Below are 55,646 nucleotides of genomic sequence, written 5' to 3' on the forward strand. Positions count from 1 at the left end.
ATCGTCGGTCAGGGGGACCACCGGGGTCGGACACGCACGGTTCGGGCCGATAGTGATGGGAGAGCCGGTCTCGGTGATGAGTTCCTTGGCGGGCGCAACATATTTGGCGATCTTTTCCCTGGCAGCCCTGTCATCGGGTGACAAAAGGTCGATGAGGTTGCCGAGCAGGTTGCTGAGGTCGATGCCCAGAATGTTGATGCCCGACTGGGCAAGCCTGGTTTTGTCGCTGACATCGTTGAGGTAGGAGTTGTTGTAGTATTTGTCCGAATTGCCATAGGCGCCAGACGGCTTTTGGGCGTCTTCGGGATCGTCCGGCGCAAAGTACGGCACGAACAGCGTGTCGGGCTTGGCCGCGTCGGGTGGCGTGTCGGAGATATTGTAAGCGCCTGGCCGCACCTCGACACAACCCTTCCATCCGGTGCCATTCCATCCGGCATCGGTCCATCCGGTCTTCTTGAGCTGTTTGAAAAGCGCCATGTGGTTCGGTCGCTTGCCGTCGATGACGGGAAAATTGACGCCGTTGGTCGAGGACTTGCCGTCCATGTCGATCCAGGACGGATCGAAGCCGTCGCCATTGACGTTGACAGCCGTTACGAAAGGAACCAGCGAGGCGCGGACCTTGCGCGTCGGCGATTTCGCCGCTTCAAGCGTGTCGAGCAACGATTTTGTCGCCGTCCTCAACGCCGTCATCCGCGCGCCGGCCATCGAGCCGGTGTTGTCCAGCACCAGCACGACTTCGAGCTGGTTGTTCGATTCGACCGCCGAGGCATCGACGACGATGTGCTTGCTGTCGCCGAACAGGAAGGCGAAGTTGAGATTGACGTCCGCCGAGGCAACCGCCTTTGTCTTGACGAAGTTGACGCCCTTGTCGACAGTCAACGTCGCCTGCGCATTGCCGAGCTCGCCATGACCGACGATGTTGGCCTGGAAATAGCGGTTGAAAGCGTCATTGCGGGTGATGTCGAGATCGCCAAGGTGCGAGGAAGCAAGGTTTGCCGAATCGAGAGCGTTCTGCAAATTGCTCTTGGCCCGCATAAGGGTCGAGACATCGGTTGCGAAAGCGACAGCCGTCAGGATCACCGGCAAGCCCAGTGCCAGCACAAGCGTCAAATTGCCGCTCTTCGAGCGCCAGAATTTGTTGAGAAGCATCCTTACCCCCGGAAATGCTTGCCGCTTTTGTGCGGTCGTCCGGGTTTTTGCGCCTTCCATGATGAATCGACCGTTGACGGCCAGGCCTCAACTCCACACAACCTGCTGGTGTGGTTAAGACGTGGTTGCCGGAAACCACAACTCCAGCCGTTGCTGCTCCCTGATCGTCGCGTCGGACACACGGGCATGCCGCTTGCCCTTGCTTTGCGGCCGGATTGCTGTATAGACGCCCGCAATCTGCCGGTCCTTGCTGGGGGCTGAACGGAGGGCCGGAGGTCTTTTCGAAAACCTTCGTGTGAAGCCGGAAGTGCTTCCGCCTCCCGTGTCTCCGCTCTCGACCGTCTCGTCATGCTCCTTTCTTCCCCCTGCCCCTTCGAGGGTTTGCGGGTCAGAGAAGTTGCAGAGGCTTTTGCCGCCGGGAACCGGGAGAGAAACGAAGAAAGGCATAAGACATAATGGCTCTTTACGAACATGTGTTTCTTGCCCGGCAGGACCTCTCGCAGCAGCAGGTCGATGCGCTTGTCGAACAGTACAAGGGTGTCATCTCCGCAAATGGCGGGTCCGTCGGCCGGGTCGAGAACTGGGGACTGAAGTCCCTCACCTACCGGGTCAACAAGAACCGGAAGGCTTACTACACGCTGATGGACCTGAATTGCCCGGCGGCCGCGCTCAACGAGATGGAGCGCCAGATGGGCCTGTCCGAAGACGTGCTGCGTTTCCTGACCATCAAGGTCGAGGCGCATGAGGAAGGCCCGTCGGCCATGATGCAGAAGCGCGAAGAGCGCTCTGAACGCGGCGGCTTCGGCGACCGTGACCGTGGCGATCGTGGTCCACGTTCGTTCGGCGATCGTGACCGCGGCGACCGTGGCGATCGTCCGCCGCGTTCGTTCGGCGACGCTGGTGCCGATCGTGGCCCGCGCCGTCCGCGCGAAGGCTTTGAAGGGGGTGCAGAATAATGGTCGACATCAATCAGATCCCGACCCGGCGCCCGTTCCATCGCCGCCGCAAGACCTGCCCGTTCTCCGGCGCCAACGCGCCCAAGATCGACTACAAGGACGTGCGTCTGCTGCAGCGCTACATTTCCGAGCGCGGCAAGATCGTGCCGTCGCGCATCACCGCCGTCAGCCAGAAGAAGCAGCGCGAACTCGCCAAGGCAATCAAGCGCGCCCGCTTCCTCGGCCTGCTGCCCTACGTGGTTCGGTAATATCTCAAATGCGGGCGGTTCGCCGCCCGCTCTTCTCCCACGGCGACGGGCGCCGCAGGGTTGAACATCAAATCCCGGGTTGAGGTCAAAAACCTCTAACTGCCGCGACAGGCAGGACAGCGACACCAGCGCCAAAGGCGCTCAAGCTTCCTGCCTGTTCCCAAGACATTCGGCGTCGATCTCATCTTGCGATTGGCGTCCAACCGAAGGAACAAAACCATGGACGTCATTCTTCTCGAACGCGTTTCCCGCCTCGGCCAGATGGGCGACACCGTCAAGGTCAAGGACGGCTTTGCCCGTAACTTCCTGCTGCCGCAGGGCAAGGCGCTGCGCGCCAACGAAGCCAACAAGAAGAAGTTCGAAGGCCAGCGCGCCCAACTCGAAGCCCGCAACCTCGAGCGCAAGTCGGAAGCGGCCCAGATCGCCGAAAAGCTCGACGGCAAGAGCTTCATCGCCGTTCGCTCCGCCGGCGAAACCGGGCAGCTTTACGGTTCCGTTTCGACCCGCGACATCGCCGATCTGCTGACGGCGGAAGGTTTCTCGATCAACCGCAACCAGATCCTGCTCAACCAGCCGATCAAGACCATCGGTGTCACCAATGTGGCGATCGCGCTGCATCCGGAAGTCGAGGTCACCGTCACGCTCAACATCGCCCGCACGGCTGACGAAGCCGAGCGCCAGGCCAAGGGCGAGACACTGACCACCGCCGAAGCCATCTATGGCGACGACATCAACGACAACGCCCGGCCGGAGAACTTCTTCGATCCGAACACCGAGTTCGAGGGCGGCGAAGACAACGCCTGATCACACTTCGCAAGACGATTGGAGCCATGGGCTGATCACGACTTAAAGCCAAGCTCCGATCACTTTGCCGTCATCCAGCCATGCTGGACCAATGCCCGGGTCTCTCGCCCGGGCATTTTTGTGCCAAATGGAACTTTTCGAACCCCTATATATTGTTGCAGATTACAGCGTCGCGTGTCCTTTGGCCGCGCAAAGCACGCTGTGCAACTTGGGTTCGGCGCAAGACCCCGGCGAAATCGATTCCGATTTTCGCGGTCACGCGCCAAGGCAGCCTGTCTGGCCGAGAGGGGACATTTGGTCATGAATATTCTGTTGAAGCGCGTTCTCGACCGCCTGGTGCGCACCGGTAATCTCAGAGTAACCGGCCCCAAGGGCTCGACGGTGGTTTTCGGCGACGGCAGCGGCGAACCGGTGCACATGCACATCAAGACCGCGCATGCCGAGCGCGCCATCACCTTCGATCCGATGCTGGCAGTTCCGGAATCCTACATGGACGGCGAACTCGACATCCTCGAAGGCGGGGTGCTGGGCGTGATGCGCATCGCCTTCCAGAACATGGGCAGCGGCGGCATCGACGCCACCTGGTCGAAGGCCATCGAAGGGCTGCGCCACGCCTTCCGCCGCCTGCAGCAGATCAACACCGCCTCGCGCTCGCGCCGCAACGTGCAGCGCCACTACGATTTGTCGGGCGACCTCTACCGGCTCTTCCTTGACCAGGACATGCAGTATTCCTGCGCCTATTTCGAGCAGCCGGACATGACGCTGGACGAAGCGCAGGCCGCCAAGAAGCGCCACATCGCCGCCAAGCTCCGGCTGAAAGCCGGCCAGACGGTGCTCGACATCGGCTCCGGCTGGGGCGGGCTTGGCCTCTACCTCGCCAAGGCGTTCGACGTCGACGTGCAGGGCGTGACGCTGTCGACCGAGCAGCATGGCGTCGCCACCGACCGGGCGCACGCGCAAGGGCTGGAAAGCCGCGTGCATTTCGAGCTCAAGGACTACCGCGAACTCAACGAGCGTTTTGATCGCATCGTCTCGGTCGGCATGTTCGAGCATGTCGGCGTCAACCACTACCGTACGTTCTTCGACAAGAGCGCGACGCTGCTCAAGCCGGATGGCGTGATGCTGTTGCACACGATCGGTCGTTCCGGCGTGCCGTGGGCGACCAGCGCATTCATCCGCAAATACATCTTCCCGGGCGGCTATATCCCTTCGCTGTCGGAAGTCATGCCGGCGATCGAAAAGTCGGGCCTGGTCGTCACCGACGTCGAGATCCTGCGGCTCCACTATGCCGATACGCTGAAGCACTGGGGTGAGCGCTTCGCTGCCAACCGCGACAAGGCCAAGGCGATCTACGACGAGCGCTTCTGCCGCATGTGGGAATTTTATCTGGCGGCTTCGGAAGCCGCCTTCCGCTGGCAAGACCTGGTGATCTTCCAGATCCAGATCACCAAGAAGAACGATACGCTGCCGATGACACGCGACTACATGGCCAAATGCGAAAAAGCGCTCGAGATGCGCGATATGGGGCATCGTGAAACGGCTCCCGTCAAAAAGAGCCCGACCGCCAAGCCGGCTCGCCGCCGCAAGGTTGCGGACCAGGAATAGCATTGCCGCTTGCCATTGCCGGCGCCTGCACTGAAAAAGGTCCCGTGACCGTCGCGGAACCTTTTTCATGACCTTTGTCCTCTATGCCGCCGCCGCTCTGGCCGAGATCGCCGGCTGCTTTTCGTTCTGGGCCTGGTGGCGGCTGGATAAGTCGCCGCTTTGGCTTCTTCCCGGCCTCGGCTCGCTTGCCCTGTTCGGCCTCCTGCTGGCGCTGGTCGACACGTCAGCCGCCGGCCGCGCCTACGCCGCCTATGGCGGCATCTACATTGCGGCATCGCTTGGCTGGCTGTGGCTGGTGGAGGGCGTGCGCCCCGACCGCTGGGATTTTGCCGGCGCGGCGCTCTGCATTGCCGGCGCTTCCGTGATCCTTCTCGTCCCGCGGGGCGCGTGAGATGGAGTTGCCGGCATCCCTTCGCCAAGGTGTCGAGCGCTTGCTCGAAAACGTTCCGCTGGCGGTACTCAAACAAGCGGCAAAAACGCTGTCCGACCGTTATCGTGCCGAATTGCGCGACGGCCGTCTGCACATGGCCGAGGATCTGGCGGTGAAAGCCTATCTGGCGACGCGGCTGCCGGCGACCTATGCCGCGATCCGCACCAGTCTCGATGCGCTGAGCGATGCCAAGCCCGCCTTCCAACCCAAGAGCCTGCTCGATGTCGGCGCAGGTCCTGGTACTGCGCTTTGGGCCACGACTGAGCTGTGGCCCGATCTCGAACAGGCTGTGTTGTTCGAAGCCAGTGCGGCGGTACGCAAGGTCGGCGAGACACTTGCCGCCGGTGCGATTGCCGCACAGACGAGGTGGCTGGCGGGTGATGCCACCATCGACCTTGCCGACATCGAGCCGGCCGATCTGGTCACTTGCGCCTATGTGCTCGATGAAATCGCTCCCGCATCACTGCCGAAGCTCATCGACCGCCTCTGGCAACTCACCGCCGACACGCTGCTTGTGGTCGAGCCGGGCACCCCCGCCGGCTGGCAGCGCATCCTTGCCGTGCGCCGGCAGCTGATCGAGGCGGGCGCGCATGTGCTAGCGCCTTGCGCGCATCAGGCGCCCTGCCCGCTCACCCCGCCCGACTGGTGTCATTTTTCCCGCCGCGTCGCCCGCTCGCGCCTGCATCGGCTGGCCAAGGATGCCGACGTGCCGTGGGAAGACGAGAAGTTCATCTATGTCGCGGCTTCCCGAGAACGGCCCACATCGCACCAGGCACGAGTTCTTGCGCCGCCGAAATCCGGCTCCGGCAAGGTTCTGCTCAAGCTTTGCCAGGAAGATGGCACCGCCGCCGAGCGCTTGTTCACCAAGCGCGACGGCGCCGACTTCAAGCTCGCCCGGCGGCTGGACTGGGGCGACAGGCTGGACAAGACGGCGATATGAACAGCGTAATCGTTCTTGCTTCGTTCTGACGAGTCAGATAGGAATCAACGTCCTGTTGAGTCAACCGGAATCGGGGCACGGGAATACTCTCCTGTGGACGATTGGTCGTTCCTGTGAACAACGGGCATCAAGGTTCGTTGGTCGCGCAGTGATGCAGAAAGGTCAGCACCGATTCGTCACGTTCTGATATCGAGAAGCCGGGATCGAAATCGGGGACATCATGGCAGAAGCAGCGCGAAAATTCGGCGTGGCGGAAACACCGCTTTATCGTGAAGCGCCCAACAACATCGAGGCCGAGCAGGCGCTGCTCGGCGCCATCCTCGTCAACAACGACGCCTTCTATCGCGTCTCGGACTTCCTCAAGGCCAGCCATTTCTACGAACCGCTGCACCGCAAGATCTTCGAGGTGGCGTCCGAGTTCATCCGCATGGGCAAGGTGGCGACGCCGATCACGCTGAAAACCTTCCTGCCGGCCGACGAGAAAGTCGGCGACATGACGATGGCGCAATATGTCGTGCGGCTGGCGGTCGAGGCCGTCACCGTCGTCAACGCCACCGACTATGGCCGCGCCATCTATGACCTTGCCACACGCCGCGCGCTGATCACTGTCGGCGAGGACATGGTCAACATCGCCTATGACGCGCCGGTCGACATGGCGCCCGGCGAACAGATCGAGGACGCCGAACGCCGCCTGTTCGAGTTGGCCGAAAACGGCCGCTACGATGGCGGCTTCGAGAGCTTTTCCGATGCGTTGAAGAACGCCGTCGACATGGCCAGCGCGGCCTATATGCGCGATGGCCACCTGTCCGGCATTGCCACCGGCCTGCGCGATCTTGATCACCGCATGGGTGGCCTGCAGCCTTCGGATTTGATCATCATCGCCGGCCGCCCAGGCATGGGCAAGACGTCGCTGGCCACCAACATCGCCTACAACATCGCTGCCGCCTATGAGCCTGCCCAGCAGGCCGACGGTTCGGTCAAGGCGGCCAATGGCGGCGTCGTCGGTTTCTTCTCGCTCGAAATGTCGTCGGAGCAGCTGGCCACCCGCATCATCTCCGAGCAGACCGAGATTCCATCGTCGAAAATCCGGCGCGGCGATCTGACGGAGGCCGATTTCGGCAAGCTTGTCGCCTACACGCAGGAGAACCACAAGCGCCCGCTCTACATCGACCAGACGGGTGGTATCTCGATCGCCCAGCTCGCGGCGCGCGCCCGCCGCCTCAAGCGGCAGCGCGGGCTGGACCTGATGGTCATCGACTATATCCAGCTGATGCAGGGTTCATCCGCCAAGGCGTCGCAGAACCGCGTTCAGGAAATCACCGAGATCACCACCGGACTGAAGGCGCTCGGCAAGGAGCTGGGCGTGCCGATCATCGCCCTCTCCCAGCTCTCTCGTCAGGTCGAAAGCCGCGACGACAAGCATCCGCAGCTGTCCGACCTGCGCGAATCGGGGTCGATCGAGCAGGACGCCGACGTGGTGCTGTTCGTGTACCGCGAGGAATATTACATCAAGAACAAGGAGCCGGAGAAAGGCACGCCCGAGCATCTCGCCTGGGAGACGAAGATGATCGAGGTCCAGGGCAAGGCCGAAGTGATCATCGCCAAGCAGCGCCATGGCCCGACCGGCACCGTCAGCCTTGCCTTCCAGGGCGAGTTCACCCGCTTCTCCGACCTCGCCGAGGAGCATCATCTGCCGGAAAGGTTCGAGTAGCTTTTTGACCTACCCCAGCCAACCTCGCCCAGGCCATTTTCAAGCAGCATCCCGCTGATGGCAAAGTCGCGCGTGCAATTCATCTGCCAGAGTTGCGGATCGGTGCATCAGCGCTGGGCCGGCAAATGCGATGCCTGCGGCGAGTGGAACACGCTGGTCGAGGAGGGCACGTCCGGCGGCATCGGTTCGGGGCCGGCCAACACGCGCAACGCCCGCAAGGGCCGCGCGGTGGTGCTGACCACGCTGTCCGGCGATATCGAGGACGCGCCGCGCATCATCTCGGGCATCGGCGAACTCGATCGCGCCACCGGCGGTGGTTTCGTGCGCGGCTCGGCGTTGCTGGTCGGCGGCGACCCCGGCATCGGCAAGTCAACGCTGCTCACCCAGGCGGCCGCGGCGCTGGCATCAAAAGGCCACCGCATCGTCTATGTTTCCGGCGAAGAGGCGGTCGCGCAGATCAGGCTGCGGGCGCAGCGGCTTGGCGTCGCCTCTTCTCCGGTGGAACTTGCCGCCGAGACCAATGTCGAGGACATCCTGGCGACGATCGCCGACGGCAAGCGGCCTGACCTCGTTATCCTGGATTCGATCCAGACGTTGTGGACCGACCTTGCCGATTCGGCGCCGGGCACCGTCACCCAGGTGCGTGCCGCCGCCCAGGCGATGATCCGTTATGCGAAATCCACAGGGGCGGCGATCGTGCTGGTCGGCCATGTCACCAAGGAAGGCCAGATCGCCGGGCCGCGCGTCGTCGAGCACATGGTCGACGCCGTGCTCTACTTCGAAGGCGAAGGCGGCCATCACTATCGCATCCTGCGCACGGTGAAGAACCGCTTTGGACCGACCGACGAGATCGGCGTCTTCGAAATGTCGGACAAGGGCCTGCGCGAGGTCGCCAATCCGTCCGAGCTTTTCCTTGGCGAACGCCATGCCAAATCGCCGGGGGCGGCGGTTTTCGCCGGCATGGAGGGGACAAGGCCGGTGCTGGTCGAGATCCAGGCACTGGTCGCCCCCTCCTCGCTCGGCACGCCGCGCCGCGCCGTCGTCGGCTGGGACGGCGCCCGGCTGTCGATGATCCTGGCGGTTCTCGAAGCCCATTGCGGGGTGCGTTTCGGCAACCACGATGTCTATCTCAATGTCGCCGGAGGCTACCGGATTTCGGAACCCGCGGCCGATCTGGCAGTGGCGGCGGCCCTGGTTTCCTCGCTCACCGGTCTTGCCCTTCCCGCCGATTGCGTCTATTTCGGCGAAATCAGCCTTTCGGGCGCCGTGAGGCCGGTTGCGCATGCGCAACAGCGCCTCAAGGAAGCCGAAAAGCTGGGTTTTGGAAGCGCGGTTCTGCCCTCGGGCAGCGGGGAACTGGCCGGGGGGATCGGGGCCGGTTCTTTCCAGCCGACCGAGCTTGCCGACCTCGTGGCACGCATAGCCGGCTCACGCCGAAGCCGCGTGGACGAAGAAGATTAGAGCATCGGACCCAGAACCCGATGCTCCGCGCTATAATGCGGCTCATGGAGTGGGGCGAAAGACATGCCGATTACGCTGCTTGACGGAATTCTCGTCGGCTTCACTCTGGTCTCGGCGATGCTCGCCATGGTTCGCGGCTTCTCGCGCGAAGTCCTGTCCGTCGTCTCCTGGGCAGCGGCGGCAGCGGCGGCGTTCTTCTTCTACAAGCCGGTTGTGCCTTACCTCGCGCCCTACATCGAGAATGAAAAGGTCGCCATGGCGGCCGCGGCCGGCGTCGTCTTCATCGTCGCGCTGATCGTCGTCTCGGTCATCACCATGAAACTCGCCGACTGGATCATCGATTCCCGAATCGGTGCGCTCGACCGTACGCTGGGTTTCCTCTACGGCGCCGCGCGCGGCATCCTGGTCGTTGCCGTCGCACTGCTGTTCTTCAACTGGCTGGCTGGCGCCAAGGCACCGGCCTGGGTCACGGAGGCCAAGTCACGGCCGCTGCTGGAGCAGATCGGCGCCAAGCTCGAAAGCCTGCTGCCCGAGGATCCGGAGAACGCCATTCTCAAGAAATTCAATCCGAATCAACCGGCTGCCGAGACGCCAGCTGCTCCGGACGCACCGGCGGCGGATGCTCCGGCGGGCGGCGACGATGCCAACACGCCGGCGCCTGACGACAATGACGCAACACCACCGGCGAACAACGCTCCGGCACCGGCGGCACCGGCAAACTGACGCCGAAAACGGCGTCAGGATCTGACGATGGTGTGAACGATCGTACGGCCCGCGTTGCTTTCGGCGCGAACCCGCATTATATGGCGATTTTAGCGGAGCTTAAGATGGCAGACGCAGACGACGTGCTTTCCGCCGAGGCCGACGACCATTTCCACGACGAATGCGGTGTGTTCGGCATTTTCGGCCGGCAGGACGCCGCGGCCATCGTTACATTGGGCCTGCATGCGCTGCAGCATCGTGGCCAGGAAGCGGCCGGCATCGTTTCCTATGACGGCAGCCAGTTCCATGTCGAACGCCATGTCGGCCTGATCGGCGACACCTTCACCAAGCAGCGCGTCATCGACAGCCTGCAAGGCAACCGCGCCATTGGCCATACGCGCTACGCCACCACGGGCGGCGCCGGCATGCGCAACATCCAGCCCTTTTTCGCCGAATTGGCCGATGGCGGCTTCGCCGTCGCCCACAACGGCAATCTGACCAACGCCATGACCGTGCAGCGCGCGCTGCAGAAGCAAGGCGCGATCTTCTCCTCCACCTCCGATACCGAGACGCTTTTGCACCTCGTCGCCACCAGCAAGGAACGCGACTTGAACTCGCGTTTCATCGATGCGGTGCGGCAGGTCGAGGGCGCCTTCTCGCTGGTGGCGATGACGGCCAAGAAGATGATCGGCTGCCGTGATCCGCTCGGCATCCGGCCGCTGGTGCTGGGCGATCTTGACGGCGCCTGGATCCTGGCCTCCGAAACCTGCGCGCTCGACATCATCGGCGCGCGTTTCGTTCGCGACCTGAAGCCCGGCGAGATGGTCGTCGTCACGTCCAAGGGCATCGAGAGCCTGTTCCCCTTCGAGCCCCAGAAGACCCGCTTTTGCATCTTCGAATATGTCTATTTCGCGCGGCCGGATTCCTCGGTCGAAGGCCGCAACGTCTATGAGGTGCGCAAGCGTATCGGCGCCGAACTGGCGGTCGAAAGCCCGGTCGAGGCCGACATCGTCGTGCCGGTGCCGGATTCGGGCACGCCGGCGGCGATCGGCTTCAGCCAGGCCGCAGGCATTCCCTTCGAACTCGGCATCATCCGCAATCATTATGTCGGCCGCACCTTTATCCAGCCGGGCGATTCGATCCGCCACATGGGCGTCAAGCTGAAGCACAATGCCAACCGCCGCATGATCGAGGGCAAGCGCGTGGTGCTGGTCGACGACAGTATCGTGCGCGGCACCACCAGCCAGAAGATCGTGCAGATGGTGCGCGACGCCGGCGCCAAGGAGGTGCATATGCGCATCGCTTCACCGCCGACACGCGCGTCCTGCTTCTACGGTGTCGACACGCCGGAGAAATCGAAGCTCCTGGCATCGCGCATGTCGATCGAGGAAATGGCCGAGTTCATCCGTGTCGATTCGCTTGGCTTCCTCACCATTGACGGGCTCTACCGCGCGGTCGGCGAGGCCAGCCGCGACAACGACCAGCCGCAATTCTGCGACGCCTGCTTCACCGGCCAGTATCCGACCCGCCTGCTCGACTTCGAAGGCCACGACAATGTGCGAACGCTGTCGCTGCTGGCGACGAGCGGGACGTAGGCCGGACCGTCATCAGCGTTAGTCAAATTCCCGGAATCCATCGCATGACCCTCGACCTTTCCGGCCGCGTTGCGGTCGTCACCGGCGCCTCGCGCGGTATCGGCTATTTCATTGCCAAGGAATTGGCTGCCGCCGGCGCGCATGTCATTGCGGTGGCGCGCACTGTCGGAGGACTGGAAGAGCTCGACGACCAGATCAAGGCGGCCGGCGGCCAGGCGACACTGGTGCCGCTCGACCTCGCCGACATGGCCGGTATCGACCGCCTGGGCGGCGCCATCCACGAACGCTGGGGCAAGCTCGACATTCTCGTCGCCAATGCCGGCGTGCTCGGCGTCATTTCGCCGATCGGTCATGTCGAAGCAAAAACCTTCGAGAAGGTGATGACCATCAACGTCACCTCGACCTGGCGGCTGATCCGCTCCGTCGATCCTCTGCTGCGGCTCTCCGATGCTGGACGAGCGATCATCCTGTCCTCCAACGCAGCGCACTCGGCGCGTGCTTTCTGGGCGCCCTACGCGGCATCCAAGGCCGCGGTGGAGACGATGATGCGTTCCTGGGCGCACGAGACGCAGAGCCTGCCGCTCAGGGTCAACGCCGCCGACCCCGGCGCCACCCGCACCGCCATGCGTGCCCAGGCAGTGCCGGGCGAAGATCCCGAGACGTTGCCGCACCCGTCCGAAATCGCCAAACGTATCGTGCCGCTGGCGAGCCCGGACCTGAAAGAGACCGGATTGATCTTCCAAGCCAAGCACAATCGGTTCGTCGCCTATCGCCAGCCGGAATAAAACTTGACTGCGAGATGGATTAAATAGGCCTCCGGCAACGTTTCCTCTGACGTAACCATTCGAACTGGAGGATCGACATGCGCAGACTTGTTCTCGTTGCCACCACGGCCATCGCGGCCGCCCTCGCCGCCACAGTCGGCGCAGCCCTCTCGCAAGATGCCAAGATGAGCTTCTTCGTCACCAGTGCCGGGTCCGGCAAGGGCGCCGATCTCGGCGGCCTCAAGGGCGCCGACGCGCATTGCGCCTCGCTGGCGGAAGCTGCCGGCGTCACCGGCAAGAGCTGGGCCGCCTATCTGTCGACCAGCGACACCGACGCGCGCGACCGCATCGGCAAGGGGCCTTGGGTGAACGCCAAGGGCGTCAAGATCGCCGACGATGTCGCCTCGTTGCACAGCGATGCCAACGGCATCACCAAGCAGACGGCGCTCAACGAGAAAGGCGAAGCGGTCAACGGCCGCGGCGACACGCCCAACCGCCACGACGTGCTGACCGGCTCCAAGCCCGACGGCACCAAGATCGCCGACCAGACCTGCGGCGACTGGACGATGAGCGGGGCGGAAGGCGCCGCTATGATGGGCCATCATGACCGCACGGGCCTCGACGATTCGGCAGCCGCCAAATCCTGGAATTCCTCGCACGCCTCGCGCGGCGGCTGCGGCCAGGAGGCGCTCAAGGGCACCGGGGGCGATGGCTTGTTCTATTGTTTTGCCACCAACTGAGCGGATTGCGCTTCGAAATCGGGCTGGGAAACCCGCCGTCACAAAAACCGGGGGTGATTTGTAGGCGGGAAGCTGTGCGGCGGTCATGCTTTCGTCATTTCCATGGAGTTGGTAGGGTCACAGCGACTCCCACAACAAGCGCCCAACTGGCAGAACAAGGAAATCCCAATGGCTACGACCGCAGCAGCGTTGGTCTGGTATCTGGTAATCGCCGGCCCGCAAGGCGGCATGGTTGTGCTGCCCAGCACCTTCGACAAGCGCGAACAGTGCACCGCCGCCATCACCGAGTATCAGAAACAGCCGACACCGGCCGGCTGGTCTGTACAATGCGTGCCGAGCGCCTCGCCCTTCACTGACGAGGGCGACGCCGAAGAACCGTCAGCGCAGTAAGCATCAGCGGCGTGCGCTGACCGTCAGCTCCGGTTTCTGGCTGATGGTCTGGAATACCACGCAATAACGCTCGGTCAGCTTCAGCAGCGAGTCTATTCGCTCCTGCGGCTCAGCGGTGTCGAGGGTGAAATTGAGCCGGATGGCGCGAAAGCCGACCGGCGCATCCTTGGCAACGCCGAGCGTGCCGCGAAAATCGAGATCGCCTTCGGCTTCCACCGTGGCGGCGCCGAGCTTGAACTCGAGCGCCGTCGCCACCGCCTTCAGCGTCACCCCGGCGCAGGCGACCAACGCCTCCAGCAGCATGTCGCCCGAGCAGAGTTCAAGCCCTGAGCCGCCTGTTGCCGGATGCAGGCCGGCGATGGCGAGCGCCCTGCCCGTCTCCACCTTGCAGGCAACCGACTGGTCATCGATCGAGCCCTTGGCGCGAAGCGTGATCAGAGCCTGCGAAGCATCGTCACGATAGGCCTGCTTCAGCGGCGCCTGCATGGCCTTCAGTTCGGTCGCATCCATCCGCTTTCCCCTTTCGTCGACTGCTTGCGTCACCGGCATACGCCGTCCGGTCGAGATTTGCGCCGATCACCGTGGGAAGGCAATGCCGTTCCGCAACAGGAAACAGCCGCCAACACCGATATCCCAAATGGGACATTGACGGACAAGGTCACAAAAACGTCTGATCCGGGAAAGTCATCACTCCATTTCCCGGCGGTCCCCAGATGCCCCGTACCCTCTCGACAAGGCCGAAACAGGATGGGTTTCGCGCGCCCGGCGAATTCGAACCCAAGTCGGGCTGCTGGATGATCTGGCCGGAGCGACCGGACACCTGGCGCCTCGGCGCCAAGCCCGCGCAAAAGCTGTTCGTGGATGTCGCCGCGGCGATCGCGCAAAGCGAGCCGGTGACGGTGGCGGCCTCTGCTCGCCAGTGGCAGAATGCCCGAGCGCGATTGCCCGGTCATGTGCGGGTCGTGGAGATGTCCACCAACGATTCCTGGCTGCGCGACAGCGGTCCCAACTTCGTCGTCAACGATCAAGGCGACGTGCGTGGCGTCGATTGGATCTTCAACGCCTATGGCGGTTTCGACGGCGGCCTCTATTCGCCATGGGACCTGGATGACCTGGCGGCGCAAAAAGTGCTCGAAATCGAGAACATGGATCGCTACCGCGCGCCGCTGATCGCCGAGGGTGGCGGGTTGCAGTGCGACGGCCAGGGCACCCTCATCACGACGGAGCAATGCCTCCTCAACCGAAATCGCAACGCCCATCTCGGCAAGACCGAAGTGGAACGCCAGCTCGGCGACTATCTCGGTGTCGATACCGTCATCTGGCTGCCACGCGGCCTCGCTTTCGACGAGACCGACGGCCATGTCGACGACGTCTGCTGCTTCGTGCGCCCCGGCGTGGTCGTGCTGAGCTGGACCGACAACCGGGAGGACCCGCAATACGAGATTGTGCGGGAAGCCGAAGAGGTGCTGCGTTCGGCTCGTGATGCGAAGGGCCGCGCGATCGAAGTCCACCGGCTGCCGCATCCCTTGCCGATCGAGATGACGCTTGAAGAAAGCGACGGCGTGGACCGGCTTGATTCGACCTGGGCGCGGCCCGTCGGGAACCGGATCGCGGCGAGCTACATCAACTACTATCCGGGCAACAGCGTCGTGGTGGTACCGCAGTTCGGCTGCGATCTCGACGTGAAAGCCAAGCAGACGCTGGCCGACTTGTTTCCCGATCACCGAATAGTCGGCATCGAAAACTCGCGCGAGATCCTGCTGGGCGGCGGCAATGTCGCCTGCATCACCTTGCCGGTCTATGCCCCGCAACGGCGTTGAGGGACGGGGCATGCCCAAAACAGATAGCGAAAACGGAGGACATTTATGCGCGCTCTGATCTTCTCAACCCTGCTTGCCTGCGGCATCTGCGCAAATGCGGCTTCGGCTGACGAGGAAAAGATCGTCAACGTCTACAACTGGTCCGACTACATCGCGCAGGACACGGCCGAGAAATTCGAGAAGGAGACGGGCATAAAGGTTCGCTACGATGTCTATGACGGCAACGAGGTGCTTGAAACCAAGCTGCTCACCGGCGGCTCGGGATATGACGTGGTCTACCCCTCAGCCTATCCGTTCCTGAAGAACCAGGTGAAGGCGGGGGCGTTCCTGGAACTCGACAAATCGAAGCTTGCCAACCATTCGAAGATCGATCCGCAGGCCCTGGCGCTGATCGCGGGCGCCGACCCGCAGAACCTGCATGCCGTGCCCTATATGGCCGTCACCGACGGTATTGGCTACAACGTCGCCGCGGTGAAGCAGAGGCTACCGGACGCGCCGACGGATTCCTTCGCCATGGTCTTCGACGTCGACGTGGTCAAGAAGCTCTCCGACTGTGGCGTGGCCATGATCGATGCGCCGGCTGAAGTCATCCCGATGGCGATGAACTATCTTCACATCGACCCCAAATCGACCAGTCCCGACGACCTCGCCAAGGTCGAGGACCTGCTGGGCAAGGTGCGGCCCTACATCCGCTATTTCCATTCGTCCAAATACATCAACGACCTCGCCAACGGCGACATCTGCGTGGTGTTGGGCTGGTCGGGCGACATACTCCAGGCAAGGACCCGTGCGGCGGAATCCGTGAAGAAGCTGGAGATCGCCTATTCCATCCCCAGGGAAGGCACGCTCATCAACTTCGATACGATGGCGGTGCCGAAAGATGCGCCGCATCCCGGCAACGCCCAGGCCTGGATCGACTTCAATCTGCGGCCCGATATCGCCGCGGCCAATTCCAGCTATGTCTCCTACGCCAATGCGATACCGGAATCTCTGCCGCTGATGGACAAGGCGATAGCTAGCGATCCCGGCGTCTTTCCGTCTGATGCCGTGAAGGCCAAGCTGTTTGTGGTGGACAACAACGACCCAAAGCTGCTGCGATCACAAAACCGCATGTGGACGCGCATCGTGACGGGGCAATAGAGCAATTCCGGGAAAAGTGCGCAGCGGTTTTTCCGGGAAAGCGCGTAGCGCTTTTAGCGCCGCTCGGAAGCCGTCAATCCCGAGCGGCTTCACGGAGGGTCGCCAGCAGCTCGACCTGGGAGTGCACGCCGAGCTTGCGGTAGATCTGCTTGATGTGGTTGCGGACGGTCCCGGGCGAGATGGCGAGGCTTCGCGAAATGCTCTTGGCATTGCCGCCATCGACCAGATGCCGCGCAATTTCGGCCTCGCGCCTGCTCAGCCGCGAGCGAGCGTCACCGATTGCGGCGCCCTTATGCCGGAAGCGGCACAGATGAAGCAATCTTTCCAAAATGAGCCTTGTCGCGCTGCTTGCCGCGCAAGCCGTTGCCAAATCCTGCTCGCCAAACGGTTCTGCCCCGTTTCGCCTGAGAAAAGTGACATAGCCAGCGGTCAGCCCGTCGAGATTGAACACGCCGGTGATCTCGTCGAAACTGTCGGAAGGGCCGAAGAATTCGCGATAGTAGGGGGTGCGCTGGAAGTCGCCATTGCGCAGAGCCGATAGCGGCAACAGGAAATCCTGCCGTGTGCTGGCGAACCTCTGGAAGAAGGGATCCTGGCGATACAGTCGTGCATCGTAGTCGCGGTTCCAGCGATCGGGACCGGCATCGTCGATGGTCAGGGATGTGATGTCGCGACGGTAAAAGCCGACATAGGCGCGGTCGGAGCCAAGCAACTCGCTCGCCGCTGCCGTGAAGCGAGCCGACAATTCTTCGGGAGTCGCGGCAACGGCCGCAGCGGCCACACCGCCGCTCCAGCGTCCAAACTGATCGAGGGAAACGTTCGACTGCATTCCGGCTCACACTAGCGCAAGCCGTTGCAAGTTCAAAACAGCCATTTCCTTTGACTTCGAACCTCTCGGCCATACCTATGCGGGAGTCGTTGTCGCGGAGCCATCATGCCGGTCAAGCTGAAACTGATCTGCCTTATCCTGCCGATGCTTGCCGTCCTGGCGCAGCCCGTCCTGGCTGAAACAGCGGAGCGGCCTGCGCCCTCGGGCGGCTTGCTGTCCCTGCTGCCGCCGCCGCAGACAACCAACCATTCGATCACGCTGGCCGGAAGCAAGCTGGATTACCAGGCAAAGGCGGCGACCCTGTCGCTGCTATCGGGCAAGGGCGACGTCACGGCGGAGATCTTCTATGTCGCCTACACGGTGGAGCCGCCGGCAAGCGGGGCCAAGGACCCGCAGCGGCCGATCACCTTCGTGTTCAACGGCGGCCCTGGAGCAGCGTCCGCCTATCTGCATATCGGCGCACTCGGTCCACGGATAATCGCGACCGGGGCCGACGGCGAATTCCTGCCCTCACCGCAAAGACTGATCGACAATCCCGACAGCTGGCTCGACATGACCGATCTCGTCTTCGTCGATCCGGTGGGAACCGGCTATAGCCGCGAGGCACCGGGGCAGGACACGCGCGATTTCTGGGGCGTCAACCAGGATGCCAGCTCGATTGGCGCCTTCATCCGGCTCTATCTCGCGCAGAACGGCCGCACCGGGTCGCCGCTGTTCCTCGCCGGCGAAAGCTATGGCGGGTTCCGCGCGGCGCTGCTCGCCAGGACATTGCAAGAAGATATCGGCATCAGTCCGAACGGCATCGTGCTGATCTCGCCGGCTCTGGAGTTCACGCTGGTGCAGCCCGACGAATTCGAGCCGCTGCATTGGGCGCTCGAACTGCCTTCACTGGCGGCGGTGCGCCTGCGCGCCGAAGGCGTCAGCGGCGATGCATTGCGGGAGAAGCTGGCAGACGTCGAACATTATGCGATGGGCGATTACCTTACGGCAATCACCAGCGGACTGGAGCAAGGCAGGCGGCTGGCCAGCCAACGCGTGGCTGACATCACTGGCCTGCCGCTCGACCTGGTGCAGCGGAACTCCGCCCGCATTCCCACCGGCCTGTTCGCAAGGGAGTTCGCCCGCGCCAGCGGCAAGGTGCTCAGCCCCTATGACGCCACGATCGGCACGGCCGACATCGCGCCCGAGAGCGCCCGCACCGCCGGTCCGGATCCGGTGCTCGACCGCAGCGTACCGGCGCTGACGTCGGCGTTCGTCGGCTATATCCGCGAAGAGCTGAATTTCCGCACCGATGTCAGCTATCGGCTGCTCAACGGCGAAATCAGCCACAATTGGGATTACGGGACCAGCGCCTCACGGCAAGGCTATGCCGGAGTGATGGACGATCTGCAGCGCGCACGCTCACTGAACCCTTCGCTTGGTGTCATGATCGTCAACGGCTACACCGACCTGGTCACGCCTTACCTCGCCTCGCGCTATCTGGTGAACCAGATCCCATCGCTCGCCAATGCCAAGCCTATCCGTCTCGATGTCGTCGAGGGCGGGCACATGATGTATTTCAGATCCGACGGCCGACGCGCGCTGAAAGAAGCCGCTTCGGAGCTTTACCAGGCGACGCAGTAGGCTTTGCGGCAGTGCAACCCGCCATGGACCCCTGCCCCAACATAAGCACCGGGCTGGCGTAGCGCCGCAGCGGTTTTCGCCCGTATAGCTTGGTGCCAAGGGAGCTGAATTCCCAGTTCCCTTGTGTCGCTCCTCACAGCATTTCTGCCGCTCCGGCAATTTTGGTCCCACGCGCCTTATGGCCGATATCGCCATTCTCGAAACACGCGAGCGGGTTCTTGCAGGCATCCTGCTGACCGGTGCGGCCTATCTGCTGTTTTCGACACAGGATGCTTCGATCAAGCTGTTGGTCGTCGGCATGAGCGTCTGGCAGATCATGTTCTTCCGCAGCATCACCATTCTGGGTGCGTGCGCGGCGATCGGCGGACGACAGTTGTTTGCCGACACGATGCGCTCGCCGATCGTGCGGCCGATGCTGGTGCGCAGTGCCTTCACGCTTGCTGCGTGGCTCTGTTACTACAACGCCGCGCGCAGCCTGCAGCTCGCCGAACTGACCACCGTCTATTACGCGGCCCCAATCATTGTCACCGTGCTTTCGGTGTTCCTGCTCGGCGAAAAGGTGCCGATGCTGCGCTGGCTGGCGGTTCTCATCGGCTTTGCCGGTGTCTTTGTCGCCTGTGATCCGACCCATCTCGGCCTGTCCGTGCCGGTGCTGCTGGTGCTGGCGGCCGCCTTTTTGTGGGGCATCGCCATCGTGCTCTTGCGCAAGACCGCCCTTGCCGAGCGTTCGATGATCCAGCTCCTGCTCAACAATTTCTATTTTCTGCTGTTTTCGGCGGTGCCGGCGTTGTTGTGGTGGCGGACACCGGACGGGGCTCAGTTGCTGCTCCTTGCCAGCGTCGGCGCACTCGGCGGCCTGGCACAATACCTTCTCTTCGAAGGCATGAAGCGCACACCGGCTTCGGTCCTCGCTCCGCTGGAATACACCTCGCTGTTGTGGGCATTCGCACTCGGCTTTGCGATCTGGGGCGACGTGCCGCGTCGCGAGGTGTTCCTGGGCGCTGCGCTGATCGTCGCCGCCGGCCTGTTGATCGTCGGCACCGAGCATTTCCGCAAACGCCTATGATGTGGATCGCCATCACTGCTGACACTACGATGTCAGGACTGAACGGCGTAGGCTTGCCGTATGACTGACATTGCAGCCACCGCCGACACCACCGCGGAGCGCACGCTGGGCATCATCCTGGTGTCATCCTCGGCGGCCGTCTTCGGCCTCACTGGCGTTCTGACAAAATCGATCCATGCCGACCCGCTGACCATCATTTGCTGGCGCGGCTTCGTCGGCTCGATCCTGGTCAGCCTCTATGTGCTGTGGCGGCGCCACCGCTCCGGCGGGCGTGATAGCCTGCGGCTTGGCTGGCGCGGCTGGCTGCTGGCGGTGGAAGGGGCTCTCGCCAGCATCGCTTTCATATCGGCATTCAAGTTCACCTTCGTTGCCAATGTCGCCGTCATCTATGCCACAGCACCTTTCGTTACCGCGCTGCTGGCCTGGGTTCTGACACGCGAACCCTTCCGGTTGCAGACGATGGCCGCTGCCGCTGTGTCACTGTGCGGCGTGGCGATCATGGTCTGGTCCGGCTTCGGCACCGGCAATCTGTTCGGCGACGGACTGGCACTGCTGATGACCATCGGCAGCGGCCTCTACATGATCATGGTGCGCGCCTTCCGCGACACGCCCGTGGTGTGGGCCGGTGCGGTTTCGGCCTTCCTGTTGTTCGTGCTCGGCTGGTTCGTCACCGATCCGCTGGCTGTTTCGCCAAGAGACGCCGTTCTGCTCGCCACCTTCGGCGCGTCCTTCGCGGTGTCCTCGATCCTGTGGACGGAGGGCGCGCGGCTCATCCCGCCCGCCGAATCCGGGCTGCTCGGCTCGGCCGAAGTGCCGTTCGCGATCCTGTTTGCCTTCCTGTTCCTGGGCGAGATTGCGCCGACCGCCAGCATGGTCGGCGGCGTCATCGTGTTGTGCGCGGTGTTTGCCCATGCGGGGCGGGATTGGCTGATGGCCCGCTCGCAACGCTCAGCGTCAAATACTTCTTGAAAAAAAATGACGCGGTCACGGAACCATCATCCGGGTCAGGCATTATTGCTGCGACGGGCCATCCCCAAGTCCCCCCAAACCCCTCGGCCCGTCCTACTCCAGCCGACCGTAAGGTCGGCTTTTTCTTTGCCGCTTGGCGACCGCAAGGTCGGTTTTTTCTTTGGGCATTCAGCCTGATAAGGCAAGGTTACCGCTGAGCAGGGCCGCCAGATCGGCTGCCGACCCATCGGCACCGGTGCGCAGCCGGATGGCGAACTCAGCCATTGGAACCTGCGGCAGGCCAAGCTCGCGCGGCGCCTCGACAATGCCGGAATGGGCAAAGCGGGCCGTTCGCAGCGTCAGCGCGACACCGGCATTCACCGCCGTGCGCAGGCCGGCCAGGCTGGCGCTGCCGGCAGCAATACGATAGCGGCGGCCGGCAGCATCGAGTGCCGTAAGTGCTGCTTCGCGAAAACCGCAATACGGATCGAGCAGCGCCAGCGGCAGTTCCTCCTGCCGCGTGGCCAGCCCCCTTTGTGAGCATAGCCATATCATCGGCTCGCGCAGCACACCGACTTCGTCCGGCGCTGCCGCCTGGCGCATGACGATCGCCAGATCGAGGCCGCCAGACTGCAGCGCCTGCACCAGTTCGGCGGAGCGGCCGACCCGCAGTTCGACCCTGACGCGCGGATGACTGCCGGCGAAGGCACGCAGCAGATCCGGCAGGCCGCTGTCGGCGAAATCCTGTGTCGTGCCGATGGCGACGCGTCCGGCAGCGCGGGCGCCCTTAAGCGCCAGCCATGCCTCGCGATGGGCGGCAAGGATCCGCCTGGCATGGCCGACGAGGTCTTCGCCTGCAGGGGTCAAGCCGCGCCCTCGCCCTTGCGGCGCCAGCAGCGGCTCGCCGACGATTTCCTCCAACCGCTGCATCTGGGCGGTCACCGCCGAGGGCGAGCGTGCGACGCTTGCAGCCGCCTGGGCCAGTGAGCCGCTGTCGACGAAAGCTAGAAAGGTTCGGAGCAGATCGGGGTCGAGCGTTTCCATAATTCTATGTTATCGAATCTTCAGTTAAAAACAATTTGATTTTTTTGACTCCTGGATGGTGACATGGTGCTTCCAACGGCGATCGGACGCCGCTCGAACCAAGGAGAAGAAAAATGCCCATCATCAACATCAGCGTCACCGGCAAACCTGACGCGGCTCTTTCCGCTCGCATCGCAAAGGAGGCCACCGAAATCACCGCGACGCAGCTGCGCAAGGACCCGACGATCACGGCAGTTGCCGTGTCCTACGTCGATCCGCAGCACTGGTTCGCCGGCGGCAAGTCGCTGGCCGAGCACGGCACCAACACGTTCTGGCTTGATATCAAGGTGGTCGACGGCACCAATACCAAGCTTGAACTGGAGGCCTATCTGAAGGCGATCTTCGCAGCCTTCGGCCGTCTGCTGGGCGGCGTGCATGAGGAGAGCTACGCCTTCGTGCATGAAGTGCCGGCAGCCGCTTATGGCTATGGCGGCAAGACGCAGGAATTTCGTTTCATCAGTGGACGGCTGCAGGCGGCGTGAGAAGCAGCTTCCCGCACCAAGGGAAGCAAAAGCTCCGCATTGACCTTGCTCCCACATCGTCTAGGTTCTGGCCGACACGGCCGCAAAGAGCCGAGATGCTAAAAAACGTTGGGAGAGACGCGGCATGATCCTGACACTGGCGCTGCTTGCGGGTCTTGTTCTGGCCTGGCTGCTGATCGGCGTGGCGGAAAAATTCCGCCTCGGCCTGCGCTTCACCCAGGCGCTGCTCTATGTGCCGTTCAAGCTCGCCTACCGGATCGGAGACAGCCGCATCCGGGTCGCCCGCAAGGCGCAGGCTCCAGTCATCTACGTCATCTCGCATCAATCGCGCTTCGAGCCGGCGCTGATGCTGTCGCTGCTGCCGGAAGACACGCTGCATATTCTCGATGAGGTCTCGGCGCGCTCGCCGTGGCTCGAACCTTGGCGCGAGCTTGGCCGTACCATCGCCTTCAACGCCGAACATGTCTTCGTCAGCCGCCGGCTGGTGCGCGTGCTCAAAGGCAAGGGCCGGCTCGCCGTCTATCTGCCGGATGCGGTCGAGCCCGACGTCAAGACGTTTCGGTTGTTTCGTGCCGTCACCCGCATCGCCATGCAGGCCGATGCCAAAATCGTGCCGATCTTCGTCGGCGGCGCGCGCAGCCTGCCGGTGTCGCTGACGCCCGCGGACAAGGCGCCACGACACTGGTTTCCGCAGCTGTCGATCAGCGTGCTGGAGCCGATGACCATCGCCGAACTGGTGGCGCGCAACCCCGAGCAGGCCTCGAACACCAACGCGCTGTTCGACCGTGTCGCCGAGGCGCGGCTCTTCGGCACCAACCTCGATCGTGGCCTTTTCCTGGCCATGCGCGATGCCGCCGACCGCGTCGGCGCTTCGCACACGATCATAGAAGACGTCATCTCGGGTGCGTTGAGCTACCGCAAGATGTTCATCGGCGCCCGCGTCCTGGGCAGGCGCTTTGAGGCCGTCACGGCGCCGGGCGAAGCGGTCGGTGTGATGCTGCCCAACGCCAATGGCGTCGCGCTGTCGCTCACCGGCCTTCTGTCGGCCGGCCGGGTGGCGGCGATGATCAACTATACGGCCGGGCCGGCGAGCGTCACCGCGGCCGTGCGCACGGCGGTGATAAGGACCGTGATTTCGTCCCGCGCGTTCGTCGAGAAGGCCGACCTTGCCGATATCGTCGCTGCGGTCGAAAAGGGTGGTGCGAGGCTGCTCTGGCTGGAGGATGTGCGGGAGAGCGTCACCGCGCTCGACAAGCTTGCCGCCGCCTTGCTGTGGCGCTGGCCGCTGCAGCGGCAGGATGCGGCCAAGCCGGCCGTGATCCTGTTTACCTCGGGCTCGGAAGGCACGCCGAAGGCGGTCGTGCTGTCGCACAAGAACCTTTACGCCAACGCCATGCAGGCCGAGGCGCGGATCACCATCTCGCCGGCCGACATCCTGCTCAACGTGCTGCCGGTGTTCCATTCCTTCGGCCTGACGGGCGGCACCATCCTGCCGCTGGTCACCGGGGTAAAACTGTTCCTCTACCCCTCGCCGCTACACTACAAGCTCATCCCCGAGGTCGCGCGCAAGGTGAAACCGACCATCATGTTCGGCACCGACACGTTCCTCGCCAACTATGCGCGCACCGCCAAGGACGGCGATTTTTCCAGCCTGCGCTTCGTCGTCGCCGGCGCCGAGGCGGTGAAGCCGGAAACCCGCCGCGTCTATCGCGAGCGCTTCCAGGCCGAGATCATCGAAGGGTTCGGGCTGACAGAGGCGGCACCGGTGGTTGCCGTCAACACGGCAATCCATGGCCGCGACGGCACGGTCGGGCGGCTGCTGCCGGCCATGCGCATGAAGCTTGAGCCGGTCGAAGGCATTTCCGACGCCGGCCAATTGTGGCTCGACGGACCGAACCTGATGATGGGCTACATGACCGCGGACCGCCCCGGTGAATTGCAGCCGCTGACCGGCTGGCACGACACCGGCGACATCGTTGCCGTCGACCGCGAAGGCTTCATCACCATTCGCGGACGCGCCAAGCGCTTCGCCAAGATCGCTGGCGAGATGGTGTCGCTGGGTGCGGTCGAGATGCTGGTGCAGTCGCTGTGGCCGGAAGAGCACCACGCGGCTGTGGCCGTGCCTGACAAGAGGCGCGGCGAGCGCATCGTGCTGGTCACCACCGCCGACGACGCCAACCCCGACGAGTTGCGCAGATTCGGCAAACAGGCCGGTGCCGCCGAACTGATGGTGCCCAACGACATCGTCAAGGTGGAGGAAATCCCGGTGCTGGGTTCCGGTAAGACCGACTATGTGTCGACAAAGAAATTGGCGATCGACAGGCTGGGGCTCGGCGTCGCGGCGTAAATACCTCGCGGTCGTCATCCTAGGGCGAAGCAAGGAGCGAAGCGACGCGGCGCAGACCCTAGGATCCATTCCGTGACATTCACGTCACGCGCGGCCATTCAGAAGGCGACCGGCGCCAAGCGATTGCCAGTTCTCGTCCGTTGCGCTTTTTGGCTGAGGTCACGGCATGGATCCTAGGGTCTTCGCAACGTCGCTTCGCCCTAGGATGACGAAAGCGTAGTTCTAACCTATATCCGAAGGCGGCACCTTCTCGCCCTCCAGCTTGGCGCGCTTCGAATAGGCGCGCACGCTGAACGGCAGGAAGATCAGGTAGCCGGCAACCGAAGCGGTCAACGTGTACCAGGGGTAGGTCATCAGCAGGAGTACGTAGAGCACGACACCCAGGATGATCGGCAACACCCTGTCGCCCGGAATTTTCAGGCTCTTGCCGGAATAGACAGGCAGCCGGCTGACCAGCAGGAAGGCGACCAGGATGGTGAAGCCGGTGGCGACGAAGGCCGCTGGACGACTGGGCTCCAGACCTGTGCGCAGGAAATAGAGATAAAGCGGCAGCATCACCAGCACGGCGCCAGCCGGCGCCGGCACGCCGACGAAATATTCGGACTGCCATAGGGGGCGATCGGCCTTGTCGTCGTCGAGCACGTTGAAACGGGCGAGGCGCAGCCCGCAGGCGATGGCGAACAGCAGTGCCGCGATCCAGCCCGGCGAGCCGGCGCGGTCGAGCAGGAAGGCATAGAGCACCAGAGCCGGCGCCACGCCGAAATTGACGATGTCGGCCAGCGAATCCATCTGCGCGCCGAATTTGGAGGTCGCCTTCAGCATCCGCGCCAAGCGGCCGTCGATGCCGTCGAGGAAGGCGGCAAGCAGCACCATCACCACCGCCGGCTCGAAGCGGCCTTCGAAGCCGAAGCGGATGCCGGACAGGCCGGCGCAAATGGCGAGCACGGTGACCAGATTGGGCAGCACCATGCGCATCGGGATTTCGCGGATGCGCGGACCGCCGCTGGCATGGGCCTCGAACTTTTTGTATTGCGTGCCCACCGGTCAGGAAACCCGAACAAGAGGCGTGCCGGCAACACCGCCGAATTCGGCCAGCACGGTTTCGCCGCCAACCGCCGTCTGGCCGACGGCAACGCGCGGCGTCGCGGTCAGGGGCAGGAACACATCGACACGCGAGCCGAAGCGGATCAGGCCAAAACGCTCACCAGTGCCGATCGAGCCGCCGGCCTCGGCCCAGCAGACGATGCGGCGCGCCACCAGGCCGGCGATCTGGACGGCCGCGACCGTGCCATTGGGGCTCTCGATGACCAGGCCGTTGCGCTCGTTCTCGGTGCTGGCCTTGTCCAGTTCGGCATTGAGGAATTTGCCCGGCCGGTGCTCGATTTTCGCAATACGGCCGCGCACCGGGGCGCGGTTCACGTGGCAGGAGAAGACGTTCATGAACACCGAGATGCGGGTCATCTCGACATTGCCGAGGCCGAGTTCGCGCGGCGGCACGGCGGGTCCGACCGCCGAGATGATGCCGTCGGCCGGGCTGACCACCAGGCGGTCGTCAACCGGCGTGACGCGCTCGGGATCACGGAAGAAATAGACGCACCAGGCTGTCAGGATAAGACCGATCCAGAACAGGATCGAGGAGAAATAGCCGAGGAAAAGCGTCGCCGCGCCAAAGGCCGCGATAAAGGGATAGCCTTCGCGATGGATCGGTACGAACGCGTTCTTGACCGTATCGACAAGGCTCATCGGTTATAAACAGGCTCCGTTTCAAGTCCGGCCTCAATAGCCGAAAGCCCCCTTCGCCGCAACGCAACAATCGGCAAGGCATTGATTGCAGCCGCTCCTCGACCTCAGCCCTTGTTGACAGCGCCCAGACCTGGCCGGGAAAACCCATTACCGTTGTCGGGGTGAGCCATCCTCGCTCGTCCTTGAAGAGATGGCGCTTGCATCGACCCAGCCAAGGGAGGCGAAGCGCTTGTGAGCCGACCCGAGGAGCCAGCATGCCGTCGAAAAAATCAGCAGTCTCTCAAGCGTATCTCATCACTGCCAGCCTCGCTTTTGGGGAATCGCCGCGCTGGCATGACGGGCGGCTCTGGGTCTGCAACTGGGGCACGGGCGAGATCATCGCCGTCGATGCCGACGGCAACAAGGAGATCGTGCTCACCGTCCCAGCTGTCTTGCCCTACTCCATCGATTGGCTGCGGGATGGTCGTCTGCTCGTCGTGTCAGGACGTGACGGCTTGCTACTAAGGCAGGAGGCCGATGGGCGGCTCGCCACCCACGCCGATCTGCGTGACCTGTCCAAAAGCCCTTGGAACGAGATCGTCGTCGATGGGCGTGGCAACATCTATGTAAATGGCGGTGGCCCGGCGCCGGCGCCGGGCGAGCATTTCGGCCCCGACACCATCGTGCTGATTGGCCCCGACGGCACGGTCCGGCAAGTTGCGGAAGGTATCGCCTTTGCCAACGGCATGGCGGTGACCTTGGACAACCAGACGCTGATCGTCGCCGAATCCCATGCCAACCGGCTGACCGCCTTCGACATCGCCGCCGACGGCAGCCTCGCCAATCGACGCGTCTGGGCCGATCTCGACGGCTATCCCGACGGCATCTGCCTCGACGCCGACGGGGCTATCTGGTACGCGGATGTACCCAACAAGCACTGCGTGCGGGTGCGCGAAGGCGGTGAGGTGTTGCGGACGGTCACTGTCGATCGCGGCTGCTTTGCCTGCATGTTGGGCGACACCGACAGGAAAACGCTGTTCATTCTCGCCGCCGAATGGCGTGGCTTCGAGCACATGGTCAGCGATGCCCGCACCGGCCAGGTGCTCGGCGTGGAAGCGCCGGCATCTGGCGTCGGCTGGCCGTAGCAACGCCGCGGCCAGAAAAGAAGTACTACACAGAAAATCGCCTCACGCTCTCTTAGAGCTCAACCGCTATGTAAGGACCGTGCTAACTATTTTACTCTTTGGGGATGTCTTTGCTCATGGATGCCAATCTGAAAATATCATTTGATCGCACTTCTGAAATTCTCGATGAGCTTTCACAAGAATATGACAAGGCGCTGCACACTAGAGGGAGCGTGGAACGAGCAACGCATTTGACGCATGAGGTCTTGGAGCGACTTCGGAGTATTCTCGATCGAATTGCTCGACGGTACTGGGAATTGCACGTAGCTCCGCATTTAAGTGACGATGATAAGAAGGCCGCCACGTTAGTTGGGGCAGTGGTGTTACCTTTGGCAGTGGCGTAAGTATTATGGGGGCTCCCGTCGATCCCAAAACGCAACGCATTGTCGCAACACCAGGGGTTATCGAGACAGTCGAGATATGGGTGTCTTTTTCTATTGAAGGATTCGGCGTCAATGCGCTTGGGTTCTGTCAAGATACGCTGAGGCAAACCCGCTCGATCGTGGACGAACTGAGCAGTAGATACGGGTTATAGCGTGCATGGCGTCCGGGTTGCGACGCGTCAGCTATGGCGCGCCGCCTAATTTCTCAGGAAGGATCAAGTCGACTGCCTACAGCCCGGGGACTCGCTGATAGTTGGCGATGTCGGCGCGAACGCCGAGCCGGGCGATCGTCTCCTGCGGGTTGAAGGCGAGGCGCTCATGCGCGGCCTTGACGATCGGCACGACCTTGTCGACGGCCGCCTGGCTTTCCCATTCGACGATGGTGACGAGGTTGAATTCGCCCGGCCCGGAGAATTGTTCGAGCAGGAAGTCCTGAACGAAGCCCTGTTGCAGGCGCAGCAATTCATGCGTTGTCCTGACCTTGGCGAGTATCTCCTCGCGAGCGGCGGCCGGAACGACGAATTTGTCCACCCTGAACACGCTGCCACCGTCAACGTTCTGATTTGTCTTGCTCATTTCGATTGTTCCGTTCCTGGATCCTGGTGTTTTGGGCTCCAGGAACGGCCTACAATCTCAACTTAAGTTGAGGTCAAGCGCAAAAATCAACTCACACGCCGAACCTTCAATTCACCTCCGACGTCCGCCGGCGGACGATGACACCAAACTCGTCGCCCTCGCGGGCGATGCGTAGGCGCTCCTCGGCCTCGGTCGCCTCGCGCTGGCGGTCCCACATCGAGGCGTAGAGGCCATGCTTGCGCATCAGCTCGGCATGGGTGCCGCGCTCGGCGATCTGGCCGTCCTGCAGCACGATGATCTCATCGGCCGTGATCACCGTCGACAGCCGGTGGGCGATGACTATGGTGGTGCGGCCACGGCTGACCAGATCGAGCGCGGCCTGGATCTCCTGCTCGGTGTGGCTGTCGAGTGCCGAGGTCGCTTCGTCGAGCATCAGGATCGGCGGCGCCTTCAGGATGGTGCGGGCGATCGCCACGCGCTGCTTCTCGCCGCCCGAAAGTTTTAGCCCGCGTTCCCCGACCATCGACTTGTAGCCATCAGGCAATCGCTCGATGAACGGACCGATCTGTGCAAGTTCGGCGGCCTTCTGCATATCCTCCTCGCTGGCGCCGATGCGGCCGTAGCGGATGTTGTAGGCGATGGTGTCGTTGAACAGCACGGTGTCCTGCGGCACCATGCCGATCGCGCCGCGCAGGCTCTCCTGCGTCACGTCCCTGATATCCTGGCCGTCGATCAGCACCTGGCCGGACTGAACATCGTAAAAGCGGAACAGAAGCCGCGAGATGGTCGACTTGCCGGCACCCGAAGGCCCGACAATGGCGACGGTCTTGCCGGCCGGCACCTCGAAGCTGATGCCCTTCAGGATCTTGCGGTTCGGATCATAGGAAAAATGCACGTCGCGGAACTCGACCTTGCCGGCACTGACCGCGAGTGGCCTGGCATCCGGCTTGTCGACGATCTCCTGCGGCACATCCAAAAGGTCGAACATCTGCTCGATGTCGGTCAGCCCCTGGCGGATTTCGCGGTAGATGAAGCCGATGAAATTGAGCGGCACCGACAGCTGCATCAGCATGGCGTTGATGAAAACGAAGTCACCGACCGTCTGCGTGCCGGCCTGCACTTCCAGCGCCGACATGCACATGACGATGACAGTGCCGAGGCCGAAGATGATGCCCTGCCCGAAATTCAGCCAACCAAGCGAGGTCCAGATGCGCGTCGCGGCGACCTCGTAGCGCGCCATGGAGCGGTCGAAACGCTCGGCTTCCATGCCTTCATTGTTGAAGTACTTGACCGTCTCGTAATTGAGCAGCGAGTCGATTGCCTTGGTGTTGGCGTCGGTGTCGCTGTCGTTCATGTCGCGGCGGATCGAGATGCGCCAGTCGCTGGCGCGGACCGTGAACCAGACATAGACCCAGACGGTGACCGCGACGACGACCACATATTTCCAGCCATAGGTGTAGGCGAAGATGCCGGTTGTCAGCGCGAATTCGAGAATGGTCGGCGCCGTGTTGAGCATGATGAAGCGCACGATCGTCTCGATACCCTTGGTGCCGCGCTCGATGATGCGCGACAGGCCGCCGGTGCGGCGCTCGAGATGGAAGCGCAGCGACAGTTGGTGCATGTGAACGAAGGTGCGGAAGGCGAGCTGGCGCACCGCATATTGGCCGACGCGAGCAAACAAGGCGTCGCGCAATTGATTGAAGCCAAGTTGCACCAGGCGCACGACATTGTAGGCGACGACCAGCATGACCGGCGCCAGCAGAAAACTCGGCAGCGGCGGCACCGATTTGGCGTCGCCGGCCAGCGCGTCGGTCGCCCATTTGAAGAAATAGGGACCGGCGACCAGCGTCAGCTTGGCGACGACCAGCAACAGCGTCGCCCAGGTGACCCGGGCTCTCAGATCGGCGCGATCCGCCGGCCACATATAGGGCCACAAATTGAGCAGCGTCTTGAAGGTCGAGGAGTCGGAGACGGTTTTTTCGGCCATTTCTTGTGCCTTCTTCTTATGTCTTTTTGACCATGATCTCGTCCGAAAACCGGACCCCCCATTTCGGGATCTAGCGGCCGGAGCAGCAGGAATTGACGAGCGCGGCCACCGATGCGGAAACATCGGCAAGTGCGGCACGATCGACCTCGTAGCGCGAGCGCTGACGGTCAGGTTCGAACCGGACCAGCCCGGCTTCGACCAGTATCTTCAAATGTTGTGACACAGTGGACTGCGCCAGATCGAAACGGTCGACGACCTCGCGGCAGCAGCAGGAGTTGCTTGCGGACAAGTATTTCAGGATTTCGATCCGAGCCGGGTGCGAAAGTGCTGCCAGCCGGGTGGCAACGGCTCGGCTGTCCGGGGCGCAGCCAAGCATACCTATTTCAGCTAGGGATTCGCTCATCGTCCATCGGCGATAAACGATGGTCGACGCTGCTGCAAGCTACTCTTCTGGGCAGAGCAGATAGCGGCTAACGCTTTGGACTGGACTTCTCGATCCCCGGGATGCCGGCAATCCGCTCAGCCAGGAAGTCGACCATCAGGCGGACCCTTGCAACGCCCGCGCGCTCCGGGACGATCAGCATGTTCAAAGGGGCGGACGGCAGTGAATAATCATCCAGTATCGTCTCGAGCAGGCCCGCCGCCACAAGATCGTCGACAAGCCATCGGTGAGCCGGTGCGACCCCTCGACCCGCGAGCAAAGCCTCGCGCGCGGCAAGCCCATGGTCGACACGCAGGCGCCCCGCGAAAGGCACCATATGACGCTCGCCTCCGGCGCCCTGCAAGGCAAGAGTTTCACTCCCCGCCACGTTCGACATCCGGATACCCTCATGTCCAGACAGATCCGACGGGATAGCCGGTCTGCCTCGCTCCGCCAGATAATGCGGCGATGCCACGAGCAGGCGCCGTGACAGGCCAAGGGCCCGCAGCCTCAATGAGCTGTCGGTGAGCGGACCCAACCGAAGCGCGATGTCGACACCTTCCCGGACGAGATCGACACGCTCATCGGTGAGGCTGAGGTCAACTCCGATGTCGGGATATCGGTCCTGAAAGTCGAAGATGAGTCGGCTGGTGTGCAAGACCCCGAAAGCGGCAGTACAGGATATCCGGACGGTGCCGGCCGGCGCGCCACGTGCGCCCCGCGCTTCGTCGCCGGCCTGCTCGACAAGGCGTAGGATCTGGACGCTGTTGGCATAGTACCGGCTGCCCTCGTCGGTCAGCGTGACCCGCCGGGTGGTCCTGCTGAGCAAAGGCGCACCCACTGCCTCTTCGAGTTCCTGCAGATGCCGCGTGACCGTCGATTGTCCGATACCCAGTTCACCGGCAACCAAGGACAGGTTGCCCCGTTCCGCAACGCGAACGAAGGTGCGCATGCGTTCGAGGGTGATATCCGATTTATCCACTATTCGGCACAATCTTATGCATTACGAATATATAGCGGATTGCGTCGATATTGCCTAGCTAAGGGACCAGTTTTTCAATCCCCGGAGTCCCCCGCATGAAAATCCTACTTGTCTTCGCACATCCCGAATCCCGCTCGCTCAACGGCGCGCTCCGCGATGTCGCCATCGGTGAACTCGAGGCACAAGGCCACGAAGTGCGGGTGACGGACCTCTACGCCCAGGGTTGGAAATCAGCGGTTGATCGGGCCGACTTTCCGGTTCTGGCGCCGGACGCGCGGCTGATGCCTGCCGCAGCGTCAAAAAAGTCTTTCGAGGCCGACGCGCTGACAGAGGACGTCAAGGCCGAGATCGCAAAGCTGCTATGGGCGGATGCCCTGATTCTCCAGTTTCCGCTCTGGTGGTTTGCCATGCCGGCGATCCTCAAGGGCTGGGTCGACAGGGTCTTCGCCTACGGCTTCGCTTACGGTGTGGGTGAGCATAGCGACAAACGATGGGGCGACCGCTACGGCGAAGGAACCTTGATGGGCAAGCGCGCAATGCTGATCGTCACCGCCGGCGGCTGGGAGGAGCACTATGCCCCTCGCGGCGTCAACGGACCAATCGATGATCTGCTGTTCCCGATAAACCACGGGATTCTCTACTACCCGGGCTACGATGTCCTTCCGCCATTCGTCGCCTATAGCGTCGACCGCTTCGGCGAAGCCGACTTCGAGCCCACAGCCGAGCGCCTGCGCGAGAGGATGAGGACGCTCGCGACCACGCAACCCATCCCCTATCGCCGGCAAAATGGCGGCGATTATTTGATCCCGAGCATGACGCTACGCCCCGACCTGGGCGATCCGAACATGATCGGGTTCAAACTGCACTTGAGCGGCTCAACGACCTAGCTGACGTCGACCTGAAAGGCCTTGGACTTTAGTTGGTCTTGGCCGGCGCTGTCGTTGCCTGCTCGCCCATCGCCTTAAGGTCGGCGGCTTCGCCTTCCTTCGACTTTTCCGGGACCTTGAATACCTGACCCGGCCAGATGCGGTCGGGATCACTGATCTGGTCCTGGTTGGCGAGGTAGATGGTCGAGAAGCGCACGCCATGGCCATAGACGCGCCGCGAGATCCGCCACAGCGTGTCGTTGCGGCGGATGATGACGGCGCCGTCGGCATGTTCAAGCTTCGGCGCCACGGTCTCGGGCACATCGCTTGGCGGCGTCGCCTCCGCCACAACGGCTGGAGCCTCGGTGGCGGGAGCAGGCGTCGTGGCCGGAGCCGTCCCGGCCGCGGCCGGCGCCTCGGCGGCGGCAGGTGCGGCCGGCTCGGGCTGAACGGGCTTCGGCGCCGAGGGTGCCACGGCAGCGACCGCTTCGCCAGGCTCGCGCTCGAACGGCACGGCTGCGCGGGCCACAACTGTCACACCGTCGGTATCGAGGCCGTCGACACGGATTGTGTAGCTGCCGACCGGAATGTCGCGCGTCGCCTCGACCAGGAAATGACCGTCCGTCGAAGTTTGCGCATCACCGAGCAGGATGTCGTTGGCATAGGCGCGCACCTTGCGGCCGGCATCGGCGAGACCGGCGACAAAGATCTTGCTGCCGTCGATCTCGACCGCCTCGACGACGATCTTGGGCTCGCTCACGCCTGCAGCGGGCGGCGTCGCCGGCGCTGCAGGAGCCGGTGCTGCGTCGACCACGGCAGGTGCCGGGGCGGCTGGTGCCGGAGCAGTTGCGGGCGCTTCGGCTGCGGGAGCAGCCGGCGCGGCGGCCGGAGCAGCCGGCTTTGCCTTGGGCGCGGGAACGGTCAGCAATTCGGCCGGCTTGCCCGGCTCCTCGACCATGGCCAGCACCTGGCCGGCCGCATCCTTGGGAACCGAAACGACGGCGGTCTGCACCGAGGGCGTTACGACATCGCCCGTGGTCGCGCGCAGCGCGATGGTATAATCGCCGGGCTTGAGCGGATCATCGAGAACGATAACGAAGGCGCCATCGGGACCAGCGACCGTCGAGCCAAGCACCGTCGAGCCGTTGAGGATCTCGACCTTGGCGTTGGGCGCCGCATTGCCGGCAACGACAATCGAGCCATTGCTTTCGACGCGCACGACATCGAAGGACGGTGCGACCGGACCGGCCGCAGCCGGCGCCGCCGCGGCCGGTGCCGTTGCCTGGGGCACCGCGGCGGGAGCCGCAGGGACCTCCGCGGCGGGCAGCCGCGCTTCGGTGCCGGGATCGGCCGATTTTGGCGCTGCGGGCGGCGTCTGCGCCGCCACTTGCGCCGGCGGCGTGGGATTGAGATACGGGTCGAGTGCGCCCGATACATAGGCGGTTCCCGCGGCCGCAACGGTCCCACCCGCCGCGAACAGGAACGCCTTCAGTGGATTAATTGCCATATTTCCCTACCCCTTAGCCACCTAACGCCGGTCTAGCCTGTTTTGCCAATGCCGACAAGAAAAACGGGCCGACAAGAAAAAGCCCGGGCTTGTTGACCCTTGGGGCTTGACCACGCTTTCAGACCCAATCACCAATCATCGGCATGAACACGATTCGATCCGTCTGCGTCTATTGTGGCTCGTCTCCGGGCCGCGATGAAACCTATATCAAGGCCGGGCACCTGCTCGGGCGCTCGATTGCCAAAGCGGGACTGCGGCTGGTCTATGGCGGCGGCACCAAAGGCATTATGGGCGCTGTCGCCGAAGGCGCGCTCAAGGCCGGCGGCAAGGTGACGGGCATCATTCCGCGCTTCCTGATCAACAAGGAGGCCAGCGAAACAGCGCTTGACCGGCTCGATGAACTCTTGATCACCGACAACATGCACGAGCGCAAACACAAGATGTTCGAGAAATCCGACGCCTTTGTGGCACTGCCGGGTGGCATCGGCACGGTCGAGGAGATCATCGAGATCATGACCTGGGGACAACTTGGCCATCATCGCAAGCCGATCGTCTTCGGCAATGTCAAAGGATTTTGGGATCCGATGCTGGCGCTGCTCGATCACATGGCCGCCGAAGGCTTCATCCACACCGCACAGCGGGTCAAGCCGCTGGTCATTGACGACCCCGAAGCCATCGTCGCCGCCATCATGGTGGCAGGGTCATCCGTCGACGCCCCGACCGAGGGCGTGCAGTCGGTGATAGACAAGATGTAGGGGAATACGGGAGTAAGGCAGTAGGGGAATATGTGAAGTGCCTGGGAACGGCGCCCCCTATTCCCCTATTCCTCAGCTGCCTGCCGCAAATCGGCAATCACCGCGCGCCGGTCATGACGCCGCCAGGCGAGATAGATGGAGACCGTGCGGTCGAACCACGGCAGGTCGCGAAATACGATCCGCGGCGGCGCAGCGGCACGCAGGCTGGCTTGCACCGTCGCAAGGCCGAGACCGGCGCTGACAAGGCCGAGCGAGGTCAGCGGGTCCGCCGTCTCATAGGCGATGTCGGGCAAAAAGCCGGCCTTGGCGCAGGCGGCAAGGAACTGGCCGCGATTGGTGTCGTCCGGCTGGCGCACGACGGTGATCCAGGTGCGACCGTCAAGGTGGTCGGGCTCAATCTCTGGCACTTCAGCAAGCGGATCATCTTCAGGGATCGCCAGCACCAGCGGCTCATGCCGCAGCGCTATCGCGGCGACATCCGGGTCATCATCGGCTGGCGGCGAGTAGACAAAGCCCAGATCCAGCGACTGCTGCCGTAGCCCTTCCAACTGCGCCGCCGAACGCAGGCTTCTCAGCTGCAGGTGGAAATCCGGCCGGTCGCGACGGAACTGGCGCAGCATCCCGGCGACAAGCCCGGCATGAACGGCCCCTTCGACATAGCCGATGGCGAGCCGGCCGACGGCGCCGCTGGCTAGGTTGCGGCCGAACTCCTCCAAACGTCGCGCATTGGACAGCAGCGCGCGGGCCTCGGTGAGGAAGGCGCGGCCCTCGGCGTTGAGATGGACCCGCTGCTTTGATCTTTCAAAGAGGGAAACACCCAACTGCTCCTCGATCTGGATGATCTGCCGGCTGAGTGGCGACTGAGAAATATGCAGCATTTCGGCGGCGCGCCCGACATTGCCGGTTTCGGCGACGGTGACGAAATAGCGGAGCTGACGCAGATCGAACATTTTTCTCCAGGCTCCAGTCCCCGCGGGTCTCAACTTTAGCCTAACCAGTCTTGGACAGTCTGACCAGCGGGAGCGATAATTCGGTCATTCCAACCAAAGGAGACCGCCATGCAGTTCTTTGCCCTTCTCACCCGCAACACCGAAAAATTTGCCGATGCCGATTTCGCTCCGCTTCTACCCGGCGAAGCCGAACAGCGGCGCACGCTTTATGCCGAAGGCGCGGTCCGCCAGGTGTGGAACCGAGGCGACATCCCGGGCAGCGGCATGATGTTCGAGGCAGCCGATGATGCAGAGGTTCGCGGCCACCTCGCCACCTTGCCGTTGGTCAAGGCCGGCATGATGGACATTGCCGCAATCGTATCCCTAAAGCCCTACCCCGGCTTCGGCCCGAAGCACTGACAGGGGACAATCCGGGGGTGACGAAAGCGTCACCTCCGCATTGCCACGGCTGATCGACAGACCGTGATCGGCTGTCAAGAAACCGTCACACGGAACCGGGTTCGCTCGTGCTAGAAATCAAGGCCAGGCAGCCGCCGTGCGGTGCCATCTTCGGAACATGCATCTGGCACCGCCCCCATGGATATCACTCTCGCCCCGGAAGGCACCGACCTGTCGCCCTACCTGCCCGACGAGCACGGATTGTTCTTCATCTATCACTTCACCGCTGAGGGCGTGCGAACCAGGGACGCCGCCGCCGCGCACTGGACATGGCGCAGCTACCAGCTTTCCGACATGCGCGCTCGCCATGAGATCGGCACCGATCAGGCTTTGCCGGCACCGGTGCGTGAAGCTTTCCTGTCCGCCAGCCATGGCTGCCACATCGACCTCGAGGACGACTGGCTCTATGGCGACCTCCCGGACCTGCGCCATGACTATTCGGCGGAAGCGGGCGGGCTTGGCCATTTCCGCTTCGCGCTCAATGACACGATGCTGGTCGGCGCCCGCAAGCAACCACTGCAGTCGGTCGACAACATCCGCAAGGCGATCGAGAATGGATCGCGCAAGTTCCGCTCGCCAGCCGAGTTGATCGAGGCTGTCGTCGGCCAGTCGTTCGACGGCATGGTGGCGGAACTTGCGGCACTCGGCGACAGTCTCGACGGCATCGAAGACCGTATCGTCTGCGACGCATGGCACAATGAACGGCAATCCCTCGTCGACGCGCGCCGGCACCTGGTGGTGATCCACCGGCAGATGGCGACGCTCACCAATCTGTTTCGCCATCTCGACCATTCGCACCGTAACGACCTGTCCGATTCGATCAATGACATGGCGGCCCGGCTTTCGCACCGTGCGCAGACGCTGCATTATGACGGCGAGCAATTGCAGGCGCGCGCCCGGCTGTTGCAGGACGAGCTTATGGCAAAGCTGACGACGCAGTCGAACCGGCTGCTGTACGTACTGTCGGTGATGACGGCGGTGCTGTTGCCGATGACCATCATCTCAGGCCTGTTCGGCATGAATGTTGGGGGCCTGCCGCTGGTCGACACGCCAATGGGCTTTTGGGTGGTGACGGCGGTGTCGATGGTGATCGCGGGTGCGACCTATCTCTTTGTCAGGCGGCTCGGACAGATGTAGCACCCGCCGGCGGCTTTCACGCCGTGGCGCGAAGATCCTCGATGACGGTGCCGGCGGCGGCGACTTCCGCTTCGTGATCGGCCTCGCGCCAGGTCTCGGCAAGACCAGCCGCATACCATTCGCGCATCGCCGGCAGAGCAAGCAATTGGGCCGGATAGGCCGCAGCCGCACCCTCGAAGGAGAGCCCATAGGACCGGGCGCGAAACGCCACCGGAGCAAAGAAAGCGTCGACGGCGGTGAAATGAGCGCCGGCCAGAAACGGCCCCCCGAAACGGGCAAACCCATCGTTCCAGAGATCGCCAAGGCGAAAGAGGTCCTGCTTCAGCCCATCGGACATCGGGAACGGCTTTACCCGCACGCCGCAACTCATCGGGCATGCCCCGCGCAATGCCGTGAAGCTCGAATGCATCTCGGCGGCGGCCGAGCGTGCCCAGGCGCGCGCCTTGGCTTCGACGGGCCACACGCCATCGTGGCGTTCGGCCAGATACTCGACGATGGCCAGCGAATCCCAGACCGCCCAGCCATCGTCGATCAGGCATGGCACCCGGCCGCTCGGCGAGAATGGCCGGTACAGATCCCAGCTCGGTCCGGTCGGGAATGGCGTCAGCCGCTCCTCGAATGGGATGTCCAGTTCTCGCATCAACACCCAGGGCCGCAGCGACCATGAGGAATAATTCTTGTTGGCGATATGCAGCAGGTACATCCGAAATCCCTTACCGTGCGGGCTGCGGCGCGGCGCGGCGCGCTGTCGTCAACATCGACCAGGAATAGACCGCCAAGGCCGCCCAGATCAGCGCAAAGGCGATGGCCTGGGTGGTGCCGAAAGGCTCGTCGAAGATCAGAACGGCGATCAGGAACACCATGGTCGGCGCGATATATTGCATGATGCCGATGGTTGACAGGCGCAGCAGCTTGGCGCCGAAGGCGAACAGCAGCAGCGGTATCGACGTGACTGGACCGCAGCCGATCAGCAGCGCCCTATCGGCACCGCTGCTGGATACGATGTGGTCCTGTCCGGTCGCGATGAGATAGACGATGTAGCCGAGCGCCGGCACCGCCAGCAGAAGCACTTCGAGCAAAAACCCCTGGCTCGGGCCGATCGGCAGCGTCTTGCGGAAGAAGCCGTAGGCGGCGAAGGAAAAAGCCAACGCCAGCGACACCCAGGGCAGCTTGCCGCCCTCAATGGTCAACACCGCGACCGCGACGGCCGCCAGCACCACCGCCGCGATCTGCAGCCGGTCGAGGCGCTCGCCAAGCAGCAGCGCGCCGACAACGACGCTGACCAGTGGATTGATGTAGTAGCCGAGCGCGGTCTCGACAGTGCGGTCGACGGCAATCGCCCAGACATAGATGCCCCAGTTGACCGAAATCAGCGCAGCCGTCAGCGCGGCCATGGCGATGGTGCGCGGCGAACGCAGCGCCGCCTTGAAATCCGCCGTGCGGCCGGCCCAGACCAGGACGGCGGCGGCGATCGGCACCGACCAGACGATGCGATGGGCAATGACTTCGGCGAGCGGCAGATGAGCGACCGCCTTCATGTAGAAGGGCAGCAGCCCCCATAGCAGATAGGCGCCGAGCGCCAGTAAAAAGCCGCGCCGGGCCTTGGAATCTGCATCCAGGGTGATTGTTTCAGTGGCCATGGGCCAACGCTATGGCCCAGTCACCTTGGCAAGACCATCGCAAAGTTCTGATGGATCAACGGACTTTCGCTGATGGTCAACCCTATTCGGCGGCCACCAGTCCGGCCATCTCGCGGTTCTTCATCAGCTTGTAGACGATGGAATCCATCAGCGCCTGGAACGAGGCGTCGATGATGTTTTCGGAAACGCCGACCGTCCACCAGCGCGCGCCGGTGCCGTCATGCGATTCGATCAGAACGCGGGTGATCGCCTCGGTGCCGCCATTGAGGATACGCACCTTGAAGTCGGCCAGTTCCATGTCGGCGATCTCGCTCTGGAACTTGCCAAGGTCCTTGCGCAGCGCGATGTCGAGTGCGTTGACCGGGCCATGCCCCTCGGCCACCGACATCTTCTCCTCGCCGTCGACCACCACCTTGACGATCGCTTCGGAGACCGTCTTCAGCTGGCCGTTGGCGTCGAAGCGGCGCTCGACCATGCAGCGGAACGAGGTGACGTTGAAGAACTCCGGCAGGCCGTGCAGCATCTTGCGTGCCAGGAGCTCGAAGCTGGCATCGGCGCCCTCATAGGCATAGCCCTCGGCCTCGCGCTCCTTGACCACTGATATCAGCGCGTCGAGCCGGTGATCATCTTTCGGCACATCGATGCCGCGCCGCTTCAACTCGGCGAGGAAATTGGCCTTGCCGCCCTGGTCCGAAACCATGACGCGGCGGCGGTTACCGACCGTTTCCGGCGGCACATGCTCATAGGTCGCCGGCTCCTTGGCCAGCGCGGAGGCATGGATGCCCGCCTTGGTGGCGAAAGCAGAGGCCCCGACATAGGGCGCTTGCGCTTCCGGGGCGCGGTTCAAGAGTTCGTCGAAGGCGCGGGACAACCTGGAAATGCCGGTCAGCGCCTCAGCCGAAATGCCCGTCTCGAAACGATCGGCGAAGGCCGGTTTCAACGCCAGCGTCGGCACGATCGAGATCAAATTGGCGTTGCCGCAGCGCTCGCCGATGCCATTGAGCGTGCCCTGGATCTGGCGCACGCCGGCCTGGACCGCGGCGAGGGAATTTGCCACCGCCTGGCCGGTGTCGTCATGGGCATGGATGCCGAGATGATCGCCTGAAATACCTGATAAAATAACCTTCTCGACGATGGCGCGGACTTCCGACGGCTGCGTGCCGCCATTGGTGTCGCACAGCACCACCCAGCGCGCGCCGGCATCATAGGCGGCCCTGGCGCAGGCCAGCGCGTAGTCGGGATTGGCCTTGAAGCCGTCGAAAAAATGCTCGCAGTCGACCAACGCCTCCTTGCCGGCGGCGATCGCCGCCTCGACGGAGGCCTTGATGGCGTCGAGGTTCTCCTCATTGGTGCAGCCGAGCGCGACGCGGACGTGATAATCCCAGCTCTTGGCAACGAAACAGATGGCGTCCGATTTCGACTGCACGAGTGATGCAAGGCCGGGATCGTTGGACGCAGACACCCCTGCCCGCTTGGTCATGCCGAAGGCGACGAACTTGGCACGTGCCGTCCGCTTCTCCTGGAAGAAGGCCGTATCGGTCGGATTGGCGCCGGGATAGCCGCCCTCGACATAGTCGAGGCCGAAGGTGTCCAGCAGTTTTGCGATGGCGATCTTGTCCTCGACGGAAAAGTCTATGCCCGGCGTCTGCTGGCCATCGCGGAGGGTTGTGTCGAAGAGGAACAGTCTTTCCTTTTTCATGACAGCAAGGTGCTTGAGCACCCCCCTCTGGCCTGCCGGCCATCTCCCCCGCAAAGGGGGAGATCGTCAGCTGTGACGACAGCGCTGGTCCTGCAATGTCGGCGATTGGCGAAAGCGAAGGCGACATCCAATCTCCCCCCTTGCGGGGGAGATGTCCGGCAGGACAGAGGCGGGTGTGAAGGATCGCCGTGCATCGACTATATCTTCCCTGCAAACCGATCCGTCGCCCGGATCAATTGGTCCAAAATCCCCGGCTCCGAATACGCATGGCCGGCGCCCTCGATCAGATGGAAATCCGCCTTCGGCCACGCCTTATGCAGCGACCAGGCATAGCGCGCCGGGCACGGCATGTCGTAGCGGCCGTGGACGATGGTGCCGGGAATATCGCTCAGCTTGTGCGCATCGCGCAGCAATTGTCCTTCTTCCAGCCAACCGGCATGGACGAAATAGTGGTTTTCGATGCGGGCGAAGGCGACGGCATAGTCGTCCTGCCCAAACGGTCCACTGGTTTCCGGCTCCGGCAACAGCGTGATCGTTTCGCCCTCCCACAGACTCCAGGCGCGGGCGGCTTCGATCTGCGCCTTGCGATCCGTGCCGACGAGCCGCTTGCGGTAGGCGGCCATCATGTCGCCGCGCTCGGCCTCCGGGATCGGCGCCAGAAAGCGCTCCCATTTGTCCGGGAACATTTCCGAGACGCCGAACTGATAGTACCATTCGAGTTCCGCACGTGTCAGCGTGTAGATGCCGCGTACCACCAGCTCACTGACGCGTTCGGGGTGCGTTTCGGCATAGGCGAGCGCCAGCGTCGACCCCCAGGAGCCGCCGAACACCAGCCATTTGTCGAAGCCGGCCATTTCACGCAGGCGTTCGATGTCGGCGACCAGGTGCCAGGTCGTATTGGCTTCGAGCGAGGCGTTGGGCGTCGATTTTCCGCAGCCGCGCTGGTCGAACAGAATGACATCGTAAAGCTTCGGGTCGAACAGCCGCCGGTGTTTTGGTGAAATGGTGCCGCCCGGTCCGCCATGCAGGAACACCGCCGGCTTGGCGCCTTTGGTGCCGGAACGCTCCCAGTAGACCTGATGGCCGTCGCCGACATCCAGCATGCCGGACTCGAAGGCCTCGATCTCGGGATAAAGCGTACGCAATTGACTGCTCATAGCTGCAAACCTTTGGTCGGCCAGTCCGCTGTTTCATGGTCTGGGTGCTGGAAGGAGATGATGGATTCCTGCCTGTTGTAATAATCAGGATCCTGGTGGACGGGCTGATCGAAGATCGTCTCCACCCATGGCAGCCGCGCGGCATAGTTGACCTGGATCTGCGGTGCCAGATCCGAACGGTCGTCGAAGGCACCGATGGCGATTTCCAGTCCGCCGGGCTGCCGATATGTCAGCGGCGTGCCGCAGCGGGCGCAGAAACCCCGGTCGATGTTGATCGATGACTGGAAATAGCTCGGCTCTTCATGGGTCCATTCGACGCCGTCCCTGGGCACCGTGACCAGTGCACCGAAGAACGAGCCGAACTGCTTCTGGCACATCCGGCAATGGCAGATCGACGGACGGCCGAGCGCTCCATGAATGCGGAAACGCACGGCGCCACACTGGCAGCCGCCGGTTCTTACCTGATCGGTCATGATCTTTCCTTTGGCGGCCATTGTTCGGTGTCGTGGTCCGGATGCTGATAGGAGACGAGATCCGCCAGATAAGAGGCCGACGACACGTCGGCCATCGTCTCCTCGCCCGGCAATCGCGGGATCGTATCGACATAAGGCAGCTTTGCCTCGACACCCCATTGGATCAGCGGCACTATCTCCGCCGGATTGTCGAACGCGCCGATGGCGAGGCCAACACCATCCGGCGCGGTGAAGGTCAGCGGCGTGCCGCAATCAGCGCAAAAACCGCGATCGACATGGTTGGAGGAGCGGAAGTATTTCGGCTCGCCGCGCGTCCAGTCGAGCCGGGCGCCACGCACCGAAACCAGCGGCGCATAGAACGAGCCGAACGCCTTCTGGCACATGCGGCAATGGCAGACCGAAGCGTCGCCGAGCGCGCCTTCAACGCGAAAGCGCACCGCGCCGCACTGGCAGCCGCCGGTGTAGATCGGCCGGTTGTCGAGGCTCATCTCGGCTCACTCCGGCGCATGGCAGACGGCTTCGACATTGTTGCCGTCGGGATCGAAGACGAAGGCGCCATAGTAGTTCGGGTGATAATGCGGGCGCAGGCCCGGCCCGCCATTGTCCTTGCCACCGGCAGCAAGTGCCGCTGCGTGGAAGGCATCGACCTCGGCGCGGCTGCGCGCCGTGAAGGCGACGTGCTGGTGATCCCTGGGCTTGTCCTTGGCCGAACTCAGCCAGAACACCGGCCGGTCACGGCCATAGCCGCCGACTTTGGCGCCGCCGGTGTATTCCAGCGGCACCATGTAGAGGAGCGCTGCACCAAGCGGCGCCATCGCCTTGTCATAGAACGCCTTCGAAGCATCGAAATCGGCAACGGTGATGCCAAGATGGTCGATCATCTTTTTACCTCCCAGGTGGTGATGCGCTCGCCAGTGACCAGATCCTTGCCGTCCTTCAACTGTACACCTTGTGCCAGCAGTTCGTCGCGGATGCGGTCGGCCTCGGCCCAGTTTTTCGCGGCGATGAATGCGAGACGCTTGGCGATGGCCTTGGCGACGTGGTCTTCATCAACCTTTGCCGACGCGACATCGAAGCCGAGGAACAGCAGCGACGCCTTCAGCGCAGCCGCTGCATCGTTGCCGTCCGCTGCCTCGCCAGCCAACTGCGTCAAGACCTGGAAGGCGGCATAGGTTGCGAGATCGTCCGACAAGGCATCGATGACCTGCACGGGCAGCAGTCCTGCGGCGGCCGGCGCAAGGTCGGCCGCCCGCTTCCATTTGCGCAGCGTGTTCTCGGCCTCTTCCAGCTTGCGCACGGAAAAGTCGATTGGTTCGCGATAGTGCGTCATCAGCATTGCCAGCCGCAGGACCTCGCCCGGCCATTTGCGGCCGCCAAACGTCTCGGTCTCGAGCAGTTCGTTGATCGAGTAGAAGTTGCCGAGGCTCTTCGACATTTTCTGCCCTTCGACCTGCAGGAAGCCGTTGTGCATCCAGATGTTGGCCATCACGTCCGTGCCATGGGCGCAGCGCGACTGAGCGATCTCGTTCTCATGGTGCGGGAAGATCAGGTCGAGGCCGCCGCCATGGATGTCGAACACCTCGCCGAGATAGGCGGCCGACATTGCCGAGCATTCGATGTGCCAGCCCGGCCGACCCCTGCCCCATGGCGAATTCCAGCCAGGCTCCTCCGGCGACGACAACTTCCACAGGACAAAATCGCCGGGATTTTTCTTGTGCGCGTCGACGGCGACGCGAGCACCAGCCTGCTGCTCGTCGAGATTGCGCTTCGACAGCTGGCCGTAGTCCGGCATCGACGCGGTGTCGAACAGGACTTCGCCCGCGGCAACATAGGCATGGCCGCGTTCGATCAGGCTTTGAATCAAGGTGATCATGTCGACTTTGCCGTCGGCGCGGGGCTCGACGAATTCGGTGGCGCGCGGCTCGACCGTCGGCTCCAGGCAGCCGAGAACCGCCACGTCCCGATGGAACTGATCGGCGGTTTTTTCGGTGACCCGCCTGATCGCCTCGTTGAGCGAAAGTGTTCCGGAAGCGATCTCGCCGCCGAAGTCGCGCAGAGCGCGCGCGTTGATCTTGTCGTCGACGTCGGTGATGTTGCGCACATAGGTGACGTGCACCTGCCCATAGACGTGACGCAGCAAGCGGAAAAGCACGTCAAAGACGATCACCGGCCTGGCATTGCCGATATGGGCAAAGTCGTAGACGGTCGGGCCGCAGACATACATGCGCACATTGTCTGGATCGATCGGGACGAAATCCTCTTTCGTCCGCGTCAGCGTGTTGTAGAGGCGCAGGCTCTGAGATGCGTCGAACATTCGTGCCTTCCCGGTTCAGAACTCGATTTGACGAAGCCAGCCCTGCGCGAGACGCAAATCAGGCTCCAGCCTGCTGGCCGGGGCGTTTGTCCAATCTGGGGAAAGATGAGGCGAAAACGTCCGGACCAGCGCGAGGCTAGCCAATAATGCAAATGCCACAAATGGCGAAAGACGTTTTCATGAGCGGCTTTATCGCCTTGGCATGTGTTGCCGTCAAGTCGCAAGTTTCGGCAAAAACGTCGCTGGATCACAGGTAATGATGCACTGAAACATTTTATTAAACATGTCGGCACAGTCATGAAACATTCGCCGGCTAGATCAGCGGGCGTCACGATTTGGTCAGAATCAGCCATCAAACGCAGACACGAAAATGTTACCTGGGAAGAGAAACATGCCCCGAACCAAGCAGGAAGCCAAGCAGCCGGCACTGGCCAACCACTATCGCGCGATCGGCCCGGCCGCGATCGTCGCCGCCCTCCTTCACACCGCGAAGAAGAAAAAGCCGGTACAGAAGATCGTGTCGCCCCGCGCCGCCTGAAGTGGTGTGCGGCCCTGCGTCAAGGGCGCCTGGCAAATGGCGCATACATACGCCGCTGAAGAACAGTTCAACTAGAACAACGTCATCTGATTGTCGTCAGCGCCGGGCTTCTGGCGCTTGACCTTTTCGGGCTCCGGCCCGATCTCGCCCCGCTCCTGAATCTCCGGTCCGGTGTTGGCGACCTTGTTGACCAGGTCGGAGACGGGAATGGCCTCGAAGAAATCGAGTTGAGCCGGCCGCAACAGATCGGCGACATCACGCGGTTCGAGCGTGCGGCAATCCAGCCAACGGGCGAAATCCCTGGGGTCGATCACCACAGGCATGCGGTCGTGGATATGCGCGATGTCGGCATTGGCGTTGATGGTCAGGATGGCGCCGGTGTCCATTTCCGAACCGCCCGGCTCGGCATAGGTCTCGATCAGTCCGGCGAAGGCGACCAGCCCGCCACGCCTTGGGCGTATCCAGTAAGGCTGGCCTTTCTTGCCGCCGGTTTGCCGCCATTCATAAAAGCCGGACGCCGGCACCAAGGCGCGGCGATGGCGCATGGCGGCCTTGAACGACGCCTTTTCGGCAGCCCCTTCGGAGCGCGCGTTGAACAGCAGCGGAAACTCGCGTGTGTCCTTCACCCAGGTCGGGATCAGCCCCCAGCGCACCAGCATCGGCTGCCGGTCCGGCAGATTGGAGCCCGGCGCCTGCGGGGGGCCGGCGACCGCCATCAGGATCGGCTGCGTCGGCGCGATGTTGTAGCGCGCCGGGAAATCCTCCAGTTCCGCCAAGCCTAGCAACGCGGCAGTCTGGTCCGGCGTCGCGGTCAAGGCAAAACGTCCGCACATGGTCGATTGGCGTCCTTCGAATGGTTCAGCTTGAAAGTGGCGATGCAACCGGCGTTGCGCAACCGCTAAAGCTTGCCCATGCTGGGCGGTCCACAACAGACCTGCCTACACGCCTGATCGGGAACCCATGAACGAAGCGCGCAAAACACTTCCGGCAGTCTCGGTCGCCGTCGTGCGGGCAGACACCGTGCTTCTGGTCAAACGAGCCCGGCAACCCTCGCAAGGACTCTATGCCTTTCCGGGTGGCAAGGTCGAAGCCGGTGAGACGCTGGAACAGGCCGCGGTCCGCGAACTGTTGGAAGAGACCGGCTTGCGGGCCACCGATTACCGCCCGCTGCGGGAAATCCACATCGACGGCAGGGATGACAGCCACCCGGTCGATTATCTCCTCACGGTCTTCGGCGCCGCCTATGCCGGCGGCGAGGCCGTAGCCAGCGACGATGCAGAGACGGCGGCCTTCTATACGCTCAGTGAGATGACGGCATTGCCGCTCGCCGGCTCGGTGTTCGCCGTGGCCGAGGACTTGTTGGACCCGGACGGAGACGACGGGCCGAAGCCCTGAAACCGCCTTGCAGGCGACAAATTGTTTCGCCACAAAGACTTATCCTGTTTGGCAGAGCCACGCCGTTGGGTAGAGAAGGCTTATGAACCGTCCGTCCATGCTCCTCGCCGTGTGTCTTGCGGTCGGTGCGACCGTTTCGATACGGCCCGCGCTCAGCGCCGAATCGCCGTTCGAGCCTGGGTTGATGCGGCTGGCGGAGGTTCTGGGCTCGCTGCATTTCCTGCGCAATCTGTGCGGCGAGAAGGGCGACCAGTGGCGTGTCGAGATGACAAAACTGCTCGATTCGGAAAATCCGGACGCCGAGCGGCGCGCCCGCTTCATTGCCAGCTTCAATCGCGGCTACCGCTCCTTCGGCGGCACCTATACGAGGTGCACGCCCTCGGCGACCGAAGCCATCAGCCGCTACATGAAGGAAGGCGAGACGCTGTCTCGCGATATCGCCTCGCGTTACGGCAACTAGGCACTCGCTCATCAACAACTATCCGGATCATTGCTGGGCACAGCGGATATATCGGCTTGTGGCAGGCGATATCTTGGTGCAATCCTCATGTTGCACTTCTGCAACAGAATTAACGAAACCTTACCGCGCGAAAGCGGAATTAACTCAAACTGAAGGTTTTCGCCCCGCAGGCCGCCCCAATCGGCTAAGTTTGACTCGAGCTGAACGCAGCTTCGCACAAGGCAATTGGGCTTTGTAAAAGACGATCAAAAAAATGTCGTATTTACAAATACTTAATTGCCCCTGCGTGTGAAATGAACAGATCAGGCCTGATCCACATCGATGGATCGCAGCTTGAAAGGGTGGACATTCGCTTATGGAACATGGTGTCAACGACATCGACGCGCTGGTCAGGGAAGAAAAACGCCTGACCGCCGTGGAAAGCCACAGCGAGGCCTGGGCGGAAGGTCTCTCCGCCGGGATAGAGCCCGAGATCATCGCCGAAGCAGCGCTCGAAACGGCCTTCGGCGAGATGTTGCGTGCTAATGGCGAGACCTCGGCCCTTGCCCTGCTCGACCGTATGCGTGAAAAGGTGATTGCTGGCGCCTTCGAACCTGAACGGCTGCGGCACTGAACCGACCTCCGGTTCTTTGACGGGAACATGCCGCTCGGGCGTCATGCCCGGAAGCAGGGAGAAACGGGCAGTGAGTTTTTCGATGTCAGGCAAGCCGTGTGGCTTGATCCTTCGCATCTCCTTCGTCGCTTGCTGTGCCGCGATTCCCCTGCTTGTGTGTCTCGCGAGCAGCCCCGTGTATGCGCTGAGCGAAATCAAGCGCGAAGAGCTCCCCCCGACAGTCACGCCGCCGGCCGACGACGACATGTCGCCCCCCGGAAGCGCCGTGCCAATGCCCAACCCGGTCGGAACACCGCCGCCGGCCAGCCAGCCGACTGCTCCTGCCGAAGCCGAGCCGGACAGTCCGGCGGATGGCGGCGTGACCGGACCGCGCGTCGATCCGGAAACGCCGGTGCCTGAGGTCGTCTACGATCTCGGCAAGCTGCCGGAACCGGTGCGGCGCATGCACGATCTGATCGTCGAAGCCTGCAAGGGCGGCGATATCGAAAAGCTGCGGCCGTTGATCGGCACGGGCGACAGCATGACACAGATATCGCTGACCGACATAGACGGCGACGCCATCGCCTTCCTCAAGGGCCTCTCCGGCGACCCAGACGGCCAGGAGATTCTGGCCATCCTGGAGGAGGTGCTTAATGCCGGCTACGTCCACCTCGATGCCGGCACGCCACAAGAACTCTATGTGTGGCCGTATTTCTTCGCCCTGCCGCTGGAAAAGCTGGACGCCAAGCAGCGGGTCGAGCTCTTCAAGATCGTCACCGCCGGCGATTTCAATGACATGAAGCAGTTCGGCGCCTATATCTTCTACCGTGTCGGCATCACGCCTGCCGGACAGTGGTCGTTCTTCGTCGCCGGGGATTGAGCTTTCTGCCTCTGCCCTTGCAGAGATCCGGGAGCCTAGACGGGCAATGCCTCGGAAAACTCCACCGCTTTGCCCTGGCCTGGCGTGACGATTTCGCCCTCCCACATGACACGTCGGCCTCGAATGACGGTGCCGACCGGCCAACCCGTCACTTCCCTGCCATCATAAGGCGTCCAGCCGGCTTTCGAGCCGGCCTGCGCATTGGTGATCATCTCGCGCCGCATCATGTCGACGATGGTGAAGTCGGCGTCATAGCCGGCGGCGATGCGGCCTTTCCTGGCCATGCCGAAGATCCGCTGTGGGCCATGACTGGACAGGTCGACGAAGCGCTGCAAGGTTAGCCGGCCGGCATTGACGTGGTCGAGCATGATCGGCACCAGCGTCTGCACGCCGGTCATTCCCGACGGTGAGGCCGGATACGGCTTGGCCTTCTCGGCCAGCGTGTGCGGCGCATGGTCGGAGCCGAGCACGTCGACGATGCCTTGCGCAATGCCGTGCCAGACGCCGTCGCGATGGCGGGCGGCGCGCACCGGCGGGTTCATCTGGATCAGCGTGCCAAGCCGTGCATAGTCGTCGGCGCTCAGCGTCAAATGATGCGGCGTTGCCTCGCAGGTCGCGACATCCTTGTGTTGTTCGAGGAACACAATCTCCTCGGCCGTCGAGATGTGCAGGACATGAATGCGGGCGCGAACGCTGCGCGCGATGCGTACAAGCCGTTCGGTACAGCGTAAGGCGGCGATTTCGTCGCGCCAGACCGGGTGCGATGAAGGATCGCCCTCGATGCGTTCGCCAAGGCGCTCGCGCAGCCGGAATTCGTCTTCCGAATGAAAGGCGGCGCGCCGGCGCGTGTTTCTCAGGATCGACGCCACGCCCTCGTCATCCTCGACCAACAGGTCGCCAGTGGACGAGCCCATGAAAATCTTGATCCCGGCAGCGCCCGGCAGCCGCTCAAGCTCGCCGACATCCCCGGCGTTTTCGCGGGTACCGCCGACCCAGAAGGCGAAATCGCAATGCATGCGATCCGTGCCGCGCCGGACCTTGTCGGCAAGCGCTGCCTCGCTGGTGGTCAAAGGATTGGTGTTGGGCATCTCGAACACGGCGGTGACGCCGCCAAGCACGGCCGCGCGCGACCCCGTTTCCAAATCTTCCTTGTGCTCCAATCCCGGCTCACGAAAGTGCACCTGGCTGTCGATGACGCCCGGCAGGATATGCAGGCCGCGGCAATCGATCGTCTCGCCCGCCGAGGCCTGGCGGAGATCGCCGATGGCGGCGATGCGCCCGCCCTTCACGCCGATGTCGCGAGCCCCTTCGCCGTCGTGGTTGACCACGGTGCCGCCTGTCAGGATGAGGTCGTAGATCATGGCCATGCTCTCTTGCGGGGGGAGTGCCAGCGGCTTACGTAAAGGCCGACCGTTTTGCAAGATCAGGTTGCTTTTCCGCCCATGCCCTTTGCCCAGCTCAAAGACCGCGCCCTCATTTCCGTATCAGGTCCGGATGCCGAGCATTTTTTGCAAAACATCGTGACCACCGATCTCGACATCCTGGCTCCCGGCGAAGCCAAGCCCGGTGCGCTGCTGACGCCGCAAGGCAAGATCCTGTTCGATTTCCTGATCTCGCGCACCGGCGAGAATGCATTCCGGCTCGAATGCCGTGCCGACATAGCGGACGATTTCATACGCCGGCTGACGCTCTACAAACTGCGCGCCAAGGTCGAGATTGCCAAATCCGATCAGGCATTTGTCACCGTCGCATGGGGACATGAATCAACACCCTCACAATCTGATTCAACGGTGGCCGACACGCGCTTTCGCAACGACGCCGTCGAGCGCTCCTATGGCGAAACAGATGAGCGCAGCGATCTTGCCGCGTGGCAGGCCTTCCGCATTGCCGGCGGCATTGCCGAAAGCGGCAGCGACTACCAACTCGGAGACGCCTTCCCCCACGACGTGCTGCTGGACGAAACCGGTGGCGTCGGCTTCAAGAAGGGCTGCTATGTCGGCCAGGAGGTCGTCTCGCGCATGCAGCATCGCGGCACCGCCAGGCGGCGCGTGCTGATTGTGTCAGCCGACCGGCCCCTGCCCGCGCCCGGCACCGAGCTAACCGTCGAAGGCAGGCCGGTTGGCACGCTTGGCTCGATCGTCGGCACGACCGGTCTGGCCATTGCCCGCATCGACCGGGTCAAGGCGGCGCTCGACGCCGGCCAACCGATCATGGCCGGGGACGATCCGGTTACCCTGGCCATTCCCGGTTGGGCAAAATTCGCCTTCCCGCAGGAAGCCGTCAGCGCGGAGGAGGCCTGATGGCGGCCGACCGCGTCGGCGCGCCGGCACGCGCCTGGCAGCGCATGCTGTCGGGCCGCCGGCTCGACCTGCTCGACCCCTCGCCGCTCGACATCGAGATTTCAGACATTGCGCACGGGCTCGCCCGCGTTGCCCGCTGGAACGGCCAGACCAGCGGCGAGCATGCCTTTTCGGTCGCCCAGCACTCGCTGCTGGTCGAAGCGCTGTTCTGCGACCTGGTTCCCGAGGCTTCGGCCGACGCCCGGTTGGCGGCCCTGCTGCACGACGCCCCCGAATATGTCATCGGCGACATGATCTCGCCGTTCAAATCGGTGATGGGCGGCAGCTACAAGGATTGTGAGTTACGGCTGCAGCGCGCCATCCATCTGCGCTTCTCGCTGCCGCCGGAACCAAGTGCTGCGCTGCGCAAGGAGATCAAGCGCGCCGACCAGATCGCCGCCTATTTCGAGGCAACGCTGCTCGCCGGCTTTTCGACCGCCGAGGCGACCGAGTTCTTCGGCCGTCCGCGCGGCTTCAATGCCGACCGCTTCGATTTCACGCCACGCTCGGTAACCTGGGCGCAAAATGCGTTCCTGAAGCGGTTTTCCGCGATCGAGACATCGCGACACCAGGTTTCGGCGACCGCAATCGGCTAAAAACGCTAAATTAACCGGCGGCGGCCACAATAGCGCGTTCGATCACGGTCCGCAGGCGCGCTCATGCCCGTCGCTGATGCCAAGGATGGTTCGACCAACCCGAAACGGGAGGCCGAAGGCATGGACCGCTCCCGCCACATGGAAGACGAACTGCGGGAGCAGAACCAACGCTTTTCGGCTGCCGTCGAGAACATGTCGCACGGCCTGTGCATGTTCGATGCCGACGAGCGGATGATCATCTGCAACGGCAACTACCTGAACATCTTTTGCCTCGAAGCCAGCATCATAAGGCCCGGCATCCGGTTCCTCGACATTCTGCGCCACAGCGTCGATATCGGCATCGCCTCGCAAACCGCCGACGAACTCTACGCCATCCGCAAACCCTATATCGATCAGGCAAAGCCCTCGACCTACGAAGAAACACTGTCGGACGGCCGCATCGTCAGCATCTCGCACCGCCCTCTGGCTCTGGGCGGCTGGGTCTCGATCTATGAGGACATCACCGAGCAGCGCCGCGCGCAAGAGGATCTCAAAGAGCAGCACCGCCGCTTCGACGCAGCGCTCGCCAATATGTCGCAAGGCCTGCTGATGTATGACGCCGACGGCAAGATGATCGTGCGCAACGGGCGTTTTCTAGAACTCTACAACGTCACCGCGGCGGACTTCCCGCTTGGAACGACGCACCGCGACGCGCTCGAACGATTGCTGGAACTCGGCATCTATACGAAGATCGATGTCGACAGCGAAGTCGCCAAGACCGAGGCCTGCCTGGTGGCGAAAAAAATGCATTCGGCGTATCGGCATCTTACAGACGGCAGGACGGTTCTGGTCACCCGCCAGCCGATGAACGGCGGCGGTTGGGTGGCGACCTTTGACGACGTTACGGAGCGCCGCCGTACCGAAGAGCGCATGACCCATCTTGCGCATCACGACATGCTGACCGGACTGCCCAACCGCTCGATGTTTCGCGAACGGCTCGACCTTGCGCTGGAGGACACGGCGGCCACGCCGCTGGCGATCTTCTCGCTCGATCTCGATCGCTTCAAGGCGGTCAACGACACTTGGGGACATCCGGCCGGCGACTGGCTGCTGAAGAGCGTGGCCGAGCGGCTGCAGCGCTGCCTGCATAATGAAAACGACGTCGTTGCCCGCTTCGGCGGTGACGAATTCGTCATCATCCAGTTCAATTTCAAGGGCATTGCCAATGCTGAAAAACTCGCGAAGCGCATCATCGAGACAATCGGAAAACCGTTCCGCGACAAGAGCCGCGAGATGCATATCGGCATCAGCCTGGGCATAGCGGTTTTCCCCGACGACGGTGGAGATGCCGACACGCTGCTGAGGAACGCCGATACGGCGCTTTACCGGGCGAAGAGCGAAGGGCGCAATCAGTATCGGTTCTTCGAACCCGGAATGGACGCTATGGTACAGGCACGGCGTGCGCTGGAGATCGATCTCGAGACCGCGCTGCCGCGCCAGGAGTTCGACCTCGACTTCCAACCCATCATGAACATCGCATCCGGGGAGATCGTCGGCGCGGAAGCCTTGATGCGCTGGCATTCGCCGACACGTGGCACGGTGGCGCCGGACAGCTTCATTCCGGTCGCCGAAGACACTGGATTGATCGTGCCGCTTGGCGAATGGGCGCTGAGGAAAGCTTGCACGGCGGCGGCCGACTGGCCCGCCGGCCTGCGCGTCGCGGTCAATGTCTCGGCCGTGCAACTTAAAAGCGGCAGCTTCGCCCGCAGCGTCATCTCGGCGCTGGCTTTCTCCGGCGTGCCAGCCGATCGGTTGGAGCTTGAAATCACCGAAACCGTGCTGATGGACGAAAGCGAGGCGGTGTTAAGGACGCTGCGGCAGTTGCGCGAACTCGGCATCCGCATCGCGCTGGACGATTTCGGCACCGGCTATTCCTCACTCGGCTACCTCAGGCGTTTTCCCGTCGACAAGATCAAGATCGATCGTTCGTTCATCCACGACCTGGGCAATCGTGACGCCGCGGCGATCGTTCGCACCGTCATCGGGCTGGGCGCCGAGCTTGGCATCACTGTCACCGCCGAGGGGGTCGAGACCGAGGTGCAACTCGACATCCTGCGCGGCAATGGCTGTACCGAGGCGCAGGGCTATCTGATCGGCGTGCCGTCAACGGCCGCCGAGATCCAGCGTCTGTTGAAATCCCGAGCGCTCCACAGCCAGACCGGCTGAGGCCGGCCATCGTCAACGCAGCGTGTCGATGTATTTGCCGTGGAAGCTGACATAGCCGGGCTCGACCACCTTGAGATGCCGCTCGATCAGCGCATGAAACCGCGGCAGTTGATGAAACGGCACGCCGGGATAGGCATGATGCTCGGCATGGAACGGCATGTTCCATGCCAGCCTGCGGACCAGCCAGTTGGTCAACGTGGTCCTGGTGTTCTCCAGCATGTTGGCGACGAACGGACAGCGACCATGTTCGGCCAGCAGATAGAGGCGCAGAAACGGCTGCCCCAACAGAGCGGGCAAGATCCAGACATAGACAAGCACCGAGAGCCGGAAATAGAGGGCCAGCAGAAGGACCGCGGCATAAAAGGCAATCATGGCGCGTGCTTCGATGCGCACCTTGTCATAGCCCTTTGGCGGGACGTAGCTTTCGCGACCACGGTCCGCTGCGTTGGCATAAAGCGTCTTGAGGTGGCCCCACCATAACGGGATGCCGGATATGTGGACGAGGTATTGCCGCCATGTCTCCGGTTTCGGGAAGGCCAGTTCCGGGTCATTGTCGGGATCTTGGGTGTATCGATGGTGGGCGAAGTGGAAGTAGCGGAACCAGTCCGCCGGCAGCGCGATCGCCAGGCTGCACACCCGCGCCACGGCATCGTTCAGCCGCTGCGCCTCGAAAGCCGTACGATGAACCGTCTCGTGCAGCAGCGTGAACAGGAAGACGATGAGGATACCTTGCGGCAGCATCAGCAGTGGCCAGAACGGCACCTTGGCAGCGATCAGCGATCCGACGACCACGATCGCGCCCCAATGAGCAGCAAGCTGAACGAGGCCCGCGGCATCAGACTTGGCGGTCAGCCGGTTGCGCTCCTCCTGCGTCAACGATGAAATTACGTCACGATGATCCACGTGCTTCGATCCAGACTGGAGTTTGATGAACCCACTGTAGCCAATGAACAACCTTTCCAAAAACGACGATTTCTGCAATCTAGATAAGCTGAACTTATCTATTCGGTGATTATGGCCGTACCTCCCTCTCTCAAAGGACTTCAAGCTTTCGAGGCCGCGGCGCGTGCAGGCAGCTTTGCCGCGGCGGCGGAAGAGCTTTCGGTATCGGCCGCCGCCGTCAGCCAGCTCATCCGCGCCGTCGAGGAGCAGATGGGCCGCAAGCTGTTCCACCGTGTCAACCGGCGCGTCGTCCTCACCGAGGCCGGCGTCGAGATGCTGCCCAGGCTGACCATGGCCTTCCAGGAGATCGGCAGCGTCTCGCGCGAACTGGGCGGCGATGCGTTCCGCCCGCGCCTTGTGGTGTCGGTGCCGCCATCCATGGCCATGGGTTGGCTTTCGCAGCGTCTCGCTGGTTTTGTCTCAAGCCATGGCGCGGTCGATATATCGCTCAGAGGCGACGACGACCCGGTGCCGTTCGACCGTGAACTGATCGACATCAGGCTCTCCTATGGGCCGCATTATCGCGAGCACCCGACCGAGAATATCGTTCAGGACGCGGTCTATCCCGTGTGTGCACCCGGGCTGGCAGGCACGATCAAACCCGACGGCCTGGCCAGCCTGCCGCTCATCCACACCGGCTGGGGACCGACCGGCGCGTCCTTTCCGTCCTGGCAC

At 62.9% G+C, this 55,646-nt stretch carries 58 protein-coding genes (2 of these 58 only partly in view); 35 read left to right on the top strand and 23 right to left on the bottom strand.

The features are described 5' to 3' along the window. A protein-coding gene (locus NKH52_RS09765) for a pilus assembly protein TadG-related protein (RefSeq protein WP_352735507.1) crosses the window boundary here: on the bottom strand, nt 1–1,149 show its 5' portion. 510 nt of this gene lie to the left of the window's left edge; 1,149 of the gene's 1,659 nt are visible here — the first part of the coding sequence; the start codon lies at nt 1,147–1,149; its stop codon lies beyond the left edge, outside the window. Between the two features lie 455 nt (nt 1,150–1,604). Between NKH52_RS09765 and rpsF the strand changes: the two genes are divergently transcribed. The 13 genes from rpsF to NKH52_RS09830 all read left to right on the top strand — a co-directional run bounded on the left by rpsF (nt 1,605) and on the right by NKH52_RS09830 (nt 13,495). Further along, nucleotides 1,605–2,105 carry a 30S ribosomal protein S6 gene (gene rpsF, locus NKH52_RS09770; RefSeq protein ID WP_013532520.1) on the top strand — a complete coding sequence of 167 codons (501 nt, stop codon included), beginning with the start codon at nt 1,605–1,607 and terminating at the stop codon, nt 2,103–2,105. Next, nucleotides 2,105–2,353, top strand: a complete 249-nt coding sequence (gene rpsR / locus NKH52_RS09775) for a 30S ribosomal protein S18 (RefSeq protein ID WP_006203718.1) — start codon at nt 2,105–2,107, stop codon at nt 2,351–2,353. Before rpsF ends, rpsR begins: the two co-directional genes overlap by 1 nt. 219 nt (nt 2,354–2,572) lie before the next feature. Next, the gene (gene rplI / locus NKH52_RS09780; RefSeq protein ID WP_127289263.1) at nt 2,573–3,157 is read left to right on the top strand and encodes a 50S ribosomal protein L9; all 585 of its coding nucleotides are present in this window, start codon (nt 2,573–2,575) and stop codon (nt 3,155–3,157) included. Between the two features lie 300 nt (nt 3,158–3,457). Continuing rightward, nucleotides 3,458–4,762 (top strand): cyclopropane fatty acid synthase, encoded by a 1,305-nt coding sequence (locus tag NKH52_RS09785; RefSeq protein WP_352735506.1) that lies wholly within the window; start codon nt 3,458–3,460, stop codon nt 4,760–4,762. A gap of 67 nt (nt 4,763–4,829) precedes the next feature. After that, complete coding sequence (locus NKH52_RS09790) at nt 4,830–5,153, top strand: YnfA family protein (protein WP_352735505.1); 324 nt, start codon at nt 4,830–4,832, stop codon at nt 5,151–5,153. A 1-nt stretch (nt 5,154) separates the two neighbouring features. Continuing rightward, nucleotides 5,155–6,132, top strand: coding sequence for a small ribosomal subunit Rsm22 family protein (locus NKH52_RS09795; RefSeq protein WP_352735504.1), 978 nt, complete (start codon nt 5,155–5,157; stop codon nt 6,130–6,132). A 220-nt stretch (nt 6,133–6,352) separates the two neighbouring features. After that, nucleotides 6,353–7,843, top strand: a complete 1,491-nt coding sequence (locus NKH52_RS09800) for a replicative DNA helicase (protein ID WP_127261333.1) — start codon at nt 6,353–6,355, stop codon at nt 7,841–7,843. Nucleotides 7,844–7,900: 57 nt separating this feature from the next. Then, nucleotides 7,901–9,304, top strand: coding sequence for a DNA repair protein RadA (radA, locus tag NKH52_RS09805; protein WP_352735503.1), 1,404 nt, complete (start codon nt 7,901–7,903; stop codon nt 9,302–9,304). A 63-nt stretch (nt 9,305–9,367) separates the two neighbouring features. Beyond that, complete coding sequence (locus tag NKH52_RS09810; protein ID WP_352735502.1) at nt 9,368–10,027, top strand: CvpA family protein; 660 nt, start codon at nt 9,368–9,370, stop codon at nt 10,025–10,027. Between the two features lie 104 nt (nt 10,028–10,131). Next, nucleotides 10,132–11,601, top strand: a complete 1,470-nt coding sequence (gene purF, locus NKH52_RS09815) for an amidophosphoribosyltransferase (RefSeq protein WP_013532528.1) — start codon at nt 10,132–10,134, stop codon at nt 11,599–11,601. 44 nt (nt 11,602–11,645) lie between these two features. Then, a complete protein-coding gene (locus NKH52_RS09820) occupies nt 11,646–12,386 on the top strand; it encodes an SDR family NAD(P)-dependent oxidoreductase (RefSeq protein WP_013532529.1) in 741 nt (246 codons plus the stop codon). Nucleotides 12,387–12,463: 77 nt separating this feature from the next. Next, a complete protein-coding gene (locus NKH52_RS09825; protein WP_352735501.1) occupies nt 12,464–13,105 on the top strand; it encodes a hypothetical protein in 642 nt (213 codons plus the stop codon). A 168-nt stretch (nt 13,106–13,273) separates the two neighbouring features. Then, nucleotides 13,274–13,495, top strand: coding sequence for a hypothetical protein (locus NKH52_RS09830; RefSeq protein WP_013532531.1), 222 nt, complete (start codon nt 13,274–13,276; stop codon nt 13,493–13,495). Between the two features lie 3 nt (nt 13,496–13,498). On the opposite strand, the gene NKH52_RS09835 is transcribed toward NKH52_RS09830, so the two are convergent. Continuing rightward, complete coding sequence (locus NKH52_RS09835) at nt 13,499–14,005, bottom strand: OsmC family protein (RefSeq protein WP_127289281.1); 507 nt, start codon at nt 14,003–14,005, stop codon at nt 13,499–13,501. A 203-nt stretch (nt 14,006–14,208) separates the two neighbouring features. Between NKH52_RS09835 and aguA the strand changes: the two genes are divergently transcribed. Continuing rightward, on the top strand, nt 14,209–15,315 hold the full coding sequence (aguA, locus tag NKH52_RS09840) for an agmatine deiminase (RefSeq protein ID WP_352730527.1): 1,107 nt from the start codon (nt 14,209–14,211) through the stop codon (nt 15,313–15,315). 45 nt (nt 15,316–15,360) lie between these two features. Next, nucleotides 15,361–16,455, top strand: coding sequence for a polyamine ABC transporter substrate-binding protein (locus tag NKH52_RS09845; protein ID WP_352730529.1), 1,095 nt, complete (start codon nt 15,361–15,363; stop codon nt 16,453–16,455). Between the two features lie 73 nt (nt 16,456–16,528). Here the strand turns inward: NKH52_RS09845 and NKH52_RS09850 are convergent, their stop codons facing one another. Beyond that, entirely contained in the window at nt 16,529–17,236 is a 708-nt protein-coding gene (locus NKH52_RS09850) for a helix-turn-helix transcriptional regulator (protein WP_352730533.1), read from the bottom strand. Nucleotides 17,237–17,389: 153 nt separating this feature from the next. On the opposite strand from NKH52_RS09850, the gene NKH52_RS09855 reads away from it, so the two are divergent. From NKH52_RS09855 to NKH52_RS09865, 3 genes are all read left to right on the top strand, one after another. Next, on the top strand, nt 17,390–18,907 hold the full coding sequence (locus NKH52_RS09855; RefSeq protein WP_352730535.1) for a S10 family peptidase: 1,518 nt from the start codon (nt 17,390–17,392) through the stop codon (nt 18,905–18,907). A 178-nt stretch (nt 18,908–19,085) separates the two neighbouring features. Beyond that, on the top strand, nt 19,086–19,973 hold the full coding sequence (locus NKH52_RS09860) for a DMT family transporter (RefSeq protein ID WP_352550564.1): 888 nt from the start codon (nt 19,086–19,088) through the stop codon (nt 19,971–19,973). Nucleotides 19,974–20,033: 60 nt separating this feature from the next. Beyond that, nucleotides 20,034–20,942 carry a DMT family transporter gene (locus NKH52_RS09865; protein ID WP_352730537.1) on the top strand — a complete coding sequence of 303 codons (909 nt, stop codon included), beginning with the start codon at nt 20,034–20,036 and terminating at the stop codon, nt 20,940–20,942. A gap of 168 nt (nt 20,943–21,110) precedes the next feature. Here the strand turns inward: NKH52_RS09865 and NKH52_RS09870 are convergent, their stop codons facing one another. Further along, entirely contained in the window at nt 21,111–21,965 is an 855-nt protein-coding gene (locus tag NKH52_RS09870) for a LysR substrate-binding domain-containing protein (RefSeq protein ID WP_352730539.1), read from the bottom strand. 113 nt (nt 21,966–22,078) lie between these two features. On the opposite strand from NKH52_RS09870, the gene NKH52_RS09875 reads away from it, so the two are divergent. Both NKH52_RS09875 and NKH52_RS09880 read left to right on the top strand, forming a co-directional pair. Then, complete coding sequence (locus NKH52_RS09875) at nt 22,079–22,486, top strand: tautomerase family protein (RefSeq protein WP_013532540.1); 408 nt, start codon at nt 22,079–22,081, stop codon at nt 22,484–22,486. A 124-nt stretch (nt 22,487–22,610) separates the two neighbouring features. Beyond that, nucleotides 22,611–24,833: an AMP-binding protein gene (locus NKH52_RS09880; protein WP_352730541.1), complete on the top strand. Its 2,223-nt coding sequence runs from the start codon at nt 22,611–22,613 to the stop codon at nt 24,831–24,833. 222 nt (nt 24,834–25,055) lie between these two features. On the opposite strand, the gene NKH52_RS09885 is transcribed toward NKH52_RS09880, so the two are convergent. Both NKH52_RS09885 and NKH52_RS09890 read right to left on the bottom strand, forming a co-directional pair. Then, entirely contained in the window at nt 25,056–25,874 is an 819-nt protein-coding gene (locus tag NKH52_RS09885) for a CDP-alcohol phosphatidyltransferase family protein (protein ID WP_502908020.1), read from the bottom strand. Between the two features lie 3 nt (nt 25,875–25,877). Then, nucleotides 25,878–26,576, bottom strand: coding sequence for a phosphatidylserine decarboxylase (locus NKH52_RS09890; protein WP_352442157.1), 699 nt, complete (start codon nt 26,574–26,576; stop codon nt 25,878–25,880). 254 nt (nt 26,577–26,830) lie between these two features. Between NKH52_RS09890 and NKH52_RS09895 the strand changes: the two genes are divergently transcribed. After that, the gene (locus NKH52_RS09895; RefSeq protein ID WP_352730543.1) at nt 26,831–27,700 is read left to right on the top strand and encodes an SMP-30/gluconolactonase/LRE family protein; all 870 of its coding nucleotides are present in this window, start codon (nt 26,831–26,833) and stop codon (nt 27,698–27,700) included. A gap of 116 nt (nt 27,701–27,816) precedes the next feature. Next, nucleotides 27,817–28,083 (top strand): hypothetical protein, encoded by a 267-nt coding sequence (locus NKH52_RS09900; protein ID WP_352730545.1) that lies wholly within the window; start codon nt 27,817–27,819, stop codon nt 28,081–28,083. A 267-nt stretch (nt 28,084–28,350) separates the two neighbouring features. Here the strand turns inward: NKH52_RS09900 and NKH52_RS09905 are convergent, their stop codons facing one another. The 4 genes from NKH52_RS09905 to NKH52_RS09920 form a co-directional block, all read right to left on the bottom strand. Continuing rightward, a complete protein-coding gene (locus tag NKH52_RS09905; RefSeq protein WP_352730547.1) occupies nt 28,351–28,698 on the bottom strand; it encodes an antibiotic biosynthesis monooxygenase family protein in 348 nt (115 codons plus the stop codon). Between the two features lie 106 nt (nt 28,699–28,804). Further along, the gene (locus NKH52_RS09910) at nt 28,805–30,685 is read right to left on the bottom strand and encodes an ABCB family ABC transporter ATP-binding protein/permease (RefSeq protein ID WP_127289303.1); all 1,881 of its coding nucleotides are present in this window, start codon (nt 30,683–30,685) and stop codon (nt 28,805–28,807) included. A 70-nt stretch (nt 30,686–30,755) separates the two neighbouring features. Beyond that, nucleotides 30,756–31,088 (bottom strand): ArsR/SmtB family transcription factor, encoded by a 333-nt coding sequence (locus NKH52_RS09915; RefSeq protein WP_352730548.1) that lies wholly within the window; start codon nt 31,086–31,088, stop codon nt 30,756–30,758. A gap of 67 nt (nt 31,089–31,155) precedes the next feature. Beyond that, nucleotides 31,156–32,088, bottom strand: coding sequence for a LysR family transcriptional regulator (locus NKH52_RS09920; RefSeq protein WP_352730550.1), 933 nt, complete (start codon nt 32,086–32,088; stop codon nt 31,156–31,158). A gap of 95 nt (nt 32,089–32,183) precedes the next feature. Between NKH52_RS09920 and NKH52_RS09925 the strand changes: the two genes are divergently transcribed. Continuing rightward, entirely contained in the window at nt 32,184–32,975 is a 792-nt protein-coding gene (locus tag NKH52_RS09925) for an NAD(P)H-dependent oxidoreductase (RefSeq protein ID WP_352730552.1), read from the top strand. 28 nt (nt 32,976–33,003) lie between these two features. Here the strand turns inward: NKH52_RS09925 and NKH52_RS09930 are convergent, their stop codons facing one another. Further along, complete coding sequence (locus NKH52_RS09930; protein WP_352730554.1) at nt 33,004–34,461, bottom strand: LysM peptidoglycan-binding domain-containing protein; 1,458 nt, start codon at nt 34,459–34,461, stop codon at nt 33,004–33,006. A 143-nt stretch (nt 34,462–34,604) separates the two neighbouring features. Between NKH52_RS09930 and NKH52_RS09935 the strand changes: the two genes are divergently transcribed. Next, entirely contained in the window at nt 34,605–35,216 is a 612-nt protein-coding gene (locus NKH52_RS09935; RefSeq protein WP_127289311.1) for an LOG family protein, read from the top strand. 65 nt (nt 35,217–35,281) lie between these two features. On the opposite strand, the gene NKH52_RS09940 is transcribed toward NKH52_RS09935, so the two are convergent. Continuing rightward, complete coding sequence (locus tag NKH52_RS09940) at nt 35,282–36,166, bottom strand: LysR family transcriptional regulator (protein WP_352730556.1); 885 nt, start codon at nt 36,164–36,166, stop codon at nt 35,282–35,284. Between the two features lie 108 nt (nt 36,167–36,274). Between NKH52_RS09940 and NKH52_RS09945 the strand changes: the two genes are divergently transcribed. Beyond that, complete coding sequence (locus NKH52_RS09945) at nt 36,275–36,565, top strand: muconolactone Delta-isomerase family protein (RefSeq protein ID WP_352730558.1); 291 nt, start codon at nt 36,275–36,277, stop codon at nt 36,563–36,565. 177 nt (nt 36,566–36,742) lie between these two features. After that, on the top strand, nt 36,743–37,741 hold the full coding sequence (locus NKH52_RS09950) for a transporter (protein ID WP_352730560.1): 999 nt from the start codon (nt 36,743–36,745) through the stop codon (nt 37,739–37,741). Between the two features lie 16 nt (nt 37,742–37,757). On the opposite strand, the gene NKH52_RS09955 is transcribed toward NKH52_RS09950, so the two are convergent. From NKH52_RS09955 to cysS, 8 genes are all read right to left on the bottom strand, one after another. Beyond that, nucleotides 37,758–38,444, bottom strand: a complete 687-nt coding sequence (locus NKH52_RS09955) for a glutathione S-transferase family protein (protein WP_352730562.1) — start codon at nt 38,442–38,444, stop codon at nt 37,758–37,760. A gap of 10 nt (nt 38,445–38,454) precedes the next feature. Continuing rightward, nucleotides 38,455–39,381 carry an EamA family transporter RarD gene (gene rarD / locus NKH52_RS09960; protein ID WP_352730564.1) on the bottom strand — a complete coding sequence of 309 codons (927 nt, stop codon included), beginning with the start codon at nt 39,379–39,381 and terminating at the stop codon, nt 38,455–38,457. A gap of 82 nt (nt 39,382–39,463) precedes the next feature. Beyond that, complete coding sequence (cimA, locus tag NKH52_RS09965; protein ID WP_352730566.1) at nt 39,464–41,080, bottom strand: citramalate synthase; 1,617 nt, start codon at nt 41,078–41,080, stop codon at nt 39,464–39,466. A gap of 197 nt (nt 41,081–41,277) precedes the next feature. Further along, on the bottom strand, nt 41,278–42,237 hold the full coding sequence (gene pip / locus NKH52_RS09970; RefSeq protein ID WP_352730568.1) for a prolyl aminopeptidase: 960 nt from the start codon (nt 42,235–42,237) through the stop codon (nt 41,278–41,280). Next, nucleotides 42,234–42,710: a GFA family protein gene (locus tag NKH52_RS09975; RefSeq protein ID WP_352730570.1), complete on the bottom strand. Its 477-nt coding sequence runs from the start codon at nt 42,708–42,710 to the stop codon at nt 42,234–42,236. The genes pip and NKH52_RS09975 overlap by 4 nt, the downstream gene beginning before the upstream one ends. Next, nucleotides 42,707–43,198 (bottom strand): GFA family protein, encoded by a 492-nt coding sequence (locus NKH52_RS09980; RefSeq protein ID WP_127289329.1) that lies wholly within the window; start codon nt 43,196–43,198, stop codon nt 42,707–42,709. Before NKH52_RS09980 ends, NKH52_RS09975 begins: the two co-directional genes overlap by 4 nt. A 6-nt stretch (nt 43,199–43,204) precedes the next feature. Then, nucleotides 43,205–43,591 carry a VOC family protein gene (locus NKH52_RS09985; RefSeq protein ID WP_352730572.1) on the bottom strand — a complete coding sequence of 129 codons (387 nt, stop codon included), beginning with the start codon at nt 43,589–43,591 and terminating at the stop codon, nt 43,205–43,207. Beyond that, nucleotides 43,588–45,024, bottom strand: a complete 1,437-nt coding sequence (gene cysS, locus NKH52_RS09990) for a cysteine--tRNA ligase (RefSeq protein WP_352730574.1) — start codon at nt 45,022–45,024, stop codon at nt 43,588–43,590. Before cysS ends, NKH52_RS09985 begins: the two co-directional genes overlap by 4 nt. A 391-nt stretch (nt 45,025–45,415) precedes the next feature. On the opposite strand from cysS, the gene NKH52_RS09995 reads away from it, so the two are divergent. Then, entirely contained in the window at nt 45,416–45,562 is a 147-nt protein-coding gene (locus NKH52_RS09995) for a hypothetical protein (RefSeq protein ID WP_127289333.1), read from the top strand. A 71-nt stretch (nt 45,563–45,633) separates the two neighbouring features. On the opposite strand, the gene NKH52_RS10000 is transcribed toward NKH52_RS09995, so the two are convergent. After that, nucleotides 45,634–46,395 carry an SOS response-associated peptidase gene (locus NKH52_RS10000; protein ID WP_352730576.1) on the bottom strand — a complete coding sequence of 254 codons (762 nt, stop codon included), beginning with the start codon at nt 46,393–46,395 and terminating at the stop codon, nt 45,634–45,636. Nucleotides 46,396–46,522: 127 nt separating this feature from the next. Between NKH52_RS10000 and NKH52_RS10005 the strand changes: the two genes are divergently transcribed. The 4 genes from NKH52_RS10005 to NKH52_RS10020 all read left to right on the top strand — a co-directional run bounded on the left by NKH52_RS10005 (nt 46,523) and on the right by NKH52_RS10020 (nt 48,889). Next, entirely contained in the window at nt 46,523–46,957 is a 435-nt protein-coding gene (locus tag NKH52_RS10005; protein WP_352730578.1) for an NUDIX hydrolase, read from the top strand. Nucleotides 46,958–47,039: 82 nt separating this feature from the next. Beyond that, the gene (locus NKH52_RS10010; protein ID WP_013532565.1) at nt 47,040–47,417 is read left to right on the top strand and encodes a TIGR02301 family protein; all 378 of its coding nucleotides are present in this window, start codon (nt 47,040–47,042) and stop codon (nt 47,415–47,417) included. A gap of 355 nt (nt 47,418–47,772) precedes the next feature. Continuing rightward, nucleotides 47,773–48,030: a hypothetical protein gene (locus tag NKH52_RS10015; RefSeq protein ID WP_008874920.1), complete on the top strand. Its 258-nt coding sequence runs from the start codon at nt 47,773–47,775 to the stop codon at nt 48,028–48,030. A 70-nt stretch (nt 48,031–48,100) separates the two neighbouring features. Beyond that, complete coding sequence (locus NKH52_RS10020) at nt 48,101–48,889, top strand: hypothetical protein (protein ID WP_352730580.1); 789 nt, start codon at nt 48,101–48,103, stop codon at nt 48,887–48,889. Nucleotides 48,890–48,924: 35 nt separating this feature from the next. Here NKH52_RS10020 and NKH52_RS10025 read toward each other — a convergent pair whose 3' ends face one another. After that, complete coding sequence (locus tag NKH52_RS10025) at nt 48,925–50,256, bottom strand: dihydroorotase (RefSeq protein ID WP_352730582.1); 1,332 nt, start codon at nt 50,254–50,256, stop codon at nt 48,925–48,927. 75 nt (nt 50,257–50,331) lie between these two features. Between NKH52_RS10025 and ygfZ the strand changes: the two genes are divergently transcribed. From ygfZ to NKH52_RS10040, 3 genes are all read left to right on the top strand, one after another. Beyond that, complete coding sequence (gene ygfZ, locus NKH52_RS10030; RefSeq protein WP_352730584.1) at nt 50,332–51,189, top strand: CAF17-like 4Fe-4S cluster assembly/insertion protein YgfZ; 858 nt, start codon at nt 50,332–50,334, stop codon at nt 51,187–51,189. Beyond that, entirely contained in the window at nt 51,189–51,824 is a 636-nt protein-coding gene (locus NKH52_RS10035; protein ID WP_013532569.1) for an HD domain-containing protein, read from the top strand. The genes ygfZ and NKH52_RS10035 overlap by 1 nt, the downstream gene beginning before the upstream one ends. Nucleotides 51,825–51,887: 63 nt before the next feature. Next, on the top strand, nt 51,888–54,029 hold the full coding sequence (locus NKH52_RS10040; RefSeq protein ID WP_352730586.1) for a putative bifunctional diguanylate cyclase/phosphodiesterase: 2,142 nt from the start codon (nt 51,888–51,890) through the stop codon (nt 54,027–54,029). A 12-nt stretch (nt 54,030–54,041) separates the two neighbouring features. Here NKH52_RS10040 and NKH52_RS10045 read toward each other — a convergent pair whose 3' ends face one another. Further along, the gene (locus NKH52_RS10045) at nt 54,042–54,932 is read right to left on the bottom strand and encodes a fatty acid desaturase family protein (protein WP_352730588.1); all 891 of its coding nucleotides are present in this window, start codon (nt 54,930–54,932) and stop codon (nt 54,042–54,044) included. A 111-nt stretch (nt 54,933–55,043) separates the two neighbouring features. Here NKH52_RS10045 and NKH52_RS10050 point away from each other — a divergent pair, with 111 nt between their 5' ends. Beyond that, a protein-coding gene (locus tag NKH52_RS10050) for a LysR substrate-binding domain-containing protein (protein ID WP_352730589.1) crosses the window boundary here: on the top strand, nt 55,044–55,646 show its 5' portion. Its footprint extends 309 nt past the window's final position; only the first 603 of its 912 coding nucleotides appear in the window; it begins with the start codon at nt 55,044–55,046; its stop codon lies beyond the right edge, outside the window.

Source organism: Mesorhizobium sp. M1066 (genome assembly GCF_040318635.1).
Taxonomy (GTDB): Bacteria; Pseudomonadota; Alphaproteobacteria; order Rhizobiales; family Rhizobiaceae; genus Mesorhizobium.

Bases quoted from the DNA above. Each gene is read 5' to 3' on its own strand.
- rpsF (WP_013532520.1), top strand. From the start codon at position 1,605: ATGGCTCTTTACGAACATGTGTTTCTTGCCCGGCAGGACCTCTCGCAG.
- rpsR (WP_006203718.1), top strand. From the start codon at position 2,105: ATGGTCGACATCAATCAGATCCCGACCCGGCGCCCGTTCCATCGCCGC.
- rplI (WP_127289263.1), top strand. From the start codon at position 2,573: ATGGACGTCATTCTTCTCGAACGCGTTTCCCGCCTCGGCCAGATGGGC.
- NKH52_RS09785 (WP_352735506.1), top strand. From the start codon at position 3,458: ATGAATATTCTGTTGAAGCGCGTTCTCGACCGCCTGGTGCGCACCGGT.
- NKH52_RS09790 (WP_352735505.1), top strand. From the start codon at position 4,830: ATGACCTTTGTCCTCTATGCCGCCGCCGCTCTGGCCGAGATCGCCGGC.
- NKH52_RS09795 (WP_352735504.1), top strand. From the start codon at position 5,155: ATGGAGTTGCCGGCATCCCTTCGCCAAGGTGTCGAGCGCTTGCTCGAA.
- NKH52_RS09800 (WP_127261333.1), top strand. From the start codon at position 6,353: ATGGCAGAAGCAGCGCGAAAATTCGGCGTGGCGGAAACACCGCTTTAT.
- radA (WP_352735503.1), top strand. From the start codon at position 7,901: ATGGCAAAGTCGCGCGTGCAATTCATCTGCCAGAGTTGCGGATCGGTG.
- NKH52_RS09810 (WP_352735502.1), top strand. From the start codon at position 9,368: ATGCCGATTACGCTGCTTGACGGAATTCTCGTCGGCTTCACTCTGGTC.
- purF (WP_013532528.1), top strand. From the start codon at position 10,132: ATGGCAGACGCAGACGACGTGCTTTCCGCCGAGGCCGACGACCATTTC.
- NKH52_RS09820 (WP_013532529.1), top strand. From the start codon at position 11,646: ATGACCCTCGACCTTTCCGGCCGCGTTGCGGTCGTCACCGGCGCCTCG.
- NKH52_RS09825 (WP_352735501.1), top strand. From the start codon at position 12,464: ATGCGCAGACTTGTTCTCGTTGCCACCACGGCCATCGCGGCCGCCCTC.
- NKH52_RS09830 (WP_013532531.1), top strand. From the start codon at position 13,274: ATGGCTACGACCGCAGCAGCGTTGGTCTGGTATCTGGTAATCGCCGGC.
- NKH52_RS09835 (WP_127289281.1), bottom strand. From the start codon at position 14,005: ATGGATGCGACCGAACTGAAGGCCATGCAGGCGCCGCTGAAGCAGGCC.
- aguA (WP_352730527.1), top strand. From the start codon at position 14,209: ATGCCCCGTACCCTCTCGACAAGGCCGAAACAGGATGGGTTTCGCGCG.
- NKH52_RS09845 (WP_352730529.1), top strand. From the start codon at position 15,361: ATGCGCGCTCTGATCTTCTCAACCCTGCTTGCCTGCGGCATCTGCGCA.
- NKH52_RS09855 (WP_352730535.1), top strand. From the start codon at position 17,390: ATGCCGGTCAAGCTGAAACTGATCTGCCTTATCCTGCCGATGCTTGCC.
- NKH52_RS09860 (WP_352550564.1), top strand. From the start codon at position 19,086: ATGGCCGATATCGCCATTCTCGAAACACGCGAGCGGGTTCTTGCAGGC.
- NKH52_RS09865 (WP_352730537.1), top strand. From the start codon at position 20,034: ATGACTGACATTGCAGCCACCGCCGACACCACCGCGGAGCGCACGCTG.
- NKH52_RS09870 (WP_352730539.1), bottom strand. From the start codon at position 21,965: ATGGAAACGCTCGACCCCGATCTGCTCCGAACCTTTCTAGCTTTCGTC.
- NKH52_RS09875 (WP_013532540.1), top strand. From the start codon at position 22,079: ATGCCCATCATCAACATCAGCGTCACCGGCAAACCTGACGCGGCTCTT.
- NKH52_RS09880 (WP_352730541.1), top strand. From the start codon at position 22,611: ATGATCCTGACACTGGCGCTGCTTGCGGGTCTTGTTCTGGCCTGGCTG.
- NKH52_RS09890 (WP_352442157.1), bottom strand. From the start codon at position 26,576: ATGAGCCTTGTCGATACGGTCAAGAACGCGTTCGTACCGATCCATCGC.
- NKH52_RS09895 (WP_352730543.1), top strand. From the start codon at position 26,831: ATGCCGTCGAAAAAATCAGCAGTCTCTCAAGCGTATCTCATCACTGCC.
- NKH52_RS09900 (WP_352730545.1), top strand. From the start codon at position 27,817: ATGGATGCCAATCTGAAAATATCATTTGATCGCACTTCTGAAATTCTC.
- NKH52_RS09905 (WP_352730547.1), bottom strand. From the start codon at position 28,698: ATGAGCAAGACAAATCAGAACGTTGACGGTGGCAGCGTGTTCAGGGTG.
- NKH52_RS09910 (WP_127289303.1), bottom strand. From the start codon at position 30,685: ATGGCCGAAAAAACCGTCTCCGACTCCTCGACCTTCAAGACGCTGCTC.
- NKH52_RS09915 (WP_352730548.1), bottom strand. From the start codon at position 31,088: ATGAGCGAATCCCTAGCTGAAATAGGTATGCTTGGCTGCGCCCCGGAC.
- NKH52_RS09925 (WP_352730552.1), top strand. From the start codon at position 32,184: ATGAAAATCCTACTTGTCTTCGCACATCCCGAATCCCGCTCGCTCAAC.
- NKH52_RS09930 (WP_352730554.1), bottom strand. From the start codon at position 34,461: ATGGCAATTAATCCACTGAAGGCGTTCCTGTTCGCGGCGGGTGGGACC.
- NKH52_RS09935 (WP_127289311.1), top strand. From the start codon at position 34,605: ATGAACACGATTCGATCCGTCTGCGTCTATTGTGGCTCGTCTCCGGGC.
- NKH52_RS09940 (WP_352730556.1), bottom strand. From the start codon at position 36,166: ATGTTCGATCTGCGTCAGCTCCGCTATTTCGTCACCGTCGCCGAAACC.
- NKH52_RS09945 (WP_352730558.1), top strand. From the start codon at position 36,275: ATGCAGTTCTTTGCCCTTCTCACCCGCAACACCGAAAAATTTGCCGAT.
- NKH52_RS09950 (WP_352730560.1), top strand. From the start codon at position 36,743: ATGGATATCACTCTCGCCCCGGAAGGCACCGACCTGTCGCCCTACCTG.
- NKH52_RS09955 (WP_352730562.1), bottom strand. From the start codon at position 38,444: ATGTACCTGCTGCATATCGCCAACAAGAATTATTCCTCATGGTCGCTG.
- rarD (WP_352730564.1), bottom strand. From the start codon at position 39,381: ATGGCCACTGAAACAATCACCCTGGATGCAGATTCCAAGGCCCGGCGC.
- cimA (WP_352730566.1), bottom strand. From the start codon at position 41,080: ATGAAAAAGGAAAGACTGTTCCTCTTCGACACAACCCTCCGCGATGGC.
- pip (WP_352730568.1), bottom strand. From the start codon at position 42,237: ATGAGCAGTCAATTGCGTACGCTTTATCCCGAGATCGAGGCCTTCGAG.
- NKH52_RS09975 (WP_352730570.1), bottom strand. From the start codon at position 42,710: ATGACCGATCAGGTAAGAACCGGCGGCTGCCAGTGTGGCGCCGTGCGT.
- NKH52_RS09980 (WP_127289329.1), bottom strand. From the start codon at position 43,198: ATGAGCCTCGACAACCGGCCGATCTACACCGGCGGCTGCCAGTGCGGC.
- NKH52_RS09985 (WP_352730572.1), bottom strand. From the start codon at position 43,591: ATGATCGACCATCTTGGCATCACCGTTGCCGATTTCGATGCTTCGAAG.
- cysS (WP_352730574.1), bottom strand. From the start codon at position 45,024: ATGTTCGACGCATCTCAGAGCCTGCGCCTCTACAACACGCTGACGCGG.
- NKH52_RS09995 (WP_127289333.1), top strand. From the start codon at position 45,416: ATGCCCCGAACCAAGCAGGAAGCCAAGCAGCCGGCACTGGCCAACCAC.
- NKH52_RS10000 (WP_352730576.1), bottom strand. From the start codon at position 46,395: ATGTGCGGACGTTTTGCCTTGACCGCGACGCCGGACCAGACTGCCGCG.
- NKH52_RS10005 (WP_352730578.1), top strand. From the start codon at position 46,523: ATGAACGAAGCGCGCAAAACACTTCCGGCAGTCTCGGTCGCCGTCGTG.
- NKH52_RS10010 (WP_013532565.1), top strand. From the start codon at position 47,040: ATGAACCGTCCGTCCATGCTCCTCGCCGTGTGTCTTGCGGTCGGTGCG.
- NKH52_RS10015 (WP_008874920.1), top strand. From the start codon at position 47,773: ATGGAACATGGTGTCAACGACATCGACGCGCTGGTCAGGGAAGAAAAA.
- NKH52_RS10025 (WP_352730582.1), bottom strand. From the start codon at position 50,256: ATGGCCATGATCTACGACCTCATCCTGACAGGCGGCACCGTGGTCAAC.
- ygfZ (WP_352730584.1), top strand. From the start codon at position 50,332: ATGCCCTTTGCCCAGCTCAAAGACCGCGCCCTCATTTCCGTATCAGGT.
- NKH52_RS10035 (WP_013532569.1), top strand. From the start codon at position 51,189: ATGGCGGCCGACCGCGTCGGCGCGCCGGCACGCGCCTGGCAGCGCATG.
- NKH52_RS10040 (WP_352730586.1), top strand. From the start codon at position 51,888: ATGCCCGTCGCTGATGCCAAGGATGGTTCGACCAACCCGAAACGGGAG.